Below are 54,106 nucleotides of genomic sequence, written 5' to 3' on the forward strand. Positions count from 1 at the left end.
CACAGACCTATTCAGAATCGTGCCTTAATTGCGGAAAAGTTATTGAGGTGTCAACACAGAAAGACAATTCCCCAGAGTATTATACGGACGTGTATGTAAAATGTTCTTGTGGACACTCTGTTGAATTTAATCTTCCGGTGAACTGAATGTATATCAATCGTAAAGGTTTGCAGTTCAGTCGAAGGGATACATTCGATTACACTACGCTTGGTGATTTGATGATTACTTGGCTGGAGAAGTTTAAGGAGCATGGTAAATACGGGTGTCCGTATGACTACCTACCAGAAGGACATAGCCATACAGATGAAGAGATTGAAGCAGGTATTCAGGCCATGTATAAGGATATTGATGATTTAATCTGGGCGCTAGATGACAGTAATTCACCAGACCTTCTTGACCTTCCTTTTGAAGAATGGTTGCCGATGCAAAGGAAGTATGAAGATGAACGAATGGAAAAGTTGAAGTTGTTTCCTAAGTTGTACCAATTGCTATGGAGGTAGGAGTGAGATTGAACAATGGGAGAAGAGGAAGTGACGTTAGAAGAAATTTGCTACCACTTAATACCGAACGACGACGACTGGCAAATGGTCTGGTTCTTGTTGAAAGATGCTGGAATGAATGCTAGGATGTGCGACGATGAGCAACTATATTTAGCATATATGAAGGTACTAGAAGAATATGTATACTCATCAAAGTGTGATGAACTACGACAACTGATGTTAACTTACTGGAAGGAGAAAAAGAGTGAAAGAGAACCCGATTGAACAGTTGGTAATTTATGGTGCGCCCGGATGCCCCTATTGTGTAAAAGCAAAAGATCTTGCTAATGTGAAAGGTATCCGTGTTCAATACATTGATATTTCAAAAGACGTTGAATCCCGGAAGTACATTGTAGAGGATATTGGCGCACGTACTGTTCCTCAGATTTTCCATGAAGGGAAACATATTGGTGGGTATACAGAACTTGCGGAGTATTTGAAATGAGTCAACTCCTAGTCAATAAGATCGTATGTCCTGATGGTACTGTGCTTGAGTCTAGGCACAGATACGACTATCAGGAACATAAACAATCTGATGGTAGGATTTACTTTGTGGATGGAGGACTTGATTACCAGCGTATCGGGTTTTCTGATACTAAGTTTACCAACCATACATATCATGTAGGTGACGATCACTCTAAGATCAGGGAACACTTCACTTGGAAGAGTGTTCTTGATGAGAATGGCGAACGCCTGCCAGAACCAGTTTACAGGAAGTTGAAAGACATCACGGACGATCATTTAGAAGCCCTTATTGGGTTCACAGAAGAAGATTACCCAGACTACATCCATAATCTGTTTGTAGCAGAGAAATCATACCGTGAGGATAAATAATGACCCTTAAATGTCCACAGTGCCTACATGACGATGTAATACGTAAAGGTTATTGCTCGGATACAGGTAAACAGAGGTTTAAGTGCAAGGCTTGTGGTCATAGGACAGTTTCCCCATTAGGGATTAACTATGACGACCCTTCAATTGATAGAACCTCTGTATATGATAAAGTGCGAGAAGTCAAGAAGAAACGTCGGTGGTTGATTACATCTGCACAGAATGCTACCCCTGTGTTCCAGCCTGCACTAGATGCTTGTATGACTTGGTGTTCTCATAATTCAGGGGAACTTATTGTAATTCCAAATAGGTATAAGAACCCTACGTCACTATTTACAGATAAAGACCATGACTGGTGGCATCCGGCATTAGTTCCACACCTTGTGGATCAACGGATTGAATTATGTAAAGGACTGGTACTACTCGCAGACATTAAAGTTGTTCCTACAGCTAAAAACCCATTAACAGGTATGGAAGGATTCACTGGTAGCAATAGTTGTATTGTAGGCCACCCTCATTATCAATTCCACACGGTTGCTACTCGTGCCGGTGATTTGGCTAAGATAATGACTACTACGGGTAGTATTACGCTACCAAACTACACCAATAGCAAAGCAGGTAAGAGCGGGGATCACCATCACAGCTTGGGCGCTGTTGTAGTTGAGTGGGATGGTGAATGTTTCCATATCCGTAAGGTAGGGTTTGAGAACGACGGTAGTTTCATTGATTGGGATAAGCGATACACTGTAGGTGGTGTAGAGAAAGCACCTAGACCTAAGAGTTTGGTGTTGGGGGATTTGCATCAGAAATTTGTAGACAAAGACGCCGACAGAGGTACTTTTGAGTTTCTAATTCCTCAACTCAGGCCAGAGAAAGTGTTTATTGGCGATGCTATGGATGGGTTTAGTATCAGTCACCACCACAGGGGAGACCCCTTCCTGAAATGGGCCAAGCACCACTATAAAAGCGGAAATGTTAAACAAGAGATAGAAGAACTGTGTAGTTATTTAGATGCACGGATGCTGAACGACATTGAATACTACATTGTTCCCAGTAACCACGATTCTCATATCACAAGGTATATCAAGGAGACAGACTGGAGACACGACCCTGAGAATGCCGACTTCTATCTTGAAACGGCATTGCATATGATTCGCGGAACTAAGATGGTTGATGGTGGGGCTGAAACACCACGGCCATTTGACTATTGGGTTGGTAAACTATTACCTAAAGTTAAAGTTCTTGAGAGAGATAAAAGCTTTATGGTAGGTGACGTTGAACACTCATTTCATGGTGATCAAGGGCCGAATGGGGCTAGAGGCAGTGCTAGAAACCTAAGCAAGATTGGTGTAAAAACAACCATCGGACACTCCCATAGCCCCTGTTGTATTGATGCTTGTTATCAAGTAGGTACTTTAGCACCATCAATGAGGTATGCCACTGGGCCATCGGGATGGCTTGTTTCTCATGTATTACAGTACGCAAACGATAAACGAACGCATATCCACATCATTAAAGGGAAGTGTAAAGCATGATCGGAATAAAACCCGGACAAATGATACATACCAAAGAAGGTTATGATGTTGAGGTTTTAGAATACAAGAACTCTACAAGAATCTTAGTTCGGCATTTAGATAATGGGTATGAACAGGAAGTAAACGCAGTTAGTGTACGACAAGGAGCAATAAAGAACCCATATCATCCAACAGTATACGGTATAGGCTACTTAGGAGTAGGTGAGTACAGGAGTAGGGTGAACGGTAACAGACCCAAGGTCTATTCTCTATGGGTTGCAATGCTAAAAAGAGCGTATTCACCAAAGAGTCTAGCAGCTAGACCTACATACCAAGGGTGTTATGTCTGCAAAGAATGGCACAACTTCCAGAATTTTGCAGAGTGGTATTACCAACAACCAAATTCTGGTAAAGAAGGATTTACTTTAGATAAAGACTTAATGGTTTGGGGTAACAGGGAATATGGGCCATCTACATGCTCTCTTGTTCCACAGGAAGTAAATAAACTACTAACAGACCACGGGAATGCAAGAGGCGCTCTACCGATAGGCGTAATCGTCAACCCAAAAGGACTGTACATAGCACAGTTAAGTGTTCATGGGAGTAGGGTTAAATTTGGCCCTTATAGTACAGTAGAAGAAGCATACGCTGTTTATAAAATGGAAAAAGAAAAACACGTTAAGAAAGTAGCGATAAAATACAAAGATCAGTTACATCGTAAGGTGTTTGATAATCTTATGGAATGGGAGGTTACTAACGATCTTCAAGATACTCAATAAGAACCTGTACATCGCTTCTACATAGGCTGTACAAACTGTAAAGGTCGGGGAGGTAGTTAAGTGCCTCTCCTACTGTCTCCCCGCCGTAATATGTCTCAGGGCAATTTGGATATAGCGACTTAGGCACTGTCACGTACAGAGTACGTGTCTCAACTTTCGTCTGGAACAGCCCGCATCCCGTCAAAAGCATTACCGTGAGGAACATTCCAGCACTGATCCAAGTCTTCATTATTCTTCCTCTCTTCTTCTAGTTGCTTCTTAATGTCTGCAAGCTGTTCCAATAACTGTTCCCTACTATCGTTACGCTCTACTACAAACCTGTCAATCTTATCCATCTCAGAACGCAGTAAATCAATGGATTCATTGGTAGTTTCAAGAGCATTAGCTAACCCCTGTAGGTTGGCATAGGCAGACGCTAAATCACCTTTAATGTTGCTGTATGAAAGGATAAACCACCCTATGACGCCAACTACGATAGCTATCCAAACCCACTTGCTCTTTAGCAAACTCTTACCTACACTCAGCCACCCAATCATTTGTTAATCCCTTTGAATGGATTTGGTATAAACGTATTACCTACTCGTCGCTTTCTATTGGGTTCTTTTGGTAGCAGCTTGAAGCCAATTCGCCACTCTCCAAACTTTCCTAGATAGTAAAACCCTGTATACAGTCTCCATCCTTTACGTGCATAGACAAACTGCCACCCCGGAGCATAGTTATCTACATATACGTCACCAATATACTTCACATAGTCACAATCTGATTGACTAACTGAGAACAACTTTGATTGTGTGAGTCCATTGGCGGGGTTCCTGATAGCCAGCCAATAGAAAGCACTTCCAAACCCATACGGGTTCTTATAGAAGAGTGGATTGTATGCTTTGGATGTTCTGTATGAGTGATTCCCGTATATTCCATAGTCAGGATTATCCCACCAAGCAAAGAGTCTAGGTAGATGGTACACACCGTCTACTTTAGTTTTGAATAGAAGGGCAACAGGTACTACGATAACACCGATGAGTGCAATAACCACTCTCAGTAGCGACAAGGGAACATCAATAAACAACCACCATAGATATTTCATTTATCTCTTCTCCATTTCCATAAACCAATTATGAGTGAAGCAAATACAAAGAATGAGCCGTATGTTGTAGCTGTTCCCATTGGAATATCAGCAGGCGCATAGAATACTTTGAGTGTCACAGCCGTAAATAAGGCAATTCCCCATACAACGATGAGGATGGTCAGCCCGTAGTGTTCGTATAACCACTCAAGTATCTTTTCCATTACAACACCAACAGTACCGGAGTTGGGTCAACATAACGACCGTCTTTCAGTATTTCAAAGTGTATGTGGTTTGGTATTCCTTTGTAGCGTTTATCTAAGTCTTGTGACAACCCTACAATATCCCCTTGTTTGATTTCAGTCCCAACAGCAACCGTAGGATTTACATAGAAAAGACGGTATTTATAGTCTTTCTGCGTAATTTCTACGTAACGAAAGGATAAGTCATCACCATAAGGGTATCCGAGTTTAGTGACAGTACCGGACACAGGAGATGGTATTTTCTTATGTGGAGGCGTCAACAGGTCAATACCGTTGTGTGTTCTGCTACCACGAGAAGCGCCGAAGTGCCCGCATCCAAAACTATCGCACTTACGAATCTCGAAGTCAGATAGGTTCACGGATTTGTCCTTGCCAGAAGCTACTTGTTTCGAGGAGTTCAAATAATCTATCGTACTCTGCAATAAAGACCGCATGATCGTTTTCCTTCTTTAGAATAGGGAAACCGTTGATAAACCATCCGTAAGGACTTCCGTTTATCTGTGCAAGTTCAAGACTTGTTCCATTCTCAATACAATAACTACCAACTTCCAATTCTTTTGTACATTGAATGATGAACTCTTGCTCATCTACAACCAATACTCTGTTTACATTGTTTCTATAACGCATTTCTTATTGTCCAAACACCACTGACCAAATAGATACTGTAACGGTGATAATTGTCAAGGCTACCCCAGCAACCCAAGCTCCGAACTTCGTAGCCCCTTTCTGCTGATTTTGGTAGGCCCACTGACTGTCTTGTTTAGCCTCCATTCTCGATAATGTCTCACTGATAGACGCCAATGTTTTATCAAGTCTGCGCTCCAAAGCCCTAACTTCGGCTTTAGTGGTGGCTTGTTCAACAGTGAGCGTGTCTATTTTCATTCCGTGTTCATCAAGACGCTTCCAAATTGCATCATCAGACATAACTTACTCCTCTTCTGTACCATCGGGGAAGTATTGTTTGAAGGTCTGCTCATCCGGGAACTTGTAGCACACCGGGGTCACGCCACCGGCATAAATGCGGTGCGGTGTGACTGGTTGTGGATCAAGTTTGTATTGAGACAGTTCCGGAACTTCCAGCAGGAAGTTGACGTGGTACCCCGGTAGCCGCTCAAGCTCTGGGTATTCCATACCATCGTCGTCCGTGAGCATGACGCCTGTTGGCTTGTAGATATAGGGGATGATATCTGGTTGCATTAGTTGGCCTCCGGGGTCGGTAGATAGTAAATGCTTTCAACTACACCATTGCCACTCGGAACAATCTGAATGTCGGTGGCCTCAATGTCTGAGTCGTATGAAACGTCATACTCTTTCAAGTCTTCGGAATCCGACACAATAGACAGAGTTCCGGCTGCCAAAATAGTTTTTCCGACAGGGGCTTTCGCGGTGACAATAAAGCGGCCTTTATCATTCCGAAACTCCGCCCCCAACGTCCGAGAGCAATCATCAGCGACTCGGGTGACTTGTGAGCCAAATGTGGGGATGTGAGTTGTAGGATAAAGCCCAATTTCTGCGTTAATTGCTGCGACTCTTATGCTTTCCCCCGAAATAAGCCCTTTGCCACTCACACTTATATGAGCGGCTCCAGTCCCCATGCCTGCCGGTCTGGTTACATACAAGTACCACCAACCACCATTTACTTCACGCGCACCAAATGTCCCAAGACCGGCTCCAACACCTGTAACGAGTCCGGTGTTTAGGTCTAAAGTTACTCTTGCGAGAAAAGAGCCTGAGCTTGTTCTGGTCGTGTCAAGGGTTATGGAGTCCGCGTTGCCGGGTAAAAAATAGGCGGATAGCGCATAATTTTTGGTTACATCAACTATGCCGTCTTCTATTGACGCGCTAACATTACCGTCGGAATTCGCAGTGAGGTCTAGCCCCGCAATTGTAAAATTGGGGGTTAAACCTGAATCAGCAACTGTTGTTCTGGTTGTGTTGCCACTGTATAGGGAACCTGGATAGTTTAGATATTCGGCTAGATCGTTATTACCCGTTGCAAAATTCGTCCGCTGCTCCTCAATCAGTAGTCCTTCACGGTTCCCAACCAGCCGTTGCTCGTCAGTCAATACATCAGTTATTCCACCGGTTGCATTCCATGCTGTTGCTGCACTGCCCCGAGTAAATGTCAATATGTCATTGAACGGTTTTTGGGTAAGACTGTTAACAGGCCCTTCGTACACCTCATAGCGGTTGTTGGCGAAGTCAAGGGATAAGGTGGCCTCTGCCAGTAGTTCTTCGCGCTTCTGCTTTAGGCCTAAGTCTGTGACCGTTTTATATTGACCTAATTCACTAAGTTTCATTCTACTCTCCAATTAGTTCCATCAAAGACAAGGGACAAACCCACATCTAAATCATATTCCAATGTATTGTCAGACACATTCTGATAGAGGATAGGGCCATTGATAGTTGGTGTACCTGACTGTTTCATCAGATAGATAGTGTCTCCTACAACGGCGCTTGGAAGTGTCAATACGATACTGCCGTCCACTAGATAACGTTTATTTGCTTCTAGTGTGGAGGATGTATTAACAAGCACACTACCTTTGTCAAACTTATCGGCTTGTAAGTTGGAGATGTCTAGTTGCAATGTGTCAACATCACCTTCTGCTGTAGTGAGGCGAGCATCAATACCTGATACATCATCAGAAAGACTATCAACACTCTGTTGAAACTGTGCAATATCAGCAACACCTTGGTCATTAAGCCAATCTTCTAATGTCCCTGCATACCCAGCCTTTACAGCCAAATCATACGTAGACTTTCCCGGAGGCCCTTGTTCTGTTGTACCTATTGTTACAAACTGTTGGTCTCTAATAATTACATTAGACATATTCAATCTCCGTAACAGCTTGTTTCAAGAATGCCCTACCCTCAATGATACGTTCTACTGTCCCGTCAGAGTAAATAACTACCAAATCATGTCTTGCTTTATCAAATGAATAGGTATCTGTTATTTCAGCAGGTACTTCAACACTGATAAGGCCGTTTACGGGGTCGGGGCTTGATATATACGGAGTGAAGTCAGCAAGCAATGTGCCACCATACGTATCCCTCACTTCCATGGCATACGTACAGCCAGTCAAGTCAATAGGCTGTTCATATTTATCTCTGTATTCAAGGGAGAGTTTGTATGTTGCCCCTTGTTTGATGTAAATATCAAAGATTAGCTTATTCATACATTACCTCCCATACACCACTGTTATATATCATTATCAATTGTATGTTTTGGTCGTATTCTAGTTGTGTGTCTGTCTCACCCGCACACAGAATACTCTCTGTCGTTTCAATGACGGGCACTACCGACGCTAACTTAGTAAAGACATACTTGGTGCCATTAGCAGGAGAAGAGGGTAATGTATACGTTGTAGAGGCCGTTAAATACTCTCTTACACCAACAACACTCTCAATACCCACTTTCGTTGGGTAGGTGGCAATGAGTGTGGCTACGCCCGCATCGTTCTTATACAACTCTAGGTAGACGCTACTATCACCAGAAGGTGTTGAGAAGTATTCCCCATCATCTGTGCCAGCAATACCTACTGTCGTATTATCAAATACATTCCCGTTTACAGCAGAAGCACTAGCAGCATTCTCTGCAATAGTAGCACTGACATTAGCAGCATTTGCATAATTGTTAGCCAATCCAGCCTGTTGTGAAGCCACTTGTTCACTTGAAAGGGCGTTAGCGGCACTATCTGACGCAGAGGAAGCACTGTTGGCCGCATCTGTAGCAGACTGTTCAGCGTTTGTTTCAGATGTCTCCGCACCTTCTTGTGCAAGTTCTGCTGCTGCTTGTGCTGCCTGTGAGTCTGTTGCATATTGTAATGCTGATGCCAATGAAGCGAATTTAACTTGCTCTACGGCGCTTCCTGAATCATTCAGATATAGGACGAACTCATCACCCTCCGGCACAAAGAAGTATTCACCACTTGTTGTACCTGTCAGTCCTGCTGTTGTGTCAGGATAGATACCCGCAGAAGTAATAGCACCTGCATCCTGATTGAGAGATAGGAGTTGGTCTATACGTCTCATTGCACGAGTGAAGATAGCGGCTGTCTCAATATCCCCCTTCCTCATCTCCACAATGTTGTTTAGTGGTGTGAAGTCTCGTGCAATAGTGTAAGTTGTGTCTGTTACAGATGCCCCGCTGTAAGGAGTTGACAGGGTTAGCTCTGTATTTGATTCCACGCTTGCAACATCATAGAATACACCACTTCCAGTGACAGTGAAGGCATCACCACTCTCCACTTCACCAAGCCATGTTGTATTTGTTCCTACTGCTGTGGCGGAGCCGTTTGTTAATGTGACTACACCAGTTTTTATTTGGGCCACGTTTCTATCCTCTGAAATAGTGTTTGTTTGTTAGACATCAGCCACACATATAGATACATGCTACCATTTTGATATTTGACTCCTCTTCGGCCCAAGTTACAGGTTCCATACAGCGGGCTACGACATATCGCATATCTTGTCCGTCGTATCGCATGCCTTTGCCGGGAATAGATGATGTGCAAATAAAGTCGCCAATTTCAAAGTCTCCATTCTGTGAGCATACGTTGATTTGACCTTCACCCAACGCATTACCTACACTTGATAGATAATTATTTTGTATTTCTTCTAATTTTTCATCGCTAATTTCGGATAGCGCCGCTGGCAAAGACTCCTTTGATATCTCACGGCTGCCAACAAATACTCCGTAGAATGATTTTAATTCTTTTGATCTCGATATATCCACATAGGGTATAGTTTGTGATAACCCACTCTTTTCAAACTTCTCAGCAACCAAAATGTCGCCTTGATTTATTACTATCCCCTTTGGTATTAGGCCGTCGTGACCTCCTGTAAACGGGCCATAGTTTGTGCCAGCGGTGCCCCCCGCATAAAAATCAAAGAATGCGCTAGATGAAGTCATGGCATGGGAGTAACAACCGTGGTTGGAGATAGATGTAAATCTACCTCCGGTAGCTGTCGTTATCCCATGACCATATACCCCAGCCCGCCCCTCACTTATTCCTGAAACACCGTAACCACTGCCGCCAAGGTACCGAGAAATTCCAAAAACACCAATAGCATTTTGACCATTGGAGTCTCCATAAACACCGTACCCACCAGAATAATGTTTGCCGTACACACCATAGTTTTGAGAGGCACTAGCCTCACCGAAAACAGCTACCTCTCTAGCGCTACCGTCAACTAATACAGTTTCACCTATTGACGCGACCTTTACCCCTGAGCTATTATACGCACTCAAAGAGTTGTCTGTTTCTGTTATCTCTACACGTTTCCCAGATGCAGCAGTTCTTATAATACCGCCTGTTATTGTCGCGCCTGAAATCTCACCTGAGAAAGATGCATTACCTGAAGCATCTACAGAAAATTCAGGTGTATTTACAATTAGATTTGTTCCGTCATATTCAACTCTATTTCCTGACGGGTTTCCTAACACCCCTGTAGCGGCCTGCAACTCCCCTGAGAAGGTTCCACTTGCCCCATTCAGGTTTCCACTAAACGTAGCATTGCCCTGCGGGTCAACAGTAAAGTTGTCAGTATTTATTGCAAGTTTACTTCCGTTGTAGTCAATAAAGTTATTAGCACTACTTCCAAAATGAAAACTACCATTACTTTGAATGTAACTTCTAAAAGCTGTACCATCATAGTAGCCCAAGTACGCATCCGTGAGGTTCAACCCAACCGTAGCGGTGTCACTAACCCTATCCGGTATATTGGAGAGTGTACTTGTCCAATCTGCACCATAAGTAGCATTGTCTTGCGGTTTACCTGAACCTATAATATCAGTAGACCAATCGACACTGCTCTTCGTAGCAAGGCTACCCGCATCACTAAAGTTAGCAATTCCCTGAGAGCCACCCGTTATAGTAACCTTGCCGTCGAATGTTGCATTCCCGTTTTCATCAACACCGAATACCAAGTCACCAACGCTGTTAGTACCACTCAGCAAGTATACGCCTTCAGCACCAAAGTCTTTCGGCCCAAGCACTACTTCTACTCCACCGTTTACAGACTTGATCTGACCATTAGTGAAGATACTACCCGCACCGAGTTCACCAGAGATATTTACATTGCCACTACCGTCCCATGAAATATCCTGAGAAGCACCAATGTAACCTGTGCCGTCTGGTTTGAAGTGGAGTGTTTGTGTCCCTGTATTCCAAGCACGGATACCATTAAGTGTGTCGAGTTCTAAGCCTGTAGTTGTATTTCCAACACTAATCTTACCGGCAGTGAGCGTACCCATGTCTGCTGTAATAGCATCAAGAGTAGACACATTAATCTTATCAGACGTAATGGTGTCAGCACCGATCCTGTCAGCGTCCAACGTACCTGTAGTGATTTTAGCAGCATCTAATGTTGATATTTTAGCATTGGTTACGGCTAGGTCAGCTATATTGGCTGTTTTGACCTCCGCATTACCTATCTTAGCTGATATTATAGCAGCGTCTTTTATCTTAGCTGTGACAATAGCAGCATCATTGATCTGTGCTGTATCTACAGCAGCATTCCCGATCTTGGCATTAGTGATAGCCGCGTCTTGTATTTTACCAGTAGATACAGCGAGGTTCTTAATCTTAGCATTAGTTATGGCACCGTTTGCTATGGCCGCTGTCCCTACAGCTAAATCTTCAATCTTAGCAGACGTAATAGCAGCATCATTGATCTGTGCTGTATCTACAGCAGCATTCCCAATCTTGGCGTTAGTGATAGCACCGTTTGCTATCGCTGCTGTTCCTACCGCTAAATTAGCAATCTTGGTTGTAGTTACCGCACCATCAACTAACTTGCTGGCTTCTACGGAAAGGTCTGCCAACTTATCTGAGTCTACAGCGGCATCGGCAAGATTAATTCCTTGGAGTTGACCAGTAATCTTGTTGCCAGAAAGATCAACGCTACCGTTTGCAATCTTACTGGCATCTACCGACAAATCGGCAAGTTTATCTGAGTCAACAGCAGCATCAGCAAGATTTATTCCTTGCAACTGTCCTGTTATCTTGTTACCAGAAAGGTCAATAGCGTTATTAGCGATCTTATCTGTAACAATGGCAGCATCTTCTAGGTACTCATCAATGTTTACAGGTGTGATCCTATTTGGTGTTGCACTACCGGCGTTCACCACGCTACCTTGTACGCCACCCAATGTCTCAGGGATCAGTTTGTAGTAGTAGGTAGTTCCGTTAACAACGTCTGTGTCAACACTGCGCTGAACACTACCAACACTACCAACAACACTTGCGATCTTATTAGCTTCTGAAGGAACAAAGCCTGCTGTCGTACCGCGATAGATACCCACAGAGTAGAAGTTTTCACTGTTGGGGTTTGTCCATTCAATCACTACTTTCTCAAGGCCGCCTGATACACTTGCGTTAGTGATAACAGCAGGCGCTACACTACTTACAGCAGCGGAGATGGTTACAGGTGTGCTAAAATCCCCTTCAATGGAAGTAAACGAGTTAGCTCTAACCTTGAATGTATAATCTTCGCCCGGAATAGCATCCGTGAATCGGAAAGATGTTCCTGCTACGGTATATTGACTCTCACCATTAATGTCAATAGTGTAGTTAGCAATACGTGTATTTGTTACAGCGTCCCACGTTACATCAATATATGAAGTGCTTTGTAGCCTGTTATCATATACATTAGTGGTGGCCGCTACGTTGGTAACAGTGTCAGGTTTAGTGTTATCTAGGTCTGTTGTAACAATCTTTAGCGTGGTGGCAGTCAACTCCGTAGAGAATATATCTACCTTACCGAAAGCATCATACGGACGCAGGATAATGTAGTATTGCGTGTCTGTTTCCAAACCACCAATAACTACTTCTGTGTCTGGGCCGTCATATACCAATGTATCATCATTTACATCGAAGCCTGTCTCAGTTCCAACCCAAACTTCTACACCCTGATAGTCGAGGTCTGTGGGTCTGTTGTAACTTACAGTGATAGTACGGAAGCCCGGAATAAGCTCAATACCTGTCAACGGTTCTGGTGCAGGGTTAGCCACATCCAATACAGCAGGCTTATCACTCTCTTGATTCTGCCGTGTACGCATGGTAACGCTGATACGGAAATCACGATAAGCACCAGCGACACCGTAACGACGCTCATAGTCTTCAGCGTTCTTTTCGTAGGTGTATGTGTAGATGTTGTCTACGACATTCTCCGTCCTAACCACTTCATCGTTAGCAATAATCTCTACTTCATAATCGCGGAAGTATTGGTCAAGTACAGCGTTAGAAGCACCTTTAAGCCCTTCGTACCCCAAGTCAACCCAATCATTAAGAGTGGATTTACGCCATGTGAACTTAGCATCACGACCAGTAAACTCTGTGTCGTTGCCTTGGTCAAACAGTTCTAAGCCACGTACATTAGGTGCCGGTAGTTCTTCAAAAGGATTGTCTTCTGTGTATTCAGGGTCAGAAGTATTTGTTGTGGTGATGATTTTACTCAACCCGTTCTTATTCACCACGCCGTATATAGAAGCAGAACGTACACGAATTTCGTATTGACGACCATCTGCATATACCTGAACGTCAATAGAATTAGGGTTTTTCCAACCTAGTGTTCCAATGGTAGCCCACGTATCCTGTCCGGGTTGCCTATACTCAGCAATAGCGTACAGGTATCCATTCATTACTTCAGGTGGAGTAATTTCAATGGTCAGAGTAGACCAACGTGCATCGGGTGTCTTCGGTGTATCAACAGCTTCAGTAACAGTGAAGTCTTCTACATCCGGCGCAGGGTCGTTCTGTAATTCAATCTTCTTCTCTACTGAGAAAGGAGAATATACACCTGCTTCGTTTACAGCTTTGGCGCGCACATAAATAACATTCCCTTGATTATTACTTACAGGGATACGGAAAGTACCATCGTCAGCAGGAGATACGCCCCCATCTTGCCAATCGCTTTCAATATCAATAGGGTCGCCATTTTCATCAAACTCAGGCGGATCATATTTGTACTGTAGACTGAATCGTGACAGTAAAGCCCTGTCACCACGCTGTTGAGATACATTGACAGTTATAGCATTACTTTCGTATGTGAAACTACCATAGTTAACGCTAATAACCGGGGCCAGTGGCGCAATATCCCTTGGACGCTCGGGATTCAGATTAGACTCGTACTCGGGAAGATAACCATTATCAACAGTAAATAGATTATCTGCGTAGTTTACGAGTGTCAGTGCAGCTTCGTAGTTGTTGCTATAGGTAATCTCTGTCACCAAACACTCTAATGTCTGTGTCCCGCTCTCACCATAAGCAACCAAATTACCAACTTCAACGTAGGAGGGTAGAGACCCTGACCACCAACCGTCACCTTGGTACGTTGCTGTGGTGTTATAGAACTGTGTGCCATTAGATACAGAACGTATTGTCAGTGTGTACGTCTGCCCCGCTGTCAGGTTTATAGTTTCATCAATTCTAAAGGTGTATCCGTCTATCTCTTTAATGAAACCTTGACCTAAACCAACATCAATAACATCGTGCGCCAGCAAGACTTTATCACCACGACGAGCAATCAAACTTTCAACATCAGTCTCTAATTGATACACTTCTCGTCGGAGACGTTTCTCGAAAAATGCGAATCGCGCATGTTTACGTGCAAGAGACGGACTGGTTGTGCCCCATACACTAAAATCTTCGTACCTACCAGTAATCTTTGCTCCCGGCTTCGGTCGATTTATATTTCCTGAATAGAATTTATCGGGGTCTCCGTAGATACCCTCGTCTTCCTGTTCTTGGAAATCCGCGTTAGCAAATGTGTACTTAATACCGTCAGTTTCAAGATCAAACTCGCGCCGAGATTTCAATCCCCTGCTGTTTTTAGTAGTAAACACCTGAGTGGGGTTCAACTGTGGCCTATTTTGTATAACACTGAACTTCCCATCTCTCATGGAGAAGAAAGCCCTTCCAGTAAACGCAATGTTGTTAAGAAGGTCTTTTAAGTTGGTGGGTTCATTTACTATCTCGTTACATTGCCAACCTTTAGAATTACATTCAGAGTACCAAGCAGATAAGGAAGCATTATCTATTCGGCTGTTATCTACAGCTGCCCCATTAAACGGCCCCTGTAAAGCCCACTTGTAAATGTAGGCCGGGTTATTGCTATGGAAGAAGGATGTATTGTATATACTAAAATTCTTCCAGTCGTTGTATATCCCCGCCGGGGTTAATGACTTAGCTCGGCAGTTCAGGTTATCAATAACTCCAGATAACTGCTCTGTCGCACGTACATCTAGTGCAATAAGTACAGGGTATCGTTTAATGGAATAATCGATACCAAAATAACTATCGGGAACATTACCTGCTAATTCGTAAGTTATGGTGTTAAGTTGTAGAGTTGTTGAGAACCCCGCACTATTTACATCGTAATCATGACCATTGCGCTTAACTTCAAATGGTACATCACCTGTTAACCTAGCGCCAGTAATAGGATCAATAGGTACAAACGACCAAGATTTAATCAATTCATCCCTAGTGGCGTGCCAATAACTTTGAGTATTTACATAATGATAACCTCCGTTTCCGGAACTACCATCTCGTATATAAGCATACCCATTACGTTCACTATCAACCCACGGTGTAATGTCAAAGTCTAAATCGTTACCGGCACCGCTTGTTTTATCAGCGTAGACAATGTAATATCTGCCATTCCTCTTTACTACATCTTGTGTCGGTACGTACCCTGACGATGAACCTCCTATACGGGCAACAGAGTACCATCCTCTTCCCGGTACATAATATCTAAACTGGAAGCCGCCTACACTGTGACCAACGTTACCGTCATCTGTTCTCCACAACCCTTGCGGATAAACCATCTCAAAGGTTATTTTGTCTGTACCTGCTGGGGCACTCCTACTGATATAATTCAGTTTGCCTAGTTCTTGGTTAACAACGTCCTGCTGAATATCCTTATTCCAAATAGATCGGATACCAGATGTCGATTTAGTAGTGTTCCAATCAAGAACCGAATAGTTTATATCATCAAATGACCATATAGGACTATCGCCTATCTTAATATCTGAGATATTGAGCGGCCCATAACCAACACATAGTAGCATTTTCAACCATTGTTCTTTACCTTTCCAGTAGGTGTATGGCTGTGCGGCATAAACAGGTGTTACTCGGCGGTCTCCTAGAATTACAGGGATTGGTTCATACGGGGTTGCTTCGTTTCTAGCCCCCGTCACCCGCTTTAGGCGCTCTCCTTGCCCTTTATCAGTTGGTTGATCCAACATCTTGTACAGTTGATAACCAGCATAAATAGCAGCAGGAATAAGACCAAAGACAGGGAATACAAAAGCAGCAACACCTAACCAATCATCGCTACCGCCTTGAGGAACTTGACAAATACTTACATAATCTTTCTCAGAAGTAACATAGTCCCAATCGGACTGCTCTTCGCCGTTAACATAGATTTTAGTATGTTGCTCGGATAGACCAGAGTAACTATTGAAAATATCACGAAGAGATGTGCCTACTTCGACACTCTCGAAAATAGGGCTGAGTACGGGTGCCTTGCTTACAACGACATTTACTTCTTTCTGTAGAATCCCTCTATCTTTCGTTTCCATTTCATCTCCGTAAAGTTTTCAATAACTACGCCGTGTTTACGACCAGTGTGAATCATTGTTGTGCTGTCTAAGCAAAATCCTATGTGTAACGGTTCACCTAGAACATTAAGAAGGATAACATCTCCATATTCAGGGCTATCAACTTCCTCGAACATCTGTTGTTCCATTAGTACAGATTGCAATTTCTCAGATGTCTCGTGACATTCATCAATAGAAGGAAGGGTTATGTCCTGATACGTAGTTAGATGTACATCGAACAATTCCTTATATAGTAGGACAACTAAACCCCAGCAGTCTGCGCCTTGTTTAGTACGTCCGCCTTCAACATAAGGGAGGGTATAAACCCATGTAGGAATCATTGTACGCCTTCAAAGAGTCCGGGGAAGATGTTTGGTGTGAATCTATCTCTAGGAATCTGTACGTGTAACACAGGCTCTACTTCCAGTTCAATAGAAATAGCACTCTCGTCAATGTTGAATGCAGCAGATTGGTAGTTTGCAGGGCCAAACTCTGCAATGTTCGGATTACTGCCTAGAACAATCCAAATATCAATAACCAACACTTCATTTGTTTCACGCAAAGCACGTACAATCTGAATATCGGCAGCTTCAAAGTTCAGTGTTGCTCTAGGAGTACCTTCTTCTGTATCGTCAGGTAGTTGCAGATCAAATCTACTCTTTTGATAAAGGTGGCTACTACCACTAACACTACTTGTAATACTTTCATTGTTGTTGGCAAAATAGAATGTCTGTCCCTCAAATGCTACACGCATAAGGGTAATCATTGGGTTCCCGCCACCATTGAATGCTTGATCTAAGAACTGGTCTGAAAAAGGCATTACGGAAGTTTCTCCAAGGTAATTGTTACAATCCAATCAAGTCCTACACGTTCGCTATCGTAAGGTTCAACAAACCTATAGGCTTTATCCACGTTAAGTACAGGGTCAGGTTTTGTAAACTCTTCACTACCATTAGACAGTGTGTTCTCGTAGAAGTTGATGAAGGTTGCGTACTGTGTACTCGTCATGTAATAGCGTTCCGTTACATTATTTAGTACAGCAGTAAATCTATTACGTTGCTTTGTGTACCCATCAAACTCTGAACGCATCACGCTATTTTGTGGCGTATCTCGAAACCCCTCAAGGAGAGGGGATTGTGGTAGTGTGCTAGGCCAATCTGCCATTTATACTCTCCTTCCGGGGCGTTGGATTCCGAAGTTACCGCGCATCTCTCTGTCGAATGTTCCACGACTCATGCCATTACGTACAACATCCTCAATCAACAATTCAATTCTACTATTACCGTATTGGTCAGTTGTTTCCCTAGTTTGCACTGGCGCTCCACCAGAGCGGTTGTCGTTAACAACTATGGTGGTTCCCGAACCGCCACCAGCACTACCGCCACCAACCAATCCGCCACTAGAGAAGTTAGCCATCCTACCTTGGTTCATAGCGTTAAGATTAGCCACGCCAATCTTTCTTACAGCGTCAGCACGTAGTACGTATTCACCGTTAGAAAGGTTTGCAGGAATATCATCAGAAGTACCTGTTCCGGGGCCACGTACAAGACCGCCTGTTGCGTAGTTGGACGACTGTATTTGCGCTATTTGGGCACCAAATGTGGCACTGAGTAGGGCTGTCATAGTTCCGCCCACGGCAGCAGTAACAGCTGGGCCAGCAGGGCCAGCCATTTTACCCGCCTCTGTAGCCATTACCCAAGCGTTCATAACGGCCATAGCGTAGTTTACAGTAGCTTGTGCCATTGCAAAGGCTTTCCATTCTTTACTACCTTTACGTCCCATTGTTTCAAGTGCAGTAGTTGCTTGACTCATGATATTACCCATGTACCCAAGGGCTTTACCTGTTGTTTGTGCCCAATCCGCAACCTGCAACAGAGGCTTAACCTGCTCTGCGTTTTCTTGCAGTGCCTTCCAATGCTCTGTGGTCATGGCCTTTTCACGACCAAAATACTCAATTAGACGCTGTTCGCGTTGTGCAAGCTCTAAATCTAAAGTTTCAATATCACCAAACGGAGACGAACTAACTTCCCTAGCACTCTCGTTAATTATCTTATTCTGGCGAGCCATGAAGTCTTTTATAGCAGCTTCATCTACACCGGCACTCTTTAATTGAATAGCCTGAGTCATTATATGAGATACTTCACCGCCTTGCATAAACTGCTGACGCTTCTGATAATCTTTCTGCATTTGGTCAAGAAGCTGCTCTCTACGTTTCTTCTCCTCTTCCATTTGCTTAATTCTATCTTCAGCGGCCTGTACAGTTGATACATAAGCCTGACCCTCTTCAATCAATGCTTGTGCATTCTGTATAGTGGCATCTTTTGCTGCCAGTTTCTCAATCCTGTAGCGCACAAGTGCTTGCTCAGATAAACTAACAGTTTCGGCTTCTTCTTTAAGACGCGCAATGTACGCAGTGGCTTCGTCAGCAGCAGTTTTTGTTGTCTTACCCAGTTTTTCCTTTGACTTATTAAGTCTTTCAAGTATACGTAAGTATTCTTCATTACCAGTGTCAGCATACAGCCGGTTAAGGAGTGCTACTTGTTCCCTATATAAACGTGTCTCTTCAGTGATGTCTCCATACTCGTCTTTAAGCTGTTTAAGCATCTCCCATTCACGTTTTACGGTATCGGCTGCCTTGCTACCTTTTTCTAACTTATCTAATCTATCTGCCAACCTCTTAAAAGCATCAGATGCAGCTCTACTTGCCCTACCTGAATCCTCAAGCGCCTTTCTTGCTCTCTTCAACGACTCTGGGAGGTTATCCAGTACCCCCTGCACATCTTCGCCTTTACGTATTGCTTGTACTGCTGCTGTGGCAACAGATGATAGTTCGGCAGCAAATAATGTAAACTCATCGTTTGCCCCACTTGCATTTTTTTCCAAATGGTTTAATGTATCTATAAGACCCTGTAAGCTACCTTCGTTTGCCTCAGACTGTACCTTAGCTACAGACGAGAACAAGGATAGTGCCTCTTCTTCAGCAAGTCCAAACTTTTCAGTTGCCTCTTCTGCTGCGGCAGATATAGCAGAGAGAGCAGTCTGTACGCCACTCGACGAATTACTTACGCTGCCTGATAATCTGTTATATATCTCCTCTGCCTCCATGCCAGCGTCTGTAAGCCTTTTTATCTGCGTTATACCAGCAGTGAAGAAGCTCTCTTGATCACCTAAAAGAGCCTGTAACGTCTCACCTGTATTATTAATCTCCCTCTGAGCCTCGACATACTGCCTTTTTAGTTCTAGGCGCGCAGCCCCCTCAGAAACCTCTGCTAGTTTTAAAATAGATTCTGATAACACAAGCGCACCTTCAGATGTACTTTCAAAGCTACCGCCAAGGTCGTCTACAACATCCCTAAGAGCTTTAGCACCATCCTTGGCAACTTTACTGTTACTAACGACGTACGCCAGTGCTGAACCGATAGCCAATACAGCGCCTGCCATTGCGCCAGCAGCACCAAAGAAACCCAACAACTGAGAGCCTTGCTGACCAAGGATAACGAGAGCATCAGTACCCATCTGCGCCTGTACAGCAACGTCTTGCAACTGCAAACCGAACTGTGATGCAGCAGCACGACTAGACCTGAACCAAGAACGAGTATTAGCTGTAGCTGAATTCAAGCCTGTAGTTGCAACACTTGCCTTTATCAATTCCTGCTGCATTCGCTCATAAGAAGCTGTTAATGCGATGTTTGATACTTTGGCACCAGAAGCCATGGCCTTGTAGCTCCTCACTGCCATCGTGGCTCTCATCAATGCGTCAATTCCGGCGCGTGTCTCGGCAGCAGTATTTCTTTTCATTACCAAAAGCTGCTTTTCAGCCTGCTCTACTTGTGTGTGTGCCTTCAGCAACCTAGTCTGTGTTGCTGTCTGGTCTCTTGTAGCCTTAGAAGCAGCGTTTACTTCTGGTACTAGTTGCCTATACGCAGCAATTTGGTTCTTGGTATTATTATTACTATCTTTGATCGTATTCTTTGCATCATCAACAGCAGCTTTCATTCTGACTTGGGCGCGAGTTGCCTCAACACTACCCGCACCTAGTTTGTCAACTGCATTCCTGTAATCTTCTGTTGCTTTACGTGCTGCTGATAATGCGGACTGAGTAACTTCTGTTACGTTGAGGTTGTCACGTTCTGCACGCGCTAGTGCCACTAGGTTCTTTTCGGCAGTAGCGTGTGCTTTGATTCGTGCTTTTTCAGCAGCATCTACTCGATTAGCGGTCGAGGCAAGTTGCGTATTTGATTTAGCTAATTCTTTTGCAGCTTGTGCCTGTGCGTTCTGAGATTTAGCAAGGTCATCGGCAGCTTTGATCAGCTTCTTAGAGTCGTCTGCTACTTTGTTGAATGTGCCTTGGAGAGCTTTAATGGCCTTTTCCGCTTCACGGACAGAGCCAAAGTTTATTACTACACTACCTTTTAACTGCCCTACGTCCATTACTTTCTCTCCTTTTTAGGCAACTGGCGGGGAGGAACGTTGCTTCCTTTCTTACCTTTCTTTTGTAAGGCTTTCTTCTCCTCTTCCGCTTTAATCTTGAAGTATGCACACCAATAATCAAATTCATCAGCGGGCATATCAAGTATCTCATAATGAAATTTCCCCAAGGTTTCTGCTAGATAGTATTCATCAAGAAGCCTTGGGGATTTCTTTAGTTTTTTTCAGCATCTCCCTCTTCAGCAGAGAGACCCAACACTTTGAATGCAACTTTGGAGAATGTGTCTATATAGCCACCAGAGGGTTGTTGCACCATAGTTTCATAGTCTGCCTCGTTAAACACTTTCTCACCAGTTTCAGGGTCTACAACAGTGTAGATAACGGCATACACTTGCAGTTTGAGAGTGTCCATCTTATCGTCCTTGGTACACTTCTCAATCAGCGCAGTACGATCAGCGTATGACAGTTGACGTACTTCCACTTCAATACTTCCGTGTTTAACTTTCTCGGAACGAAATTTATTCTGTTGACCGAGGGTTGCGCTACGAATGTCTTTAATGCTCACTTATATTCTCCTAAGAGTTTTGTTTATGTACTTTGTAAGACAAGAAAGCCTCGCGTATGTGCGAGGCTCCTTTCACTACTTAACCAATGCTTAGATTGGGTTTACTTCACTTACGGCACCTGTGCCTTGGAAAGACAAACTAGCCTCTACCATGGCATCTACACCACTAGAGATAGATGTATCAGTTACAATCACTTCACCAGTATATCCATACTCGCTTTGGCCTTCTGGCATATACTCAACGTAGATGTTACTACGATTTTCATACGCAGTCAGAATCTTCAGCAGGCCAGTCGGAATAGTAGATGTTGCGAGGTGCCTCCAACCGAATGGTTTAACATTCTCGGGTACGGACAGGGTGAGAGACAGGGTGAACTCTTCGTCACCGCCTACATCACCGGACTGTGAGTAACTACCAATCTTGTAGATACCGCGAGTAATGGAACTACCGTCGCCCGCTACGTCCAACTCAATAACAAACTCACTGCGATCATTTAGTTGACCAAAACCATCGTTTTCTGCACGATAGAATCCGCTCAGTTCCAAATCAGCAGTGAGGAGGGTTGGGCGGAAGGTAGCAAAGCCACCATTTGCTTGTACGGTCTCAAAGCAAGAGGTGTCGGTAGTATCCGCACTCTGAGTCAGACTGAAGCTGTTAGCACAACCATAAGCGGACATAGTGAGGTAGTCACCGTCAGCGGTGATTGCACCTGTCGGACTATAGCCTGATACAAAGGTCACTTCGCCAAACAGATAGTTGATAGACTCAATGTCACTAGCTGCCACTTCACTAGCACCATCGTAAATGGTTACGCCAGCAGTCCAATCCCACACAGACTTAGTATCATCTGTAATACGATAGGTCTGAGTGTTATCGACTTGAGACATTGCCTCACCAGTAAACGATGTGGGTGTAGGGCCACTACGGCGAACAGTTGAGTTATAACCAGCAAAGCCACGGTACATGGCATTACCAGATACAGTCCAGTTGATTAGACCCGTCTCAGAGGAGCTATAAGCAGCACCAAAAATAGTGTCTTCTAGCTGATTCCCTTCAAATGAAATGTCTGCCGTACTTCCCGGTACGATGTAATATGTAATGTCGTCATCACTGACGCGCAATTCTTTTGCTGCTGTCATAGTATTTCTCCTTTAATTGTACATACGCGCATGTCTTTTTGTAAGACAAGTATTATTGAATAGTCTTTCTGTAGGACATATCCTGAGAACTGTCTACTACAAACTCAAAAATCATGGTTATTAGTGTTTTTCCCATCTTATCTGTATTTATGTACTGTGGGCCACGGGTCATAATAAATCGACACCAAACATTACCGTCTTCATCAATTATGTTCGGGTGTCCCAACAAAGCATTCTTAATGGTCTGGAAATCTCCCCACCCTAGAGCGTATTCACCCTTTTCATACCTACCTATGAAATCAACAGTATATACATCCCTCAAATAAGCAGGATTTGCAGAATTACCAATATCCAACAGTGTGATATGGGATGAGTTAGGTGCCGCACTCGGCCCCAAGTAAACAGGACAACTCAAATCCAAGTCAGATATGATATTATCGTAAATAAATTCAGAAGGTATCATTATTTCCACCCCACTTTAGAGAATACTTTTTTCCACCAATCTTCCCTCTCTTTGACAAGCGGAATGTACAAATACAGAGACGGTTGATTATGCCTAGACCTAACTTCCGGTGAGTTGTGTATAAAGTCGTGGCGGTACGGGTCTTCGTGTTCTGTTATAGCGTAAGGAGCACTACCGTCCTCATTGTAAGTGATAACCAATTCAAAACTATCACTATCTAATTCTTGGTGGAACCTACGACTGTTTAGCAGAGTGTATGTATCTGTTGGCGTAGTGCTGTTAGTCCTTTGTTCAAGGTGCTTTTCTAGGTTATCTCCGGCAGTGTCTATAGACCTATCAAGATTGGAGAAAGCCTTATCAAAGCCTTTGAACCATTGATTAACATCGCTTTGCTTAAACAAGTGCCCACCTATCAAACTTCGTATAGTTCCAATTCGGAGACTTACGAAAGTCCTTTACTTCAAATGCTCCCGATATAGGTTCAGCATTAGTTGTATGATCTCCCTTGGCAATAAAATCACCAATAGCCAAATCAACATCGACACCAACAGAAGACTGAGAGCGATATTCACGACCATCAGAGCCATAATACAACTCAGTACGGTCTTCCCATCTTGCTTTAGCCAGTGAGACGCTATAAGTAGGATTGCCCCACTTGTCCAAAGCGCCTCCTTTCCAAATCGTAATAGTCTCACCACGTAGATGCCTCATGCTCTAATCAACCTCACGCTCGTTGTATTGCTTCCGCCATATCCCAATGACCTAAGATATGCAAGCTGTGAAACCACTTTCCCCGGCTTGGATTGAGGGTACGCAAACTCAACACTACTGTTACCGTAACTCTCACTAATTACGGAAGGTTCAACGTCAAACAAGTCCTCTTCCATGAACTCGACGGCTATAATGGCTACAGCGCGTTTAAGCGCCTTTGGAATCCCCTTTACAGTACGCCCTTGGTTATCTGTAAACGCTTGCCTAGGCCACATTAATCCTTGATCTTCAGTGAGAATGAACGCTGCTGGGTCTAGGTAGGTGTCAATATACAAACTGGCATTAATCAAGTCAGACTCGGAGGGGAATGTTTCATATCCCAAGTCTGTCAGAATAGTCTCTGCCTCTGTCACGTTTAGGTAGGAATTACTGTCTGGTATCCCTTCGCCTGTTTCTAGTATTAAACTCATAATAACCCCCAAATCCTTTTGCTTTGTTAGACAACAGGCATAAAAAAGGGGAACCCAAAGGCTCCCCGAATGTCATCCTTGACACTAACGCAGTCCGTGCGTTAACTGTTGTTTGCAATAACCTCTAGTGCCATTGCTTTGTTCTTAATGGGTTCGTCGGTGAGGGTAGCGGCATAAGAGCGAAGCTCCGGCCAACTCATTTCCTCTACATCGACGGAAATTCCGCTATCCTCTACGTCGGATACTTCATGATTATCCGCTTCCTTGGATACTACTTCTTCTTTTTGTACGGTATACCCTTTCCCATGTTCAATCTTACCGGCAGCGAGATATGCTTTACGAATCTTCTCATTATCAGTAAAGAAGTGAGTACAATAAGCAGGAATACTCTCATGCTCGTAGAAGTAACGCGGGTTCTTAAAATGAATTGTACCACCGAAAGGTGGAGTTTCTTCAGGTTTACAGAAGGATACTAATTCTTTCTTAGCCATAACATCTCATACCGTCAATGAAAGATGAAAAGAGGAGCCGAAGCTCCCCTCTTCTAGTTGGATTAGGCTACTTTGATCAGTACGCCCGGCCCAAGTTTGACATCGTGCATTGCATAGCCCCAGTTAGAACCGGTGCCCAGAGCAGCGTCATCCGGGTTAATGGTAGCAGCAGTATAGCTGAAGCCCTTAACGCGAGTGTTGAACGCATATTCACCCTGAATGGTCATAACAATGTTCTCACGACCAAGCTCAGTATCAGACAGGATGTTCTGATCTTCGGACTGAGTAGCTACCAGAGCTTCGTCAGTCAGACCAAGTACCTTGTAAGCGTCTACGCCAGAAGATACACCATCTGCCTCTACCAGAGCCGGGGAGTCAGTTACGATAACCGGACGGTTCAGAGTACCCGGAGCGCCACCGTAGATAACAGCGTCAGCTACGTTAGTAACCTTGTCCAGAATTTGAGACTCTACCAGATCATAGAAGGTGTTGGAGTGCATAACCCACGCACGTACACGTTGAGCCTTATCACCCATCTTCTTCAGACCACGTACCAGATACTCAGTACGGAGCTTCGGATCGGATTCGCCAGTAGCGTCATAAACCATATCGGCTTCGGTTTCCATACAGGTAACACCTGCCAGAACCAGAGTATTCAGCCAGTCAGCAGCTACGTCTTCAGCAACCTGTTGGCCGTAGTAGAAGGAGAACATTTGAGGGTCTTGTTCAATCTTCTTCCAAGCGTCCAGAGTGTTACTGTTCGGGCCAATACGACGGTTGATCTTAGGAGCAACCAGTTCGCCCTGTTCCATCTTAGCCGGAGTTACAGTAACGGTTGAAGTGATGTCACGGTGAGTAACAGTACCGCCAGTAACCTTTTTCATGAAGCTCTGCTTTTCGAAGTCGCCACGCAGTGAAGCGGTTACGAGTCGAATAGCGCCGCCAGAAGCACCGTTAAATACTTCAGTGTTCTGTTGGAGAACTTCGTTCATGCCGGAGAAGAATTCCCGATTGTATACGACAAAATCAGATTTTGAACCAATAGCCATAGTCTTATCCTCTTGCTATCTAATGTTAATTAATTGCCTTTGATTGTTTCCATGTGCCCATCTCGGGCAATCATTTACACAAGAAAGCAGAGGACTGGCCCCTGCACATCTTAATGCTCTTTTAGGAAATCGGAAGTTCGTGATAGGCATCCCACCCAAATTTATTCACAAAATCTTCCCGTTCCCTCTGTGTCATTTCACTGCGAGGCTTCTTAGGAATTGCCTGCTTACCATTAGTAGGTGCGGGTCGGCTTCCACTTCCACTCTGTTGACGGCCTCGGAAGGCTACACCAAAGTCATCATGCTCTCGCAAGGAAGCTACATACTCATCTACCGTCATGTAGTCTCCACGACTATTAAAACGGGGGCTTCCATCTGGGTCTACAACTCGGGCAACCATTGTGCCGTCATCGTTCTCCATCAGTTTTACATTGCGTTCTACGTGCGGTTGCAGGAGTGTTTCAATACCCTCGTGTTTAGCAATGGCGCTAACAACCTCTCGTTGTACCAGCGTCTTCTCCATGCTAGACTGCAACTGCTCAATGCGAGATTGATATTGTTTTTCCTTCTCGCTAAACTCGCGTGCTAGAGTCTCTTTCAGCTTATTGAAGTCGCCCTTGCGCTCCATTTCCTTTTGTTGACGCTGAAACTCTTTCTCTTTGAGTTCTTTCAATTCTTCTGGACTAAAGCCTGCTTCTTCGTATTGCTTGGCTTTAATCCTATAGTTTTTCGCTTCCAAGTTTGCTTTTCGAAGATATTCACGCATCTTCTGCGTCTCTTCCTCAAGGGCTTTATACTTCTCGTAATCCACCTCTTGTGGAGTTTCTTCTTCACCGTCTTGCTGATCTTCTACTTCTTCGTTTTCCAACATCTCGTTGTTTTCTTCGTATTCGTTAGACATCTCGTCTTCCTATAATAGTCTTGGTTAATTGCGACTTTGTAAGTCATTGTCGTAAAGTATGACAGTTTCAGTATTAATTTGTATCTCAACTATTGATTTATAAAGTAATCAGGTATAGATTTGAATACTTAAGTAGATTTCGGAGGTGTGAAATGGCGAAAGGCCCAAAACCAAGCGTTAAAGTAGGCGATAAATTTACTACTAAAGAAGGATACGAAGTTGAAGTTGTTGAGTACAACGGTGCATTCGATGTAATCGTCAAGTTCAGCAACGGTTTTGAGAAACGAGTAGAATCAAGTCACCTTAGACATGGTAGAGTGAAAAACCCATTTCACCGATCTGTCTACGGTGTTGGTTACTATGGAGATGGTACGTATAAAGCAAAATCAGGGGGCAAGCACACGAGAGCATACAGAACATGGTTGAATATGTTTGTTAGATGTTACGACGAAAAAGAGCTAAAGAGAAACCCCTCCTATAAAGAATGTTATGTCTGTGATGAATGGCACAACTTCCAAGTATTTGCCGAGTGGTTCTATCGACAGCCGAACCACGACAAGCAAGGATTTAACTTAGATAAGGATTTGATGGTACTAGGAAACAAGGTATATAGTCCCGATATGTGTAGTTTTGTACCGCCTCAAATAAACTCATTGTTAACAGACCGCAGTTTAGCGAGAGGTGAGTGGCCCCAAGGAGTGTGCTATAACAAGAACCATAAAAAATACCATGCTAAGGTAAACACAGGCTCTAAAAACGCAAAGTATATAGGTGCTTACTCTAATCCAGAAGATGCGTTCAAGGCGTATGCCGAAGAGAAAGAGAAGTTTGTTAAACGGCGCGCTGAAGAATACAAAAATGTTATACATCCCAAGGTATACGAAAACCTAATGCTATACAAAGTAAAGCCCGCACAATAGCGGGCCTACTGTAATCACTCATCTGTGCTAGCGCCGTCACCTATATCAAAATTCGGTGCTGTGTCAGATTTCTCCTGTGGCATAACAGTATTCACCTGATCGCCAATCAATCCCCTACGTTTAAGCTCAGATACCAAGTCTTCTTCAGAGAGACCTAACTTGAGCAAACTATCTACTGGGTTAGGGTCGTCGTAAATTCCAAACTCCGGGGAGACGTTGACTGAAACTTCAGAAGCATCTACACCAATCCATTTACCAGCAAGCTCGTACACATTCTCCAGCATACGCTCAAGGCTAACTACAACAACTTGGGCCACGGACATACTTTCTGCCCTATCAGTCTGTCTTGCTGAGGCTGTTTGTCGTGAAACACTCTTACTGACCATTAGATCAGCACCCGCTCTATGCATTTGGTTTTCGAGGCGGTCTAGGTCTTTCTCACCACTACCAATAGCTTTACCGGAGTGTTCAACGTATGTAATATCTGCGTTCTCATTAGTGGTTGAAATGCCTCTATGAGCACCGAAGGTTACGGAGTTCAACTCACCCTCTTCGAATCCGCGACCGAAAAATATAGGAACCCTAGCTACGTGTAGGATGTTATTCTGGTCACTAGAAGACTGCCAGTGACGCAAGTTTAGCCATGCCAAATCCTCAAGGGGACACTTAGACGTAAGAAAACCAGTCTTCTCAGCATAAGCTGTGACAAGAGGAATTTCACCGAGAGTGAATGGAACAGTCTGCTCAAACTCCAAGTCACGCTCTTCTGACAGTCTGTACACATCTACACGATCAGGATAAAAAACCCTAACGCGGAAGACTTCAATCTCTCCAAAGTCACCGTACGGTTCTACAAGCACTTCTTGGATACGAATCTGATCTAGAATATCAGCGCCCCCTACTCTGCGTGCCCTCCAACCAATCAAGTCTCGTGGGTCTACACGAGTGAAGTACGGACGAATCTTCAAGGCGCGTTCGTCTGCTAATGTCATATTGTGTGTGGAAGCAGGGTAGTCTACAAGACCATGTGCTTTACCAAATCTAAACTGGTCAATCATCAGGTCATAGGCAACTTCAGTGATTGAACGCCCCTCAGAGTCAAAGAAGTGTTCTAGGTACTCAAGCTCAGGGGGAACATTCTCTACTACGACACCCTTCAAGAATGCCTGTCCAGCAAGACGCTGTATCGTATTCTTTAGTGCCGGATACAGGAAAGTCCTCCCGACCCTTGCTTTGTAGGCATCGTCTGATTCGCCGTGTTCTTGCGGCAGAAACGTGCTGCCTGCCTTACGCATGGCCTCAGTGCCGCCCCAAAGTGCCACAGGTAAACGCCAACCCTCTGACATCTTCACATATTCAATGGATGGTGTTGCTGGGCCTAAACTCTCAGCCCTTGGAATAACTGTTTTACTGGTAATAGCCATGAAATTGTTTCCCTGAAATGAACTTGTTTTGTAAGACAAGTATTTATGAGGTGGGTAACGACCGATTATGAATAGGGAAGCTCAAACTCCGAGAGCCTTGGGAGACAAGGGTTACAGAAAGAAATTTCCACTACGTGGTATATACTATTCCTCTCTTATTATATTCCTTCTATACTCTTATCTCTTTACATCATACTCTCCTTCTGTTACTGTCTTACTCTACATGGGAGTAGCTACCCATGCCTACCTCACATCTCTCTATGTAGATGTTGTTCCTATCAGGTGGTCTTAACGGGCCACCTATCTCAACATAGAGGGACATGGTAGGTTAGGAACAGTATTTACAACACAGAGAGGATTAATGAATACCACATTTCATCATTATGTATGGAAGCAGTGCCCAATAACGTCTTCGTTAGCACGCAAAGAAAAGTCCGCTGCATACCAAACACTGAGAACAAACCAATCTAAACACTCAGAAGACCCTAAGGCTATGTTCTTCTCAGACACCTACCTGAAGTCTATGGGGACAGACCGTAAAGCCTTTGAACGAATGCGTAAAAAAACAGGCATGTTTGATAGAGTGGGGGAATACTCTAAGTCGAAGGGGATATGTTATCCACTGGCACACAACTATGTTAGCCGTGACGTGGTAGTTGGTTACGTTACTGATACACCTATAGACGATCTATTAGCATACGAATATGAAGGTGCTGGAATCAACTTCGATGCTGTTAAACACCTAATGGCAACATCAAACGATACTAGATTAATAGCTGAGAGTGCTAAATTCTTCATCGGGGCGCAAGAAAATAAACTACTTGACATCTCCTACGAACAACCTGATTGCGGCAGGAAGTTTGCTAAAGGTAGTTACACAATACAAAGACTACCTAGTGAAATACGTAACGCTGCTCTACAGGGGTGGTATGATTATGACATACAGAATTGTCATGTGGCCCTGCTTAACAACTTCGGGAACTTCCCTGCAATGAAATACTATCAGCAAAATACTCAGGCTGTTAGAGAAGAGTTGTCCATATATTGCGGCATTACCGTCAGTGATGTGAAGATTACCCTGTTGTCTCTCCTATACGGTTCCAAGTTGAATAAGTATAGTTCTATCTATAAACGAATAGGTGATAAGATGTATGCGTTTGCAAACCATCCGTTTGTCAAGGATTTTATCTCGGATTGTAAGGATGCCGAGCCTCTCCTGTTGGAGAAGGCTAACGAATTAGGTTTACACGGAGACAAGAAATCTAGTATTTGTGCAAAAGTATTAATGAGTTATGAGAGTAAGATACTAGACATCTTAACAGAAGATGTGCTAGACTCCGTATTAATGTTTGATGGGTATATGACAAAGTTTCAGTGCGACGTAGAAGAAAAGAAACGTATTGTGTCAAGTAGACTTGGATTAGATATTAGTATAACGGAGGAATTGTTATAATGCACATCACTGTAGATAAACTGCGCAATGCTGAGTGCCTTCCCTTTACATGGGGAAATTGTATTGTGCTGTTGGATGGTGTCGAAGTTAAGAATGCGTTTGAGGCAGACGACGAGGCTGGATGGGTAAAGCGTTATACTGAGGTTGTTGGTAAAAACGGTTATCCTGAAGAAGAAGTTTTGTACGGCCATGTGGAATTTGATGTACATTAACAATGAAATGCTCTCTTTGTAATGGGAGAATGAAAGTAGTTGACGGCCCCTACAGTCCTTTGCTAGTATGTACTAGGAGTCGTAAAGGTAAACCACATCCGTTTCATCCAATAGACAAAGAGAGCGGAGAAGTTAAAAGTGCCGTGTGGAGAAAGTAAGGTATAATCTCGGGCAAGGCTTCCATGAGTCTCCTCCCTTCGTCCAGCCACCACGAAGGCCCATAAAGAGTGGCACTAATTTGGAGGTTTTATGGCTACAGGCGAGATAAAAATTAAAGTTACTGAGTATAGAATCTTATTTTTACCGTTTGCGAAATTAGCAATTTCTGGTGACTATGTGGTATTTTCTATTGTCGGTTTTAAAGTTTACCAACGAGCCGGTGATAAAAAGAAATTCATGTTTTGGATGATTCCTTAATGCTAACTATCTACACTGACGGATCATGTGCCCAAGCCACTACTAAGTGTGGTGGATGGGCTGTAGTAGTCTCTAATGGTGTTGAGTTTGGTGGTTATCTCCCTAACAGTACCAGTCAACGTGCAGAGATACAGGCCGTCTTAGAAGCACTTAGATACTGTAAATACACAGCGCAGAAGGCCATTATCTATTCCGATAGTCAATACACTGTTAAGGGACTGAATGAGTGGGCAAAGAATTGGTGTAAGAATAATTGGACTAAGAAATCATCTTTAGCCAATAAAGACTTATGGACTACCATCTATCCCCTGTTCCTAGAGCTTGGTTGTGAGGTGAAGTGGATAAAAGGGCACAGTGGTATTGAAGGTAATGAAAAAGCAGATAAGCTGGCTGTTTATTGTAGAGAAGAGAAAATAGCAGTTGACAACAGACGTTGATTATGTTGTCATATATTGTAACACGGCCCAAGCTAGTAATCAGTTGGGTTCTTTATTAAGCCCTTGGACGCAAGGGAAGTCGTTTCCCACAGCCTCTTGTTTTACTACGTTGTGGTGGCGCACTGAAGACCTGTACAGTATTTACCATTGATACGACGCGGGCCATGCCGGATAGACCGTAGTCCGGCCCATAGTAGGAAGGGCTTCGGTAAAGCGCGAAAAGTGGCAGGGACGCGCCCTGTCACGCCAAAGCCCTTCGCTAGTGTGGTGAACAACTGAACACGACTCTGGTATGTACGTAGTGATTAAGTTCACTAGCAGTTATACTTCAGCACCACACTTTTTATGGGGATGGAAGGTTTCGACAGTGGTTAAAGCCTGAAAAGGAACTCCGCTGGACTGTGGTTCGATTCCACACATCTCCACGAATTGAGCAGATAAGCTGACGGGTTCAGTCCTCGGCCTTCCAAGCCGTAGAGGGTAGGGTTCGACTCCCTCTATCCGCTCCAACATAGACACAAACACAGGTAGATAGATATGTTCACATTGAAATTTATGTCGTTTTTTGAGGAGGGTGGTCACATCGAAGAATGTATCCGCTGCCCGCATTACGAAGCTCGTAAAACCTCAGATGGATGCTATGGTATTACAGCGTATAAGGATTTCACTTGTCTCGATGGTGTGGAGCGTTGGGTTAGATCAAAGCAATTCCCAGACCAGCCCGTGAGTTATGATGCTTGCTTTGTTGAGAACGAAGAAGGTAAGACGCTCACGCGATATACGTGCCACGAACTAAATTAATGAAAAGCCCTCGTTAAGAGGGCGCTTCTCCTTTCTCGTAATCCATGTCAGCAATCAGGAAGTCTCGTACTATCCCACTGCGTACAATATCATCTACACCAAATTCAACAGTGACAGCAGAGCCGTAAGGCATCAAATCTAATACATTCAATAGTTTAGAAAGCCCAGACTGCTTCTTCTGTCTACTCAAGTCATCTTGATATTGGTCACCACATAGTATAATCTTTGTATTCTCACCAGAACGAGTAATTACATCCCTCAAGCTGTTATAATCTAGGTTCTGACATTCGTCCACGATAACAATAGCATCATCCCAAGTTTGACCTCGCACATAGTTGGTAGGCACAAACTCCAAATACCCAAACTCTTTCAGCTTGTCATAAGGGTCGAAATAATTTAGGAACTGCTGACATAACCCCACATAAGGTGCTTCGTAAGGCGCTAGTTTCTCAGACAAATCCCCCGGTAAAAACCCTACACGTTCTCCTGACTCTACGATTGAACGGACAATGTATACGTGATCGAAAGGGGTTGCCTCATCAAACACTTGGTGGAGGGCACTATGCAAGGCCAATGCTGTCTTCCCTGTACCTGCCGCGCCGACACCTAATACAACTGGAATATCACCAAATAGAGCTTCTAAATAGAGTTCTTGCTTACCTTTGTGCGGAGTGAGTTTATTAAGATCGTGGGTATGGAATTTTCTACGGTTGCCTAGTTCAAGCATACTACTTTATCCTTTCTAGGGAGGGTTGGTTCTATAGTAGTTGACGTTAGCTCTGTTATCAAGCTATATTGTATAAGACAGATAGTTTTCGTGGAGGATAAGAAGAGTTGAAGATAATTAGTAGAGAAGAGGCTAAAGAGCATGGGCTTAAACGGTACTTCACTGGAGAGCCTTGTAGACACGGGCACTTATCTGAACGTAGAACAGGGGACGGTAAGTGTGTGGCCTGTGTAAAAATACGGACAGACAGATACTATCAAGAGAACAGAGAAGCCATTATAGAACGCAACCGGCTCTATAGAGAAGATAATTACGAGAAATGTCGTGAGACTAGGTTGAAGTATTACTATGATAATAGAGAGCGTTTACTGGAAGAGAAAAGAAAATACACGAGCGAGAACAGAGATATTATTAGAGAGAGGCAAAGGAAGTGGAGAGAGGAAAACCCCGAGAGAATTAAGGAACTTTGGCGAAAATGGCGAGAAGAGAATCCGGATAAGGTTTCTGATTCTTACAAAAGGTGGTATCAAGAAAACAGAGAGCGTAAGTTGGCGCAGAATCGGGAATGGTATGAGAATAACAGAGAGGCTTATAATGAAGCTGTACGTAAAAGATATAACAATAATCCAGATGTAAAGCTCGCCACATTCATAAGAGGGTGTTTACGTAAAACTCTAAATGAAGAGAAAGATGCACCCAGTTTTGAAATAGTTGGTTACACTCCACAGGAGCTTAGGGAGCATATTGAATCTCAATTCATTGAGGGTATGACATGGGAAAACCACGGGGAATGGCACATAGACCATATCGTTCCCATATCATACATGATTCATCAGGGTGAGACTGACCCTGCCGTAATTAATGCGTTGAGTAATCTGCAACCTATGTGGGCAGAAGAGAATCTATCTAAAGGTGCTAAATATGACCCACCAGAAGATTAGAGTAAGAACTCGAATCCCTTCGTTACTCTGCGCTGTGCAGGTATAAGGTGTGTGATTGCCATGACTAGAGAATCAAGACGATCTGGCGATTTCTGACGTGGGTTCCCTTCAAACGTAGCCATTTCCTCTTCTAAGTCCGCAAGCCCGTGACAGTGCATAACCTTATCCTGTTCATATAGCATTGCTACGGGTTCTGCCCTAGACATTTTGTTCCTAGTCGCAAATACACCGTCTACGGGTAAGAAGGGTCTGTCCCTCTGTAGTGTTTGAGTAACAAGAGAACCCCCCTGATTCAATTCCACAACAATGCTCGTAGGTGCGTACTCACTGTACTTGTCATACAGTCCATGTACCTTTTTAACCCAAGTATCAGGTGAATACTTGCCGGACACATCCTCTAGCACGTATGCCTTATTATCTTCTCCGAGTGCAGCAACAACAATACCTGTTTTATCACTCTTAGATGAGTTTGACATAGCAGGATCGACGCCTATTGCTACTCTATCCAACTTAGGCGGCTCAACACCTACAGGTAGTGTTTGCCTTGCAATCAAATCGAGGCTCCATAGAGCATTCTCAGCATTCAGTAGCAGGATACCTTCAAGTTCCTGCCTGCCTAGACGAGTACCTTCATAGGACGCTATGATATTGTCTTGGTATCCTTGACTCAAGTTCTCAAAGTTGGCGTATGTTGAACGTGTGAGAATCCTACAAAACTTACCTTTCTGTGGTGCAGCGTCGTTGAATACTGCGTTCTTATAGAGGTAGATGATTGTTTCAGTAGTACGCGGAGTTGTAGTTATCAGCATCCTACTCTGACCAACTCGGAGAGTAAGCATTGCTTGGTCATATACGTCCTTGTTTGGGATTGACCCAAGCTCGTCTATCCATATCAGACTGCTATTCATACCTCGCAATTTTTCCTCGCCGCCGTCAGCCGATACTAGACGAGCAACAGTACCGTTTGCCCAAGTTATCCTAGACTTAGATGGTTCGTACACTAACCCCTCTTCTTCTGGGGATAGAGGAATTAGACCACTGTTAACCATTGTGTCCCTGACCATGCTTGCAGTAGGGGCTATAAGGGCAATCTCACCCTTGACACCCTTCTTTACCTGTTTTCTTAGCCATTGGGCACCTAAAAAAGTTTTTCCAAATCCGCGCCCACACATAAAGAGTATGACTGGTTCGGGCCACCAATCTTTAATCTGTTGATCCTCTCTCAACCATATGTCAGGGTCATACGCTATCGAGTGTGCCTCTTCTTCCGACATCTGAGACAGGATAGCTTGTAGTTTCTTAGGGTCTTCTTTTTTTAGGCGGCGTAGTTCTTCGCCCAACTTATGTGCTTGTACAGTCATCTCGACTCCATTAAATTCATGTTGACACATCTCGTGTGTAATGCTACGTTGTGTAAGACATTTAGTTTCATTAACGGGACGGCGCGAGATGAACTCAGAACAGGCAAAGTTGAAGTTTCTACTAGAGAGAATCATTGATAACATTGATAAAGTGGATGTCACGGCACTAGGCAATAACGTATTGGCTGCTGAGGTGGCAGGTGTTAGGATTTCTATTCAACTTGAAGGAGAGAAGAATGAAAATCAATGAAGAAACACGTAAGCATCTGACAGCAGAGGAATATCAATGGGCGCTAGACAACGTAGAAAACTACAAGCATCTTACGTTCGCAGGCGTCGATTGTGTCATGCTTTTGCTGAAGAACGGAAACGTAGCAATGTCAACAACGATAGAGGAAGCCGTGAGGATGGAAATGAACCAGACCGGAGAGATCATTGAAATAGATGGTTTTGAGACAGATGAGTTGAATTCATTACTATGGGATGAATAGCTATGTTGTATTATACACTTTCAGCATTTCTAGTGAGTACGCTGATATTTATGATGAATAAACTGCCTATTCTGACCATTGAGTGGGTGGTTTGTATTGTCTTGGGTGTGCTTGTCATGGCGATGATCGACAAAGCCTTTGGAGAGGATGAACATGAAGATTTTTAGCGCAATGGCTGTGTTGCTCCTGTTCTCAAATGCAGTATATGCGTTTCAGGACTGTGAATTAACGCCAGAACAGCGCAGTGTTCTACATTTCTCGTATTCTTATGGTGAACCACACGACTACGGGTATACAATGGCTGCTATTGCTATGCAGGAGAGCCAATTAGGAAAGTATAACATCTCACTACAAGACCCTTCGGCATCGCCGTTCCATGTGACCATTGATAAGGCTGTTACAAAACTTGGATGGAAGCACACGCCCTTCAATTACAACAGGGCTACTCAAAAGTTGATGGATGATATTTACTTTGGGGCAGCTATTGCATTGGAGACCTTGTTGTGGTGGGATAAGACACACAATGGGAACTGGCGCTCTGTTGTGAGTAGTTACAACGGAGGGTGGAAAGGAAACCCATATTACGTCAGCAGGATAGTAGACCACATCAAGACAATCAAAGAATGTAACTGGATAGAGGAAAGGTAATGTTTGTATATTCAACTAATGGTGCGGACGGATGGGACGAGCTTGAATCTATCAAAGAGTCTATTCTTGAGTTAGATGGCCCCGGACAGTATACAATCTACAGAGGGGAGACACATAATCCTAACATTGCTAATTTTATTCATGCAGACTATCTTATCGAACCTGTGTCAGATTGCTTATTCTCAGAGTATGGCGAGTATTGTGAGTCTTTCATTGATCGTATTGAGGTAGATACAGAAGAGCTACGTAAGGATTTGATTGACGCATTCAAACGCCACATAGAACGGAGAGGTGCGAAACTGGATTTTTATACTGTGCATAGCATCGAAGAGGTTAGAGTTATAGTTGAGGAAGAATGATGTTAGCCTTCTGTTTACGGACAAGAATGACGTTTGTTTCGTTGACATAGGCAAGGGTACTACTAAAGCGTTTTAACCAAAAACAACCCGCTAAATAAAAGGATAAGTATGACCACAATAGTAATTGATTGTGAAAAACAGACGGTTTATGCTGATAGTTGTACTACAACAACCAAGTATACCAGTTATGATAAAAATACGGCTGGCCTGCTCCTTACTGGTTTTTCCGAACATGAAAACTACGAACATAGAATTGAGCGTTCTATTTCCGGTAAATTACATCCAACAGAAGGGGTTGTAATTGTTGGTGCTGGGGATAAGAGGCTGATTGACAGATTTAAAAGGAACTACGGAAAAGACGTGCCTTGTAAGATAGATAGCAGCGATGGCAATGCAACGATCTATGTGGTTTCAAAAAGACCTATTGGATTATTGATTGACAAATACACAATCAAACAAGGTAAGCGAAAATGGTGGCTCAAGAAAACTAGAATATGGAATATTGAGAGCTTTGTTCAAACACAAGGTTTTATATCGGACGGGAGTGGCGGTGACTATGCCGCTGGAGCAATGGTTTCCGGTAAAACGGGCAAAGAAGCTATAGAAATTGCGAGTACACTTTGCCCATATACTGATGGTAACGTACAGGAGGTTGAGCTTTGACCACAATAGCATTTGACGGCTCCACTATTGCTTATGACGGACGTATGACACAAGGAAATCTGATTGTCAGAGACGACTACGACAAGAAAATTAAGTTTGGGAATGCTTATTTCTTCCTAGCAGGCGATGTAAAAGATATGGAACCTTTCATGATTGATTGCCTAGAGGGAGGTAGTGACAGGGAGTTTATGATTAGCGGATTTATGTATGAGAATGGGCAGCTTTACGAAGTTGGGGGCGGAGGAGGAGTTTGGATATGTGACAACTTCGGGCCTATGGCTTACGGTAGTGGCGCAGACCACGCACTCAGCAGTATGGATTGCGGATTGAGTGCAAAGGAAGCAGTAAAAATGGCGGCTAAACGAGACAACTGTACTGGTGGAAAGATTCGGACATTTAAGGTGAAGTGATGGGTAAAATTAATGTTGGTGATGTATTTCCGACGAATCAAGGTGGTACGGTAGTTGTTTTAGAGTTTAATAGGTTCAGTGACATCGTAGTACAACATCAAGATTCTCATGGGCACATTGCAAGAGTTCAAGGGGGTCATTTATGTGCAGGTAGAGTAAGAAATCCATATTTCCCTTCAGTTTCAGGGGTTGGTTATGTCGGTTTTGGCGAATATAACGTAAAGGAGGGAGGGAAAGATAGCCCAGCTTACACTTGTTGGGTCAATATGTTAAAGAGGTGCTATTGTGAAAAAGTAAAACAAAAACACCCTACTTATAAGGACTGTTACGCAGTTGAAGAATGGCATAACTTCCAAAACTTTGCTGAGTGGTACTACAGCCAGCCAAATGCAAATAAGAAAGGGTTTCACTTAGATAAAGACCTGAGAGTGTTAGGGAATAAAGTTTACGGCCCGGACACCTGTAGTTTAGTACCTCACGCTGTTAATTGCTTATTAACAAACACCGAATGGTCAGGTGAAGGTCTCCCAAAAGGTGTTAAGAAACGACCTTCTGGTTACCAAGCCAGACTTTTAGTAAATAATAAGTTAAAGTCGCTAGGGGTGTACAAAACAAAAGAAGACGCATATTTCGCTTACAAAAAGGCAAAAGAAGAGTACGTTAAATCTATTGCTGAGAAATATAAGTCTGTACTAGATGTACAAGTTTATGATAATCTACTTAAATGGACTCATGAGATTACACATAGGTAACAGCAATGGACTGTGGACTTTCTGCTAGAGATGCTGTTAAAATGGCATCGAAACGAGACAATTGTACTGGCGGGAAAATTCGGACATTCAAAATATGAAAATGATACATTTGCACACAATTAGCGTTCTTAGTATTATTGGATTCTTTGTTATTATGGTGAATACAATCAGCTAATTTTCTTTTTGTATTTTTTTTGGGCAGGGGTGTTTCGGCACCCTTCCCTTCTAAACATAGGGGGTATATAGTTAGCATTCCTACCTATATTTTTAATTACTCAGTTTTCTGTAGTGTAGCGGTGTACCTAGAAGGCCAACCCGATTATACCACGGGGGCTTGGGGGGTGTCCAATTGTATTTACCTATCGCCCCGATAGCTTGATCCTATCATATTCCGATCATACCTTGCCCGCATTGTCCAATAGAATTTATTTATTAGAAGTCTGCGCCTTATAGGTTGCAGCTATATGTCCAGATCATACTCCCGCCCCGTTGTCAAATACCAATTCGTTATAACAAGCCCCACTGTGTGGCCTAGCATAGTTTAGGTGGTGAAGTCAAATAATGATTAGTTATATAAATCTCATTCCTTATAACTCCCTCAGTCTATCGAATCAGCCCGATTGATAGATAATTGTTATTAGACTTTTGCCGAATTCTATGAATGAAAGCCTATTCCTTTTGGTGCTATAGTGTGGCCTAGTTATATCAAAACATTCTATACAGCAACAACCGTGCCAACTGTATAAACGTACAGCTGTAAGTGATTGATTATAAAGGATTGTCTGTATAACGGGTTTTCAGACCATACCCTATGGCCTAGCATTCCCTGAGTGTAGCGTTAAATACAGGCGATCTGAGAGCCTCACAGACCTATATACCACCACGTTATAAGGCATTGCATTGTTAGAATGAAATGATATAGCAGGTGGCGTTGACTTTCGGCGCAGGATACTGTATCACGCGCACCCGTTTCCTTTACTGTGCGACCGACTGGTAATAATAGGCGCACCCTATAGAATTGCGGTTTACGATAGAAAAGTTTTTGTTCACTGCCTTATAAACTGCGTATAATGGCAATCATTGAAAGCAAACAAGACAAGGGAATAAAATGATTAGAATGATAATTGAAGGGCATAACCCGATTAAAGAAGTAACAGAAATCGCCGCCCATTATGGCTGCTATAACGGGCAAGCCATTGAAGCAAAAGGCAACGGCCAATATAGCCACGTATGGCGCTATATATGGACAGATAAGGGATTACGCAAACCAACGGAATTAGAATCCTATTTATTTAAGGGTAAATGATGAAACATTGTGAGGACTGTGGAAAACCTGCTAAAAATCTATACCTAGTTAATGGTAAGAAATTAGCAGAATCGTGTGCCGCCGATAAACTTGGATTAACATTGTCCGCATTTAGAAAAGTAAAGAAAGAAATTGAGGTGAAATAGTGGGATATGTAATTTATACCGGCACTATTTCAACATTGGCTTATAGCCTACTCAATACAGCATTGTCATTCATTGGCGCTTAAACCACCAAAACGAAAAGGGAAATGACCATGAATAAGTATAGCTTTTGCAATGATTTTACACGCGAACAAATCGACCAATACGATGATATGTTGAATGAATGTTACCCTCCGGTAGAAGTAGCAGGGCTAACGTTTGAACCGGCAGACGTTATCTTTAATTGTGATCCGGTGGCGTACCGTTGCGGATTGATTGATTACATCGACGCTATGGAAGAATAAGTTATTCTCGGCGGCTTTCCTTTCGAGAGTCGCCCGGAATAGCACGCAAACACAAAACGAGGGTAATATAATGACTTATAAAGAAGGCAAGGCGCTTGATTATATCCTTTTATATACTGACTGCAAAACAGTTAATCAAGCCTTAGAATATCTAACCGGAATGTATAACGACGGAATGACTATTGATGAAATTCTAAGCTATTTTGAAACAACTACACCAACTAACATTTAATGCAATACAAAATAAGGGTTAATATCATGACAACTATAAAAGAAGTGCGCGATTATATATCTAAGGCTGAATCCGTCGGCAATGTTGTGTCGCGCTTATATAAAGGCGGATGGCGACAAGTGCGGATTGTTTCAGCGGATAATAAGAAAGTAGCTACTATTGACTTAGATAGCGACAGACTACGGATTGACGTATGGTGCAAAATACAAGACCGTTGTATAGGCGATAAATACATTGTATTGAAACCGGCACAAATAACTAAAATAAGGGAGTATTTAGATAAGACATATTGGCCGGAATTGCATTATTAATATATAAGGCCGGTATATAGTCCGGCCCGTTACCTTAATACACTTGTAAATATATAAGGTGGATATAATGCCCGTTTGGTTATCCGATAGTCTTATTATTATTTCCGGCTTAATTGCGCTTGCATGTTATGCAGGTATAGAAACAGTTATACGCCACTATATAAAAGGAATGAAAAAATGAAATTAGCTGATATCATGAGACTGCCAGCGGGTTCGATTTACTACATTGAAACGGCGGATGGCGACCCTAAAACAATGCAGAGGGCAACGGGTAACGTTAAGGCGTACGCGTGTCAATGTGACGCCAAGGTTAGGACGTCAATTGTTCGCGGGTTCGATTTTAGCGGCACGCCTGTTTACTTGGTGCGAATTGAGATACTAAAACAGGGGCGCGAAAAGCAAAAGCGGGGCAGACCACGGAAAACGGAAACGGCGGGGCAATAACCCCGCTTTTTTGTGTCTGCCAGGTAAGGCCGCCAAACAATAAACTATGCGAGTATAAGGCCGCACAGGACGCCACAGGGCGCACAAAACAGGGTAGGCGCTAGGGTAGCATAGGGTGAGGATAGGAGGCCACTGTAGGTGATCTGGGAGCGTTATAAGGCCATGCTGTATGCTTGTACAGTGGTTGCCAGCGGGTATACTGTTTATCCGTACAGTAGTGAAGGACATAGGGTATCTATGGGTAAGATAGCGCGCAAGGTATCTAGGGGAATAATGATAACAGGGTATTTATGGGAATTATGTCAGGGTATCTAGGGGAACATAAGCGGCCACAATGTGATGACCGCATAAAAGATTATTTTTGTTTTGCCTTTTGTCTTCTGCGTTTCATGTATTCGCGCATGTATTCCCTGTATTGTTCTTGGTTTTTCTCTCGCCACCTTTTATTGTATTCGACCTGTCCGGCTCTCTCAGAATCACTAGAAGGCTTTTCAGGTTCTACTGGTACTATCCTAGTAGGTTCAGGTTTGGGGCGTTTCTCAGGCGATTTAGTGGGCTTAGGATCATCCGGCCAGATATGCGGATCACGTTGCCAATGGTTAACTCCGCATAATGGGCATTTAGGTGCAGACATAATTACTCCCGTTAGGTTAGACGTTAGATTAGATTCTGTTAGGTTAGACAAGATAACACAACAAAGTATCTAGGGGAACATAGCCTATTTATGGGACACCTACCACCTATCTAGGGGAATAATGATATAAAACAACAGCTTAACATGGTAAATAGGGGAATGATGATACCCTATCTAGGGGAATATAGAAGGAAAACACAATATGTTGTGGTAAATAGGGGAACATACCACACTATATAGGGTATTTATGGGACACCTGCGAGTTTTCCAGCCCAAAAAACGCGATAATAGAGCGAAAAAGCTACCACATAACGCCTTGTAATGCTACCACTACATATAGTATCTCACCTTTATACAAAGCCTATATCTAGGGGAATTTAAGAAATTGGGATATTATTCCCATATTACTAATGCCTTGTCTGGTGTGGTCTATAGGCTTGTAGTGTGCACTGTTGTCTGTATTTGAGCTATATTGTACCACTCTATACTACTACTGTATTGTCCTATGTTTCTATGTATGTTTTTATTAGTCCAAAATGATGGGTTTTATTAAGATTCGGGGCCGAAAAATTAAACAATTTAATATTTTCTATCAAGTTTGTGTTTTCCATAGAAAATAATGTGTTTACTATTCTGTGTGTGGTGGTAAACTGTAGTTATTGAATCAAACAACGGAGTAAATATCTAATGACTGGTTACGAACTACTAACAAGCGAACAACGAGAAGAACTAGACCGACTTACTGAAAAGGCTACGCACGCGGATATAACACCACTAGAAGCCGCTACAATCCGAGGTTATGAGGTGTTGTGTGCTAGGCTAGAAATTGAATACAAGAAAGATAGAGTAACAATATGCAGGTATTAGAAATTTGACCGTTGCTGATATAGTTGGTGGAGCGGCGCGGAATAAAAACCAACTTCCTTATAACTATTAATTCTTTTACTATCTGACCGAACTACTATACACTGTACCTACACACTAAGAGAAACGGAGAAGACATTATGTTTACTTTTGCACTGCCAAGCGGTTATGACTGGAACACAAAGACTTTTGCCAAGCAAGTGAAAACGAAAAAATGGGTGAAAACGTACCAACGCCACTTGGAAAAATATCAGGATAGGCTAACAAGAGCCGGTTCTGATCCAGTACAGATTATTGGTGGTATGTTGCAAGCGGCCTATGGTGCTAATATCGGACGGCAAGTTGAAGCATTGCTTAAACCAGAAGACTTTGAAAAGATCAAGTGGAACATTATTAGTTTGGTTTAAGGATTCGGGGCGTGAAAATGCGCCCCATACTAACTAGGGGAATAATGATGGAACCGTTAGACTTCACACTAATGAAGAAAAGCAAGGTAATTAGCGAAAATATATTCTTTGATTCGCTAAATGACTTAGCAGATTATCTATATTTCAAGTGCGTGAAAGGCAGTAAGGGCAAACAGTCAGAATACAAATTGCTACCAAACAACCAAAGATCAAGCAACTACCTTAAAGATGCACTCAAGCTGATTAAATAGGGGAATACCATGCGTAGAACAGACACAGACTATCTACACAACACAGTAGAACAAGATAAGCTAACCATCACCACAGTGGATAAACTTGTTGATAGTGCCCTTATGGTGGCCGGTGGTGATCCAGAAAAGGCTTTAGAGTTTGTACGAAGGTATGATGGGCATAATGAAGGTTTTATGGTAGAAGTTTGCGAAAAGTTGATAAGTTTGATTAATGACCGGCGCGAGTAAAATAGTAAATTTCAATTGTACTCATACGCTAAACATAGTAATATAGTTACCAGATCAAACAGAAACGGGGAATTGAAAATGACTGAAGAACAGATTGTTTACGAAAACGGTAATTTCTGGGTAGCTAAACTAGGTAGCGGCCAGTATGAAATTTATAAGAACATGCTAACTCATGCCGTAAGGTGCGGAATTGTAAGTTATGGTAATGACAACGAAAAGGCATTGAAAGCGGCAATAACTGAATGTGATAGAAAAGCCAGTCTTAATAACTAATAATTCTTTTACAACGTAGGGGAGTTTGTTATAATTCCCTCACAGTCAAACGAAAACGAGGAAATACTAATGAACACTGAAATCCTTTGGAACAACGACGCACCTGTTACCGATCTTGAAATTGACGTGCCAGCTTGGATTGATCAGGACATTACACCCTGCACCGTTGCAGCTATCATTCAAGGCGGTTGCGAATCCGGCGCGTATATGGACGCTGTAACCTACCGGAAAGCCAACGACATTATGGCCCAGCACGGGGATGAAGTATTGGAATTCATTGAAGAAAACATGGGAGAACTACCAGACGTTACCGGCGAAAGCTGGAAAGGCATGGCCACTAAATTCCTTTCGTGTGCTGTAGAACTTTGGGCGTGTGGCATTGAGGAACACTTGGTAGAGCTTCTCGAAGAACAGGAGGGAGAATAATGAACCGTATTGAAAAGATTAAGAGCCTAATTGACGCTGGCGTTAAGGTATATGACGAAAACGAGGGTTATGAATGCTTCAAAACAAAATCAGGGGAGTATGCTGTAAAGTTTAAGCCAAACGGCTATACAATCGGCATGTTTTGGGATAATGACACAAAGATGAACATTACAGCGCCATTCTACTACCAGAACGGAAAACGAATTGAACTGTGATATTTCTCGCTGTATCTTGGTAACAGGGTACAGCCGGAAGTAAACCAGAGTAAATAGGGGAATGATGATATGACTGTAGTTGAAGCAATCGAACTCAGACAACAAATCGAAGCAGAGTATGATGATTTCTTTCAAGATCAGCTATGGGATTGGTACGATATCAGTGAAATATGTCCAGACGATTTTGATTTAATATGTAACCTATGTGAGATAATTGGAGACTAACTAATGGTAAGCTACAAAATCATATCAGGGCATGAAACACTTATGTCAGGGGAATTGAAGTTGTGATAGAATTACAATTTTCTAATGCTAAAAAACCGATTATCAAACATTACACAGTAGGGGAATAACATGAAAGGCGTTGGACTAACTGAAGCAATCAACAACGGTTTTGGTGTATGGATTGTGCCCAGCCGTGATGAAGTGGTAAAATTGCAGCGTAAACTATCAGCTACAGCAGCACAAAAAGGCGTAAAAGTGAAAAGTCGCTCTTATGTGTCGGTAGATCAGTCAGAAGAAAAGCCAGAAGTATTCTACACAGTAACAGTCACTACCCTATAAGGAATAGGCATGTACTACATTACAGTATTTATAGGAATTATACTTGGTTGCATTCTACAGGCGATAGGGGTAACAGTTGAAACGTTGGAATTTTGGGCAAGTATTGGTGCGTATTCGTTAGCTACTGCTGCGTTCACTGTTAAAATAGAGAAGTAATCATGTATTCAGAACAAACGCTACGTAACATGACGCTGAATGAGCTTGTAGGCTACTCAGAGACGTTTTCAGACATTCCTGATACCTTGGCTAAGGTACTGGCTGAAAGGGCAATACAGGCAATCTCAGGTGCCTCAGAATTGAAATTGGAAATAGATGATCTGGAAGACAAGATTGAAAAAGCCGAGAACCTAGCTGACGAATATGAAAGCAAGTTGGATATTCTTGAAGTTAAGGTAAAAGCTGCAATGAAGGAATTGGACTCGATAGAACCGGACTTAGAATTAGTTATAATGTATCTAGGGGAATAAGAATGTGTTGGCATAAATGGGGAAAATGGGAAGATGTAAGTTCTGGGTATTTAACAACATACTATGTCAGAAACGGGAGGTATGTTGAACAAAGAAGACGGTGTATGAAGTGCAATAAAGTGAAGATACGGATTGCCGAATCTAATTAGGGGAATGATGATATGAACAAGGTAATTAGGGGAATAATGGTTGTGGCGTTACTCCTATCCATGGGGCACGTACAAGCAGAGGAAACAGAACTGTTCTATGGCTACAAGTCGCACCATTGGATTACAGACGACTACACCAACGACACACACCACATGGCAGGATTGAAACGCGGTAATTGGGTGGCTGGCTACTTCAAAAACTCATACAATAGAGATAGTTTCTTTGCTGGGTACTATCGCGGTAAAGAATGGGGGCAAGTAGAAGGCTTTGCTGTATTGGGTGCCGTACATGGCTACACTAAATGCTACGGTGAAGACGGAACCAGTAAAAATGTTTGTCCCATGCTCGCCCTTGGTGTAAGCTATCTAGGGATAAGTAGACACTTCAAACCTTCCGTATACCAACTAGGGGATGCTACTGTAATTGGATTTAGGAGTGAGTTTTGACTAAGACAGAGAAGTTAGAAGAACTAATGAAACGAACAGGTAAAAGTAAAATGGCGTGTGACATAGCCTTGCAGCTTGCAGGAAATGATATTGAAAGGGCTATTGAACGTATGCGTATTTCCTACCCTAGTATGAAAGTGGAGAATAAACAATGACTGACATCGACCTAAAACGACTGGCAGAGGATCGGGAGTATTGGGATAGCGTTGCGCCTCTTGGGGCAACTCACTATTGGCTACCTTCTGGCGATTGGTATCAGGACTGCGGGGATTTCGCGGTCGCTTGGATGTCTGGGGCAGAAAACTGGGGCCACGGCTTTGCAGCGTTTAGAATTTCTCGGCCAGAAATCATCCCCCGTCCAGCCAAAAAGGTGCAAGAGGTTGAGTGGGATGGTGAGGGGCTGCCGCCTGTGGGTGTGGTGTGTGAGGTTCTGCACATGGGTAAAACGTGGGAGTTGGTCGAGATTGTGGCTCACGTAAAAAGCATTGATGGGTCAAAAGCTGTTTGGCAGATGATTGGGTACAATGAATGGTCTGGAGATTCAGCAGATAAGTTTCGACCACTCCACACCCCAGAACAGCGCCATAGAGACGAGTCGGTTAAACTGATTAGCTATCACCCGATTTACAAGAATGCAGTTGTTAGTCTTGCCGACGACATCCTATCCCGCTATACACTGGAACCTAAACAATGATACTATCCTTTCCAAACGAACGTGATATAGAATCTAATGATTGGAGAGTTATTTTCGGTGAAGTGTGGAAAAGATTGTGTGTTGGTTGTATAGCGGATTCCAGCGAAGGTATAGCACATTCCAAGTCTATAAGGGAAATGACATACGCTCTACTGGATACCCAATGCGGAGCGGAAATAATCTTATGGGAGGATGATAATGATTAAAGCACTGAAAGCAATATACAACCTATTTGACGGAAACGTAGGCTTGGCCCTTTGCTGGCTTTTGTCGAAACATATACGGGCATTCAACTATAAGCGGCCTATTACGTTGATATTAACGGGACGGGCGCAAGAAGTAGTTAGAGTGGTGACGTTGATTGAATACGGTGATTGTATCTAGGGGAACATAAGTGACCTATCTAGGGGACACCGGACAAGGTAAATAGCGGAATGAAAGACATGATCTATCTGCCGAAAGGTTGGGAACAGTACAGAGAAGAAATCATCGCCGCTTGTGGTGGTGAAGGCAACATTCGACAAGTAAAGGAGAAGTTTGGGAGACTAACAACATATCTAGGTAAAGAAGAATACGACAAAGCTACTCTTGATATGTATGAAAAAATGTGTTCTCTAACCTGTATGGAATGCGGTAGTAAGGTTGCAATGTACTTCAGGAGGCACGGGTGGGTTGGCCCAATCTGCCATGAATGTATATTACAAGGTAAATAGGGGAATAATGATGATTGATATTATCACACACTTACTAATGTTGGTTGTTGGTGCTGGACTTGGAAGCGCCGTAACACTCTACTACCTATTTAGGGGAATGGGAAAATGAATCATTTTGCTAAAATGACACCAGAACAACGTGAAGCAGCACAACGCAAACGTAAAGAACAGGCAGACTACTACAAAAGTCTTGATACAAGGCAAGAGTTTGCGGATGAGAATTATTGGCGCGAACTTGCCACTAAACACAAAGTAAAACTCCCCATATACTACTATCCTGCTGACATTAAGCGTGTCAGGAAGTTTTTGCGTAAGTTGGGATATGGGCAAGCTGAGTTTGAAGAGATCACAGGAGGGAAGCTGCAACAGCTAATTGATAACAATCCTAAATGGCCTTCTTGGGCGATTTGTGGAGTATGTATGGAGCTATTGGTCTTATAATCAACCAAAAGGGCTGTTGTCGTGGTGATTTTCAGCCCTAAATCGCTTTTCTCTACCTGCCCTGCCCTACCCTACTACCTACCCCTTAAAATCAATTCCTACCCGTATATAGAACGTTTCATTAAAATGTAAAAAATATACGCCCGCTGTATAAAAAGTGCATAAACTGGTGGATTCTGTGAATTTACTCAACAGAGCGACCGACCAGCCCTCATATGTGGAATATAGACAACAAACTGACAAGAATTACTTGTAAGTTGGGAATTATTGTGCTATAACCCCTGTCAATAGGAATAATTAATCAACTTGATAAGGGTTATTATGAAATTTGATGACATATACAAAGAATATTACAACTTGGGGTGCTCAATCACTAGGAAGTTTGTGCCACATAATGATGTTGAGGATTGTGTACAAGAGGCAATGATTCGTATCTTTAGATATATGCACACAATCGAAGATGAACGTAAGATTTTCTACTTTGTCTACAGTGTTTTCCGCAATTGTGCAATCAACTACGGAAAATCGCTATCAATACGTGCGTTGTCTAAGGCCGGTGAACTTGATGAAGAACTGGAAATCGAACACACATTTGAAGATTGGTATGAGGAAGCTAAGAAATGTCTTATGGATGCTGATCCGTTGGTTAGAGATGTGTCATTGCTTAAATTGGAAGGTTATGGACAACGTGAAGTGAGTGGACGATTAGGTATTAAGCGTAAGCAGTTTTATGATCTTTGGGCGCAAGGTAAGGAACTGTTGATAGAGGGAATGGGGCGTTAAGCCCCGTTATCTTCAAACTGCGACCAATAGTCAATCTTCCTGCACTTGATTGTCGAATTTAGTAATCTCTGTAGAATCGTAACCTGCCTTTTTAACCAATGCAAGTTTTGCTTCGTCTGATACAGTTCTACAGTCCCAAAAATATTTGTTGCTTTTCTTGTCATTGCAACTATGACAGAGGGGTTGTAAGTTATTTACATCTAACTCTAATTCTGGGAATATGCTTCTAGGGAATATATGATCCACATGAATAGAATCCTCGCTTCCACACAAAAGGCACTTCCTTCCATACTTTTCTAGTACCTCTAACCTCAATGTTTTCCATTCGGTGCTATAGAAAAACGGGTCTCTTCTATTATACCTATACTTATATTTTGATTTGCCCTTAAACGTATCTCTATAAACATTATGGCGTTCTACCATAAATCTTATTATTTCGTCATCAGTGCCTGACCTCATGTGGTTGTACTCATAACCAAGCTCTATAAAGTACTGTAGTACATCTGTCGGTGTAATAGAGTCTTGTACTAGCCCACCACTATCGACAATACGCTTAACTATGTTAGAATAGTCTTGGTTAATATCCTGCTCGTAGTTCCTAACTAGGTATCCCTGTATCACAGTTTCAGTTTTAGTATAAACCCTAGTGTACTTCCTTTTTCTACCAGTACATAAAAACAAACGGTGCGCTTTATTTTGCACCAACAACCCGTGCACTATCCGTTTTGTTAGCTCCGTAGGGATAAGTTGCCGAGAGATACCAAATTTTACATCTTCAATAATATCAAAGAACCCGTACTTCTTATTGACACTTCTGAAAAGCTCCCTACTCATACCTATGTGCGATTCCATTATCGAAGACGGAATAGAAACAGCACCGTTAGACCTAATTAGATGCTTTTGGTGCGATGAAAAAAGCAATGCTGCTATGCTGATCTGCGTGTCCTTACGTTCATCTGAGTACCCCGGTAACTGTTCACGTAGGTAGGCAGTGTCGAGAATTGTGTAGATTCTAGTACTAGGTTTTGCCATAGTCATAACTTATTGATAATAGTAGTCATTTAGAGACGAGGTTGGGCGGATACCAGCCAAGATTCTCTATCCAAATTCCAGCAGCAATTAGGCACAGGCTTTGTATTTATCAGGGTGTCATTACTAACAATATAAAAGAGTCAATGTTAGTTTAGAGGAGCATCAACCTCTGGCGCAGTGGGCAAAACCCTCAGTCTACAGCAGTAGACCTTACTCAACTGAAATAAAACCCAACGTAACCCCTGTTTATCGCTTATCCCATGCTAGGGACTCAGCACTCCCGTCTCTAAAGGAGTCCAAAACCAATGTGTAGTAGGCTACAACCCGCTGTACTCTACTTACTCAAAAACCAGCTATCTGAGCACTCCGCTTTCTTGAGAATCTGGCACGGAACCACAACCAAAATACTTCAGGCGTCTCTGGCCTTAAACGGGGAAAGGTTTTAACACGGAATGTGTATTGATGTCAATAAAACTTCGTCTTATGTTTCTTTCCTTGGGTGGCCTTTAGTTTGCGGGGCCGGAACCCCGCGTACATAAGATGAAGCCTGACCTATAAGGAAAGGAACGGGACATGACCCCCGTCATATAGTATGACATGCATATTCCAAAGTAGTTCCTCGACAAAGAAGAAAGCACTCTAGGTGTATGAAATATCTAAGGAAACAGTGAATTTGCATACCGAAATACACTCTTATTCCAATTCGTTCTTTTACATCCACCACCAACCCATGTAATCTACACACATCATCAAACAACGGAGAGAAAACATGAGCTACTACCTAGAGCAGAAACCAGATGACTACTGCCCAATCAAAGAACGTGAGGACATGCTAGAATCTATCCTTGTGGCAGCAGAGAGTGACAGCGACTTGTTCAGAATGATTGAAGACGAACTCTACTTCCGTCGTCCTGACGAGATCAGCAGGCTCATCCACGATGCTTACAAGGGTATTGACATCTGTGAGAGTGTGGATAAACTGATTGAAGAAGTGGTTGAAGAGTGTCTTCTTGAAAACGTTGACTATTTTGGAGAGTGGGAATGAATACGGCAGCAGCAGTTGCAGTGGTGGCAGCAACAACATCAAATGCGGCAATACAGGCACAGGAAGAAAGAAAGTGTCGTGAGTTCATGAAAGGGTTTGATTCTTACGCAGCGACTGTGAGTGAACAGAAGTATTATGCTGATTGTGTTGATATGATTCATCCTGATCCAGCAACAGGTGCAGAGGTACTACTTATAAAAATCATATTGGTATGTGCTTTGATTGGGGTGGTTGTTGGCGCAATCAGAGGTTGGTTCATTAGAGAATTCGGTATTTTTGACGTTTTCCTTTTTGGGCTAGTTGGCGGACTGGTAGGTGCTTTTATTCCTGCTTTCATCATGGGTTGTATCTTTGCTATTGCATTCATTCTATCGTGAGATTAAATATGTTTCGTGATGATAATTATGAACAGAAGCGCGACGAATTGATTGATGACAGACTGTGTGAGGGACTATGTATTCGTTGCTGTAAGCCTCAATATGAGTACGAGGATAAGTTTGAACCATCGTCAGATATGCCGGGAAAACCTGCTAAGTGCCCAGACTGTGCCCCGAATCAATGGAAAATAGGTTGAAAACAATACGTACAGGGCAGCGAATAGGGCTTTCTCTACCTACCCCGCACTACCCTACTACTAAACTATAAAACGCAAGTTGGAGACGTAGAATGCCTGATAGAGTTTATGTTGCAAAATACACCAGCGAAGGTAACGTAGAGAACGGTGAAGTGGTGATTGAAGCTAAAAACATCTCCGAGGCACAAGACAAGTTCTTTGTCTGGTTGAAGGATAAGCCACTTTACCAACACATGTGGCGATTGAATGTAGAATTTCGGGAAGTGGAGGGGATTATATGAATACATTGAACTTTGGAGATAAGCTACACATTGCTGGCGTACCTTATGTCGTTGTGTGGGAGCGGGCAGGTGAAGTCGAGACAGTAGACTGTGAAGGAAGAATTGAGAAATGTACCAAAGAACGATTTGATGAATTTAAGCCCAATCCTGCTGAGAAAAGAGCCGAAAAGCTGTTATCTTGCTGGAAAAAGCAAGCATTAAGTTTTGCACATGACGACATAAACACTGATGTTGTTCTTGACGAAGTGCTCAGATTTATGGAAAATAACAAAGATGAAATCATTTCAATCCTTAGTACATGAGTATATGAAAGACCATTTGCCCGGAGAAAGGTTTGGTCAGTGGTTTGTGAATGTGTATATTAAAGGGCAGTGGCCTGAATTGTTTTACGAATCTAGCGATGTTCTTGCTATGGGAATGGTACAGGGGTGGCTTGAAGATCACCATTACATTGATACGTTGCCACAGAAAGTGAGAGAACTATGAAAGTAGGTGATATGGTTTGGACACAGGTATATGGGGGTTCTGGATTTATGCCCTCAGAGGTTGAAATAGTTTATATCTACGGTGATGAGTGTGTTGTTAAGTTTGAAGAAGAAGGTAACTTGAGAAGGCTTGAGGTAGGTAGATTGAGTGACTTGTACAAAGAGAAACCAATTCCAAATAAAGTTAGGGAAGTCGCCGCTTTTATCTCTAATGCGGGAAATGATCCACTGGAAATAGCAGAACACCTTTACTACGGAGGATGGATTCGTGACTGATTACCTGTTCAAAGTGTATGTTTACCCTGACGGGGAGAATTATGAGGGTCCTGTAGACTGGAAATCCGATGATTATCGAATTAGACGCAGTGCTTTGTGTGAAGAATGTGGATACACTCTTTACCTAGACTACGATGAACCATTTGCTTCTTGTGAATGTGGAACTAGGGAGTGGTACTACTAATGTACATGCACGATAAAGGTTTGACATTGGCTGAAGTTCTTGCAACAATTGACGGCGCACCGGACGACAACTACTCTGTAGAAGAAATCCTGTTAGAGACAGGAATTGAGGTGGAAGATGAATCTATGGAATGATTTGGTAGTAGGCAATGACAGAATTGTGTCCAGAGAAGAGATAGAGTTTGAGATAGCAGTAAACGATGAGTTATTAGAGAGGCGTGAAGCTTTATATGGCGTATGTTTACATCACCCGATTCAGCACTACCAGAATTAGAATCGTTGTATCAGGAAGTTTTAAGAGCTATTGAGGAGAGAGGGAATGAGTGACAGAGAAGAGTTTGAGAAGTGGTATAGTCAAGAGGGAGAATATGGTGGATTGCCGCTAGATCGCTTCGAGAAAGACGGCGATTACCTTGATGATTTTGTCCAGTCCATGTGGATGGCATGGCAAGCCGCCCTCGCCCAAAGCGAGCAGGGCGCGGAGCCGGTGGCGCTACTGCGGAGGGAAATAGGCGAATCTTCATGGTTTGACCACACCCCCGTTAGACCTAACACCAAAGAAGCAGAGTTGCTGAAAGCCTCGCCCATAGTGGATTACTGCGAAGTCTACACCCACCCCCAGCCTGCCCAGCAAGGGGGCGTTCCATCCCGTGACGACCTGGTGCAGTGCCTACTTGCGACTCGCGGACAATCTGAGGGCGTTGCTGCCGATGCGATATTGTGGTTGTTTTCCGCCGCCACACCCCAGCCAGAGGGTGATGGGTGGGTGAGTAGTTTTGAGCGAGCGCCAACTAAATCAGATGCAGATTTCAGTGACCGTGTGATTTGGTGGGAGGCGACGGACGACACGCTACAAGAGTTTAGGCCTGTAGTCGCCCACTATGATCCAAATTGGTGGGAAGGGGGTTACTTTGAGGATTTTAGCAAGGACATCGCCCCAAGCCATCCATTCTGGAAGCCCACCGGCCTCAAGCGCCCACAATCACCACAGGAGGGTGAAGGAAATGAGTGACCTGCCACTACACCGGACTATGCAAGACGACGAGATAGAAAATGATTAGATTTATACTGTTCTTTCTACTATCAACTAATCTTTTGGCTTCCGATC

The 54,106-nt window shown here is 43.1% G+C and carries 69 protein-coding genes and 1 tRNA gene; 39 read left to right on the forward strand and 31 right to left on the reverse strand.

Translation table 11 applies throughout. The annotated features are described in order from the left end of the window. Positions 1-146 precede the first annotated feature (146 nt). The 5 genes from ACYZZR_RS07620 (at position 147) to ACYZZR_RS07640 (ending at position 3,663) form a co-directional block, all read left to right on the forward strand. On the forward strand, positions 147-500 hold the full coding sequence (locus tag ACYZZR_RS07620; protein ID WP_461533404.1) for a hypothetical protein: 354 nt from the start codon (positions 147-149) through the stop codon (positions 498-500). Positions 501-744: 244 nt separating this feature from the next. Then, on the forward strand, positions 745-984 hold the full coding sequence (locus tag ACYZZR_RS07625; RefSeq protein WP_461533405.1) for a glutaredoxin family protein: 240 nt from the start codon (positions 745-747) through the stop codon (positions 982-984). A gap of 41 nt (positions 985-1,025) precedes the next feature. After that, positions 1,026-1,373 (forward strand): hypothetical protein, encoded by a 348-nt coding sequence (locus ACYZZR_RS07630; RefSeq protein WP_461533406.1) that lies wholly within the window; start codon positions 1,026-1,028, stop codon positions 1,371-1,373. Between the two features lie 200 nt (positions 1,374-1,573). Next, positions 1,574-2,905, forward strand: coding sequence for a hypothetical protein (locus ACYZZR_RS07635; RefSeq protein WP_461533407.1), 1,332 nt, complete (start codon positions 1,574-1,576; stop codon positions 2,903-2,905). A 20-nt stretch (positions 2,906-2,925) separates the two neighbouring features. Next, positions 2,926-3,663 (forward strand): hypothetical protein, encoded by a 738-nt coding sequence (locus tag ACYZZR_RS07640; protein ID WP_461533408.1) that lies wholly within the window; start codon positions 2,926-2,928, stop codon positions 3,661-3,663. Here the strand turns inward: ACYZZR_RS07640 and lysC are convergent. The 26 genes from lysC to ACYZZR_RS07770 all read right to left on the reverse strand — a co-directional run bounded on the left by lysC (position 3,638) and on the right by ACYZZR_RS07770 (position 26,809). Further along, entirely contained in the window at positions 3,638-3,892 is a 255-nt protein-coding gene (gene lysC / locus ACYZZR_RS07645; RefSeq protein WP_461533409.1) for an Rz1-like lysis system protein LysC, read from the reverse strand. The two genes, ACYZZR_RS07640 and lysC, sit on opposite strands and share 26 nt — an antisense overlap. After that, on the reverse strand, positions 3,813-4,199 hold the full coding sequence (locus tag ACYZZR_RS07650; protein WP_461533410.1) for a hypothetical protein: 387 nt from the start codon (positions 4,197-4,199) through the stop codon (positions 3,813-3,815). Before ACYZZR_RS07650 ends, lysC begins: the two co-directional genes overlap by 80 nt. Next, positions 4,196-4,747 carry a DUF7338 family protein gene (locus tag ACYZZR_RS07655; protein ID WP_461533411.1) on the reverse strand — a complete coding sequence of 184 codons (552 nt, stop codon included), beginning with the start codon at positions 4,745-4,747 and terminating at the stop codon, positions 4,196-4,198. Before ACYZZR_RS07655 ends, ACYZZR_RS07650 begins: the two co-directional genes overlap by 4 nt. Continuing rightward, positions 4,744-4,950, reverse strand: a complete 207-nt coding sequence (locus ACYZZR_RS07660; RefSeq protein WP_461533412.1) for a hypothetical protein — start codon at positions 4,948-4,950, stop codon at positions 4,744-4,746. Before ACYZZR_RS07660 ends, ACYZZR_RS07655 begins: the two co-directional genes overlap by 4 nt. Further along, complete coding sequence (locus ACYZZR_RS07665) at positions 4,950-5,423, reverse strand: M23 family metallopeptidase (RefSeq protein ID WP_461533413.1); 474 nt, start codon at positions 5,421-5,423, stop codon at positions 4,950-4,952. Before ACYZZR_RS07665 ends, ACYZZR_RS07660 begins: the two co-directional genes overlap by 1 nt. Beyond that, complete coding sequence (locus ACYZZR_RS07670) at positions 5,335-5,616, reverse strand: hypothetical protein (protein WP_461533506.1); 282 nt, start codon at positions 5,614-5,616, stop codon at positions 5,335-5,337. Before ACYZZR_RS07670 ends, ACYZZR_RS07665 begins: the two co-directional genes overlap by 89 nt. Before the next feature lie 3 nt (positions 5,617-5,619). Then, a complete protein-coding gene (locus tag ACYZZR_RS07675) occupies positions 5,620-5,871 on the reverse strand; it encodes a hypothetical protein (protein WP_461533414.1) in 252 nt (83 codons plus the stop codon). 45 nt (positions 5,872-5,916) lie between these two features. Next, complete coding sequence (locus tag ACYZZR_RS07680; RefSeq protein WP_461533415.1) at positions 5,917-6,186, reverse strand: hypothetical protein; 270 nt, start codon at positions 6,184-6,186, stop codon at positions 5,917-5,919. Beyond that, positions 6,186-7,289, reverse strand: a complete 1,104-nt coding sequence (locus ACYZZR_RS07685) for a phage head spike fiber domain-containing protein (RefSeq protein WP_461533416.1) — start codon at positions 7,287-7,289, stop codon at positions 6,186-6,188. Before ACYZZR_RS07685 ends, ACYZZR_RS07680 begins: the two co-directional genes overlap by 1 nt. Then, on the reverse strand, positions 7,286-7,819 hold the full coding sequence (locus ACYZZR_RS07690) for a hypothetical protein (RefSeq protein WP_461533417.1): 534 nt from the start codon (positions 7,817-7,819) through the stop codon (positions 7,286-7,288). Before ACYZZR_RS07690 ends, ACYZZR_RS07685 begins: the two co-directional genes overlap by 4 nt. Then, positions 7,812-8,165: a hypothetical protein gene (locus ACYZZR_RS07695; RefSeq protein ID WP_461533418.1), complete on the reverse strand. Its 354-nt coding sequence runs from the start codon at positions 8,163-8,165 to the stop codon at positions 7,812-7,814. The genes ACYZZR_RS07690 and ACYZZR_RS07695 overlap by 8 nt, the downstream gene beginning before the upstream one ends. Beyond that, positions 8,158-9,321, reverse strand: coding sequence for a hypothetical protein (locus ACYZZR_RS07700; RefSeq protein ID WP_461533419.1), 1,164 nt, complete (start codon positions 9,319-9,321; stop codon positions 8,158-8,160). Before ACYZZR_RS07700 ends, ACYZZR_RS07695 begins: the two co-directional genes overlap by 8 nt. A gap of 37 nt (positions 9,322-9,358) precedes the next feature. Next, positions 9,359-16,573, reverse strand: coding sequence for a fibronectin type III domain-containing protein (locus ACYZZR_RS07705; protein WP_461533420.1), 7,215 nt, complete (start codon positions 16,571-16,573; stop codon positions 9,359-9,361). Then, positions 16,534-16,932 (reverse strand): C40 family peptidase, encoded by a 399-nt coding sequence (locus ACYZZR_RS07710; RefSeq protein WP_461533421.1) that lies wholly within the window; start codon positions 16,930-16,932, stop codon positions 16,534-16,536. The genes ACYZZR_RS07705 and ACYZZR_RS07710 overlap by 40 nt, the downstream gene beginning before the upstream one ends. After that, a complete protein-coding gene (locus ACYZZR_RS07715) occupies positions 16,929-17,411 on the reverse strand; it encodes a hypothetical protein (protein ID WP_461533422.1) in 483 nt (160 codons plus the stop codon). Before ACYZZR_RS07715 ends, ACYZZR_RS07710 begins: the two co-directional genes overlap by 4 nt. Next, positions 17,411-17,755: a hypothetical protein gene (locus ACYZZR_RS07720; RefSeq protein WP_461533423.1), complete on the reverse strand. Its 345-nt coding sequence runs from the start codon at positions 17,753-17,755 to the stop codon at positions 17,411-17,413. Before ACYZZR_RS07720 ends, ACYZZR_RS07715 begins: the two co-directional genes overlap by 1 nt. Further along, positions 17,756-21,022, reverse strand: a complete 3,267-nt coding sequence (locus tag ACYZZR_RS07725; RefSeq protein WP_461533424.1) for a coiled-coil domain-containing protein — start codon at positions 21,020-21,022, stop codon at positions 17,756-17,758. It lies immediately after the preceding gene. 211 nt (positions 21,023-21,233) lie between these two features. Next, positions 21,234-21,500: a hypothetical protein gene (locus ACYZZR_RS07730; RefSeq protein WP_461533425.1), complete on the reverse strand. Its 267-nt coding sequence runs from the start codon at positions 21,498-21,500 to the stop codon at positions 21,234-21,236. Between the two features lie 174 nt (positions 21,501-21,674). Further along, entirely contained in the window at positions 21,675-22,724 is a 1,050-nt protein-coding gene (locus ACYZZR_RS07735; protein ID WP_461533426.1) for a hypothetical protein, read from the reverse strand. Positions 22,725-22,776: 52 nt separating this feature from the next. Next, the gene (locus ACYZZR_RS07740; RefSeq protein WP_461533427.1) at positions 22,777-23,187 is read right to left on the reverse strand and encodes a hypothetical protein; all 411 of its coding nucleotides are present in this window, start codon (positions 23,185-23,187) and stop codon (positions 22,777-22,779) included. Then, on the reverse strand, positions 23,187-23,588 hold the full coding sequence (locus ACYZZR_RS07745; RefSeq protein ID WP_461533428.1) for a hypothetical protein: 402 nt from the start codon (positions 23,586-23,588) through the stop codon (positions 23,187-23,189). The genes ACYZZR_RS07740 and ACYZZR_RS07745 overlap by 1 nt, the downstream gene beginning before the upstream one ends. Continuing rightward, positions 23,581-23,850 carry a hypothetical protein gene (locus ACYZZR_RS07750; RefSeq protein ID WP_461533429.1) on the reverse strand — a complete coding sequence of 90 codons (270 nt, stop codon included), beginning with the start codon at positions 23,848-23,850 and terminating at the stop codon, positions 23,581-23,583. The genes ACYZZR_RS07745 and ACYZZR_RS07750 overlap by 8 nt, the downstream gene beginning before the upstream one ends. 44 nt (positions 23,851-23,894) lie before the next feature. After that, on the reverse strand, positions 23,895-24,368 hold the full coding sequence (locus ACYZZR_RS07755) for a DnaT-like ssDNA-binding protein (protein ID WP_461533430.1): 474 nt from the start codon (positions 24,366-24,368) through the stop codon (positions 23,895-23,897). Between the two features lie 101 nt (positions 24,369-24,469). Further along, a complete protein-coding gene (locus ACYZZR_RS07760) occupies positions 24,470-24,859 on the reverse strand; it encodes a hypothetical protein (protein ID WP_461533431.1) in 390 nt (129 codons plus the stop codon). A 62-nt stretch (positions 24,860-24,921) separates the two neighbouring features. Beyond that, the gene (locus ACYZZR_RS07765; protein ID WP_461533432.1) at positions 24,922-25,908 is read right to left on the reverse strand and encodes a major capsid protein; all 987 of its coding nucleotides are present in this window, start codon (positions 25,906-25,908) and stop codon (positions 24,922-24,924) included. Between the two features lie 121 nt (positions 25,909-26,029). Further along, entirely contained in the window at positions 26,030-26,809 is a 780-nt protein-coding gene (locus tag ACYZZR_RS07770; protein WP_461533433.1) for a hypothetical protein, read from the reverse strand. Between the two features lie 152 nt (positions 26,810-26,961). On the opposite strand from ACYZZR_RS07770, the gene ACYZZR_RS07775 reads away from it, so the two are divergent. Continuing rightward, a complete protein-coding gene (locus ACYZZR_RS07775; protein WP_461533434.1) occupies positions 26,962-27,729 on the forward strand; it encodes a hypothetical protein in 768 nt (255 codons plus the stop codon). Positions 27,730-27,743: 14 nt separating this feature from the next. Here the strand turns inward: ACYZZR_RS07775 and ACYZZR_RS07780 are convergent, their stop codons facing one another. Further along, on the reverse strand, positions 27,744-29,153 hold the full coding sequence (locus tag ACYZZR_RS07780) for a DUF4055 domain-containing protein (protein ID WP_461533435.1): 1,410 nt from the start codon (positions 29,151-29,153) through the stop codon (positions 27,744-27,746). 361 nt (positions 29,154-29,514) lie between these two features. Here ACYZZR_RS07780 and ACYZZR_RS07785 point away from each other — a divergent pair, with 361 nt between their 5' ends. From ACYZZR_RS07785 to ACYZZR_RS07805, 5 genes are all read left to right on the forward strand, one after another. Beyond that, positions 29,515-30,606, forward strand: a complete 1,092-nt coding sequence (locus ACYZZR_RS07785) for a hypothetical protein (RefSeq protein ID WP_461533436.1) — start codon at positions 29,515-29,517, stop codon at positions 30,604-30,606. Beyond that, a complete protein-coding gene (locus ACYZZR_RS07790) occupies positions 30,606-30,818 on the forward strand; it encodes a hypothetical protein (RefSeq protein ID WP_461533437.1) in 213 nt (70 codons plus the stop codon). Before ACYZZR_RS07785 ends, ACYZZR_RS07790 begins: the two co-directional genes overlap by 1 nt. Positions 30,819-31,067: 249 nt before the next feature. Then, positions 31,068-31,235: a hypothetical protein gene (locus ACYZZR_RS07795; RefSeq protein WP_461533438.1), complete on the forward strand. Its 168-nt coding sequence runs from the start codon at positions 31,068-31,070 to the stop codon at positions 31,233-31,235. Continuing rightward, positions 31,235-31,672, forward strand: coding sequence for a ribonuclease H family protein (locus ACYZZR_RS07800; protein ID WP_461533439.1), 438 nt, complete (start codon positions 31,235-31,237; stop codon positions 31,670-31,672). The genes ACYZZR_RS07795 and ACYZZR_RS07800 overlap by 1 nt, the downstream gene beginning before the upstream one ends. A 347-nt stretch (positions 31,673-32,019) precedes the next feature. Then, positions 32,020-32,097 (forward strand) — tRNA-OTHER (locus tag ACYZZR_RS07805). 389 nt (positions 32,098-32,486) lie between these two features. On the opposite strand, the gene ACYZZR_RS07810 is transcribed toward ACYZZR_RS07805, so the two are convergent. Further along, the gene (locus tag ACYZZR_RS07810; protein ID WP_461533440.1) at positions 32,487-33,200 is read right to left on the reverse strand and encodes a PhoH family protein; all 714 of its coding nucleotides are present in this window, start codon (positions 33,198-33,200) and stop codon (positions 32,487-32,489) included. Positions 33,201-33,307: 107 nt separating this feature from the next. On the opposite strand from ACYZZR_RS07810, the gene ACYZZR_RS07815 reads away from it, so the two are divergent. Further along, positions 33,308-34,141 carry a hypothetical protein gene (locus tag ACYZZR_RS07815; protein ID WP_461533441.1) on the forward strand — a complete coding sequence of 278 codons (834 nt, stop codon included), beginning with the start codon at positions 33,308-33,310 and terminating at the stop codon, positions 34,139-34,141. Here the strand turns inward: ACYZZR_RS07815 and ACYZZR_RS07820 are convergent. After that, positions 34,138-35,502: a terminase large subunit domain-containing protein gene (locus ACYZZR_RS07820; RefSeq protein ID WP_461533442.1), complete on the reverse strand. Its 1,365-nt coding sequence runs from the start codon at positions 35,500-35,502 to the stop codon at positions 34,138-34,140. The genes ACYZZR_RS07815 and ACYZZR_RS07820 overlap by 4 nt on opposite strands. 236 nt (positions 35,503-35,738) lie before the next feature. On the opposite strand from ACYZZR_RS07820, the gene ACYZZR_RS07825 reads away from it, so the two are divergent. The 13 genes from ACYZZR_RS07825 to ACYZZR_RS07885 all read left to right on the forward strand — a co-directional run bounded on the left by ACYZZR_RS07825 (position 35,739) and on the right by ACYZZR_RS07885 (position 44,649). Next, entirely contained in the window at positions 35,739-35,993 is a 255-nt protein-coding gene (locus ACYZZR_RS07825; protein WP_461533443.1) for a hypothetical protein, read from the forward strand. Between the two features lie 297 nt (positions 35,994-36,290). Next, positions 36,291-36,641 carry a hypothetical protein gene (locus tag ACYZZR_RS07830; RefSeq protein ID WP_461533444.1) on the forward strand — a complete coding sequence of 117 codons (351 nt, stop codon included), beginning with the start codon at positions 36,291-36,293 and terminating at the stop codon, positions 36,639-36,641. Beyond that, positions 36,641-37,000 (forward strand): hypothetical protein, encoded by a 360-nt coding sequence (locus tag ACYZZR_RS07835; protein ID WP_461533445.1) that lies wholly within the window; start codon positions 36,641-36,643, stop codon positions 36,998-37,000. Before ACYZZR_RS07830 ends, ACYZZR_RS07835 begins: the two co-directional genes overlap by 1 nt. A 108-nt stretch (positions 37,001-37,108) precedes the next feature. Continuing rightward, positions 37,109-37,663, forward strand: a complete 555-nt coding sequence (locus ACYZZR_RS07840; RefSeq protein WP_461533446.1) for a hypothetical protein — start codon at positions 37,109-37,111, stop codon at positions 37,661-37,663. Then, positions 37,660-38,073: a hypothetical protein gene (locus tag ACYZZR_RS07845; protein ID WP_461533447.1), complete on the forward strand. Its 414-nt coding sequence runs from the start codon at positions 37,660-37,662 to the stop codon at positions 38,071-38,073. Before ACYZZR_RS07840 ends, ACYZZR_RS07845 begins: the two co-directional genes overlap by 4 nt. Then, complete coding sequence (locus ACYZZR_RS07850) at positions 38,073-38,825, forward strand: hypothetical protein (protein ID WP_461533448.1); 753 nt, start codon at positions 38,073-38,075, stop codon at positions 38,823-38,825. Before ACYZZR_RS07845 ends, ACYZZR_RS07850 begins: the two co-directional genes overlap by 1 nt. A 1,117-nt stretch (positions 38,826-39,942) precedes the next feature. Then, positions 39,943-40,131: a hypothetical protein gene (locus ACYZZR_RS07855; RefSeq protein WP_461533449.1), complete on the forward strand. Its 189-nt coding sequence runs from the start codon at positions 39,943-39,945 to the stop codon at positions 40,129-40,131. 250 nt (positions 40,132-40,381) lie between these two features. After that, entirely contained in the window at positions 40,382-40,579 is a 198-nt protein-coding gene (locus ACYZZR_RS07860) for a hypothetical protein (protein ID WP_461533450.1), read from the forward strand. Between the two features lie 258 nt (positions 40,580-40,837). Beyond that, positions 40,838-41,122, forward strand: coding sequence for a hypothetical protein (locus ACYZZR_RS07865; RefSeq protein ID WP_461533451.1), 285 nt, complete (start codon positions 40,838-40,840; stop codon positions 41,120-41,122). 2,082 nt (positions 41,123-43,204) lie between these two features. Beyond that, positions 43,205-43,471 (forward strand): hypothetical protein, encoded by a 267-nt coding sequence (locus tag ACYZZR_RS07870; RefSeq protein WP_461533452.1) that lies wholly within the window; start codon positions 43,205-43,207, stop codon positions 43,469-43,471. Positions 43,472-43,731: 260 nt separating this feature from the next. Continuing rightward, positions 43,732-43,950: a hypothetical protein gene (locus tag ACYZZR_RS07875; RefSeq protein WP_461533453.1), complete on the forward strand. Its 219-nt coding sequence runs from the start codon at positions 43,732-43,734 to the stop codon at positions 43,948-43,950. A gap of 78 nt (positions 43,951-44,028) precedes the next feature. Beyond that, positions 44,029-44,223, forward strand: coding sequence for a hypothetical protein (locus tag ACYZZR_RS07880; protein WP_461533454.1), 195 nt, complete (start codon positions 44,029-44,031; stop codon positions 44,221-44,223). A gap of 207 nt (positions 44,224-44,430) precedes the next feature. Beyond that, a complete protein-coding gene (locus tag ACYZZR_RS07885; protein ID WP_461533455.1) occupies positions 44,431-44,649 on the forward strand; it encodes a hypothetical protein in 219 nt (72 codons plus the stop codon). A gap of 89 nt (positions 44,650-44,738) precedes the next feature. On the opposite strand, the gene ACYZZR_RS07890 is transcribed toward ACYZZR_RS07885, so the two are convergent. Beyond that, positions 44,739-44,999, reverse strand: a complete 261-nt coding sequence (locus ACYZZR_RS07890; RefSeq protein WP_461533456.1) for a hypothetical protein — start codon at positions 44,997-44,999, stop codon at positions 44,739-44,741. Positions 45,000-45,218: 219 nt separating this feature from the next. Here ACYZZR_RS07890 and ACYZZR_RS07895 point away from each other — a divergent pair, with 219 nt between their 5' ends. The 7 genes from ACYZZR_RS07895 (at position 45,219) to ACYZZR_RS07925 (ending at position 49,122) form a co-directional block, all read left to right on the forward strand. Continuing rightward, entirely contained in the window at positions 45,219-45,428 is a 210-nt protein-coding gene (locus ACYZZR_RS07895) for a hypothetical protein (protein ID WP_461533457.1), read from the forward strand. Positions 45,429-45,613: 185 nt separating this feature from the next. Beyond that, positions 45,614-45,895 carry a hypothetical protein gene (locus ACYZZR_RS07900; RefSeq protein ID WP_461533458.1) on the forward strand — a complete coding sequence of 94 codons (282 nt, stop codon included), beginning with the start codon at positions 45,614-45,616 and terminating at the stop codon, positions 45,893-45,895. 161 nt (positions 45,896-46,056) lie between these two features. Then, positions 46,057-46,491 carry a hypothetical protein gene (locus tag ACYZZR_RS07905; RefSeq protein WP_461533459.1) on the forward strand — a complete coding sequence of 145 codons (435 nt, stop codon included), beginning with the start codon at positions 46,057-46,059 and terminating at the stop codon, positions 46,489-46,491. A gap of 151 nt (positions 46,492-46,642) precedes the next feature. After that, entirely contained in the window at positions 46,643-47,185 is a 543-nt protein-coding gene (locus ACYZZR_RS07910; RefSeq protein WP_461533460.1) for a hypothetical protein, read from the forward strand. Between the two features lie 434 nt (positions 47,186-47,619). Then, on the forward strand, positions 47,620-47,898 hold the full coding sequence (locus ACYZZR_RS07915; RefSeq protein ID WP_461533461.1) for a hypothetical protein: 279 nt from the start codon (positions 47,620-47,622) through the stop codon (positions 47,896-47,898). A 105-nt stretch (positions 47,899-48,003) separates the two neighbouring features. Continuing rightward, the gene (locus ACYZZR_RS07920) at positions 48,004-48,339 is read left to right on the forward strand and encodes a hypothetical protein (RefSeq protein WP_461533462.1); all 336 of its coding nucleotides are present in this window, start codon (positions 48,004-48,006) and stop codon (positions 48,337-48,339) included. Between the two features lie 321 nt (positions 48,340-48,660). After that, complete coding sequence (locus ACYZZR_RS07925; protein ID WP_461533463.1) at positions 48,661-49,122, forward strand: RNA polymerase sigma factor; 462 nt, start codon at positions 48,661-48,663, stop codon at positions 49,120-49,122. A 30-nt stretch (positions 49,123-49,152) separates the two neighbouring features. Here ACYZZR_RS07925 and ACYZZR_RS07930 read toward each other — a convergent pair whose 3' ends face one another. Beyond that, positions 49,153-50,154 carry an HNH endonuclease gene (locus ACYZZR_RS07930; protein ID WP_461533464.1) on the reverse strand — a complete coding sequence of 334 codons (1,002 nt, stop codon included), beginning with the start codon at positions 50,152-50,154 and terminating at the stop codon, positions 49,153-49,155. A gap of 829 nt (positions 50,155-50,983) precedes the next feature. Here ACYZZR_RS07930 and ACYZZR_RS07935 point away from each other — a divergent pair. The 7 genes from ACYZZR_RS07935 to ACYZZR_RS07965 all read left to right on the forward strand — a co-directional run bounded on the left by ACYZZR_RS07935 (position 50,984) and on the right by ACYZZR_RS07965 (position 54,010). Then, the gene (locus tag ACYZZR_RS07935; RefSeq protein ID WP_461533465.1) at positions 50,984-51,199 is read left to right on the forward strand and encodes a hypothetical protein; all 216 of its coding nucleotides are present in this window, start codon (positions 50,984-50,986) and stop codon (positions 51,197-51,199) included. Beyond that, the gene (locus ACYZZR_RS07940) at positions 51,196-51,576 is read left to right on the forward strand and encodes a hypothetical protein (protein ID WP_461533466.1); all 381 of its coding nucleotides are present in this window, start codon (positions 51,196-51,198) and stop codon (positions 51,574-51,576) included. Before ACYZZR_RS07935 ends, ACYZZR_RS07940 begins: the two co-directional genes overlap by 4 nt. 289 nt (positions 51,577-51,865) lie before the next feature. Further along, a complete protein-coding gene (locus ACYZZR_RS07945) occupies positions 51,866-52,054 on the forward strand; it encodes a hypothetical protein (protein WP_461533467.1) in 189 nt (62 codons plus the stop codon). Then, the gene (locus tag ACYZZR_RS07950; protein ID WP_461533468.1) at positions 52,051-52,356 is read left to right on the forward strand and encodes a hypothetical protein; all 306 of its coding nucleotides are present in this window, start codon (positions 52,051-52,053) and stop codon (positions 52,354-52,356) included. The genes ACYZZR_RS07945 and ACYZZR_RS07950 overlap by 4 nt, the downstream gene beginning before the upstream one ends. Positions 52,357-52,360: 4 nt before the next feature. Next, entirely contained in the window at positions 52,361-52,540 is a 180-nt protein-coding gene (locus ACYZZR_RS07955; RefSeq protein ID WP_461533469.1) for a hypothetical protein, read from the forward strand. Beyond that, a complete protein-coding gene (locus ACYZZR_RS07960) occupies positions 52,537-52,815 on the forward strand; it encodes a hypothetical protein (RefSeq protein WP_461533470.1) in 279 nt (92 codons plus the stop codon). Before ACYZZR_RS07955 ends, ACYZZR_RS07960 begins: the two co-directional genes overlap by 4 nt. A gap of 502 nt (positions 52,816-53,317) precedes the next feature. Beyond that, positions 53,318-54,010, forward strand: coding sequence for a hypothetical protein (locus ACYZZR_RS07965; protein ID WP_461533471.1), 693 nt, complete (start codon positions 53,318-53,320; stop codon positions 54,008-54,010). The last annotated feature ends 96 nt before the right edge of the window (positions 54,011-54,106 follow it).

The sequence above is a fragment of the Sinomicrobium sp. genome (assembly GCA_029266035.1).
GTDB lineage: Bacteria > Bacteroidota > Bacteroidia > Flavobacteriales > Flavobacteriaceae > Sinomicrobium.

What these genes read in the sequence shown, in the direction of transcription:
- ACYZZR_RS07620 (WP_461533404.1), top strand. Translation starts at nt 147, where the DNA reads ATGTATATCAATCGTAAAGGTTTGCAGTTCAGTCGAAGGGATACATTC.
- ACYZZR_RS07640 (WP_461533408.1), top strand. Translation starts at nt 2,926, where the DNA reads ATGATACATACCAAAGAAGGTTATGATGTTGAGGTTTTAGAATACAAG.
- lysC (WP_461533409.1), bottom strand. Translation starts at nt 3,892, where the DNA reads ATGAAGACTTGGATCAGTGCTGGAATGTTCCTCACGGTAATGCTTTTG.
- ACYZZR_RS07650 (WP_461533410.1), bottom strand. Translation starts at nt 4,199, where the DNA reads ATGATTGGGTGGCTGAGTGTAGGTAAGAGTTTGCTAAAGAGCAAGTGG.
- ACYZZR_RS07655 (WP_461533411.1), bottom strand. Translation starts at nt 4,747, where the DNA reads ATGAAATATCTATGGTGGTTGTTTATTGATGTTCCCTTGTCGCTACTG.
- ACYZZR_RS07660 (WP_461533412.1), bottom strand. Translation starts at nt 4,950, where the DNA reads ATGGAAAAGATACTTGAGTGGTTATACGAACACTACGGGCTGACCATC.
- ACYZZR_RS07665 (WP_461533413.1), bottom strand. Translation starts at nt 5,423, where the DNA reads ATGCGGTCTTTATTGCAGAGTACGATAGATTATTTGAACTCCTCGAAA.
- ACYZZR_RS07670 (WP_461533506.1), bottom strand. Translation starts at nt 5,616, where the DNA reads ATGCGTTATAGAAACAATGTAAACAGAGTATTGGTTGTAGATGAGCAA.
- ACYZZR_RS07675 (WP_461533414.1), bottom strand. Translation starts at nt 5,871, where the DNA reads ATGAAAATAGACACGCTCACTGTTGAACAAGCCACCACTAAAGCCGAA.
- ACYZZR_RS07680 (WP_461533415.1), bottom strand. Translation starts at nt 6,186, where the DNA reads ATGCAACCAGATATCATCCCCTATATCTACAAGCCAACAGGCGTCATG.
- ACYZZR_RS07685 (WP_461533416.1), bottom strand. Translation starts at nt 7,289, where the DNA reads ATGAAACTTAGTGAATTAGGTCAATATAAAACGGTCACAGACTTAGGC.
- ACYZZR_RS07690 (WP_461533417.1), bottom strand. Translation starts at nt 7,819, where the DNA reads ATGTCTAATGTAATTATTAGAGACCAACAGTTTGTAACAATAGGTACA.
- ACYZZR_RS07695 (WP_461533418.1), bottom strand. Translation starts at nt 8,165, where the DNA reads ATGAATAAGCTAATCTTTGATATTTACATCAAACAAGGGGCAACATAC.
- ACYZZR_RS07705 (WP_461533420.1), bottom strand. Translation starts at nt 16,573, where the DNA reads ATGGAAACGAAAGATAGAGGGATTCTACAGAAAGAAGTAAATGTCGTT.
- ACYZZR_RS07710 (WP_461533421.1), bottom strand. Translation starts at nt 16,932, where the DNA reads ATGATTCCTACATGGGTTTATACCCTCCCTTATGTTGAAGGCGGACGT.
- ACYZZR_RS07715 (WP_461533422.1), bottom strand. Translation starts at nt 17,411, where the DNA reads ATGCCTTTTTCAGACCAGTTCTTAGATCAAGCATTCAATGGTGGCGGG.
- ACYZZR_RS07720 (WP_461533423.1), bottom strand. Translation starts at nt 17,755, where the DNA reads ATGGCAGATTGGCCTAGCACACTACCACAATCCCCTCTCCTTGAGGGG.
- ACYZZR_RS07725 (WP_461533424.1), bottom strand. Translation starts at nt 21,022, where the DNA reads ATGGACGTAGGGCAGTTAAAAGGTAGTGTAGTAATAAACTTTGGCTCT.
- ACYZZR_RS07735 (WP_461533426.1), bottom strand. Translation starts at nt 22,724, where the DNA reads ATGACAGCAGCAAAAGAATTGCGCGTCAGTGATGACGACATTACATAT.
- ACYZZR_RS07740 (WP_461533427.1), bottom strand. Translation starts at nt 23,187, where the DNA reads ATGATACCTTCTGAATTTATTTACGATAATATCATATCTGACTTGGAT.
- ACYZZR_RS07755 (WP_461533430.1), bottom strand. Translation starts at nt 24,368, where the DNA reads ATGAGTTTAATACTAGAAACAGGCGAAGGGATACCAGACAGTAATTCC.
- ACYZZR_RS07760 (WP_461533431.1), bottom strand. Translation starts at nt 24,859, where the DNA reads ATGGCTAAGAAAGAATTAGTATCCTTCTGTAAACCTGAAGAAACTCCA.
- ACYZZR_RS07765 (WP_461533432.1), bottom strand. Translation starts at nt 25,908, where the DNA reads ATGGCTATTGGTTCAAAATCTGATTTTGTCGTATACAATCGGGAATTC.
- ACYZZR_RS07770 (WP_461533433.1), bottom strand. Translation starts at nt 26,809, where the DNA reads ATGTCTAACGAATACGAAGAAAACAACGAGATGTTGGAAAACGAAGAA.
- ACYZZR_RS07775 (WP_461533434.1), top strand. Translation starts at nt 26,962, where the DNA reads ATGGCGAAAGGCCCAAAACCAAGCGTTAAAGTAGGCGATAAATTTACT.
- ACYZZR_RS07780 (WP_461533435.1), bottom strand. Translation starts at nt 29,153, where the DNA reads ATGGCTATTACCAGTAAAACAGTTATTCCAAGGGCTGAGAGTTTAGGC.
- ACYZZR_RS07785 (WP_461533436.1), top strand. Translation starts at nt 29,515, where the DNA reads ATGAATACCACATTTCATCATTATGTATGGAAGCAGTGCCCAATAACG.
- ACYZZR_RS07790 (WP_461533437.1), top strand. Translation starts at nt 30,606, where the DNA reads ATGCACATCACTGTAGATAAACTGCGCAATGCTGAGTGCCTTCCCTTT.
- ACYZZR_RS07795 (WP_461533438.1), top strand. Translation starts at nt 31,068, where the DNA reads ATGGCTACAGGCGAGATAAAAATTAAAGTTACTGAGTATAGAATCTTA.
- ACYZZR_RS07800 (WP_461533439.1), top strand. Translation starts at nt 31,235, where the DNA reads ATGCTAACTATCTACACTGACGGATCATGTGCCCAAGCCACTACTAAG.
- ACYZZR_RS07810 (WP_461533440.1), bottom strand. Translation starts at nt 33,200, where the DNA reads ATGCTTGAACTAGGCAACCGTAGAAAATTCCATACCCACGATCTTAAT.
- ACYZZR_RS07820 (WP_461533442.1), bottom strand. Translation starts at nt 35,502, where the DNA reads ATGACTGTACAAGCACATAAGTTGGGCGAAGAACTACGCCGCCTAAAA.
- ACYZZR_RS07825 (WP_461533443.1), top strand. Translation starts at nt 35,739, where the DNA reads ATGAAAATCAATGAAGAAACACGTAAGCATCTGACAGCAGAGGAATAT.
- ACYZZR_RS07830 (WP_461533444.1), top strand. Translation starts at nt 36,291, where the DNA reads ATGGCTGCTATTGCTATGCAGGAGAGCCAATTAGGAAAGTATAACATC.
- ACYZZR_RS07835 (WP_461533445.1), top strand. Translation starts at nt 36,641, where the DNA reads ATGTTTGTATATTCAACTAATGGTGCGGACGGATGGGACGAGCTTGAA.
- ACYZZR_RS07840 (WP_461533446.1), top strand. Translation starts at nt 37,109, where the DNA reads ATGACCACAATAGTAATTGATTGTGAAAAACAGACGGTTTATGCTGAT.
- ACYZZR_RS07850 (WP_461533448.1), top strand. Translation starts at nt 38,073, where the DNA reads ATGGGTAAAATTAATGTTGGTGATGTATTTCCGACGAATCAAGGTGGT.
- ACYZZR_RS07855 (WP_461533449.1), top strand. Translation starts at nt 39,943, where the DNA reads ATGATAATTGAAGGGCATAACCCGATTAAAGAAGTAACAGAAATCGCC.
- ACYZZR_RS07860 (WP_461533450.1), top strand. Translation starts at nt 40,382, where the DNA reads ATGACCATGAATAAGTATAGCTTTTGCAATGATTTTACACGCGAACAA.
- ACYZZR_RS07865 (WP_461533451.1), top strand. Translation starts at nt 40,838, where the DNA reads ATGACAACTATAAAAGAAGTGCGCGATTATATATCTAAGGCTGAATCC.
- ACYZZR_RS07870 (WP_461533452.1), top strand. Translation starts at nt 43,205, where the DNA reads ATGTTTACTTTTGCACTGCCAAGCGGTTATGACTGGAACACAAAGACT.
- ACYZZR_RS07875 (WP_461533453.1), top strand. Translation starts at nt 43,732, where the DNA reads ATGCGTAGAACAGACACAGACTATCTACACAACACAGTAGAACAAGAT.
- ACYZZR_RS07880 (WP_461533454.1), top strand. Translation starts at nt 44,029, where the DNA reads ATGACTGAAGAACAGATTGTTTACGAAAACGGTAATTTCTGGGTAGCT.
- ACYZZR_RS07885 (WP_461533455.1), top strand. Translation starts at nt 44,431, where the DNA reads ATGGACGCTGTAACCTACCGGAAAGCCAACGACATTATGGCCCAGCAC.
- ACYZZR_RS07895 (WP_461533457.1), top strand. Translation starts at nt 45,219, where the DNA reads ATGAAAGGCGTTGGACTAACTGAAGCAATCAACAACGGTTTTGGTGTA.
- ACYZZR_RS07900 (WP_461533458.1), top strand. Translation starts at nt 45,614, where the DNA reads ATGACGCTGAATGAGCTTGTAGGCTACTCAGAGACGTTTTCAGACATT.
- ACYZZR_RS07905 (WP_461533459.1), top strand. Translation starts at nt 46,057, where the DNA reads ATGAACAAGGTAATTAGGGGAATAATGGTTGTGGCGTTACTCCTATCC.
- ACYZZR_RS07910 (WP_461533460.1), top strand. Translation starts at nt 46,643, where the DNA reads ATGACTGACATCGACCTAAAACGACTGGCAGAGGATCGGGAGTATTGG.
- ACYZZR_RS07915 (WP_461533461.1), top strand. Translation starts at nt 47,620, where the DNA reads ATGAAAGACATGATCTATCTGCCGAAAGGTTGGGAACAGTACAGAGAA.
- ACYZZR_RS07920 (WP_461533462.1), top strand. Translation starts at nt 48,004, where the DNA reads ATGAATCATTTTGCTAAAATGACACCAGAACAACGTGAAGCAGCACAA.
- ACYZZR_RS07925 (WP_461533463.1), top strand. Translation starts at nt 48,661, where the DNA reads ATGAAATTTGATGACATATACAAAGAATATTACAACTTGGGGTGCTCA.
- ACYZZR_RS07930 (WP_461533464.1), bottom strand. Translation starts at nt 50,154, where the DNA reads ATGGCAAAACCTAGTACTAGAATCTACACAATTCTCGACACTGCCTAC.
- ACYZZR_RS07935 (WP_461533465.1), top strand. Translation starts at nt 50,984, where the DNA reads ATGCTAGAATCTATCCTTGTGGCAGCAGAGAGTGACAGCGACTTGTTC.
- ACYZZR_RS07940 (WP_461533466.1), top strand. Translation starts at nt 51,196, where the DNA reads ATGAATACGGCAGCAGCAGTTGCAGTGGTGGCAGCAACAACATCAAAT.
- ACYZZR_RS07945 (WP_461533467.1), top strand. Translation starts at nt 51,866, where the DNA reads ATGCCTGATAGAGTTTATGTTGCAAAATACACCAGCGAAGGTAACGTA.
- ACYZZR_RS07950 (WP_461533468.1), top strand. Translation starts at nt 52,051, where the DNA reads ATGAATACATTGAACTTTGGAGATAAGCTACACATTGCTGGCGTACCT.
- ACYZZR_RS07955 (WP_461533469.1), top strand. Translation starts at nt 52,361, where the DNA reads ATGAAAGACCATTTGCCCGGAGAAAGGTTTGGTCAGTGGTTTGTGAAT.
- ACYZZR_RS07960 (WP_461533470.1), top strand. Translation starts at nt 52,537, where the DNA reads ATGAAAGTAGGTGATATGGTTTGGACACAGGTATATGGGGGTTCTGGA.
- ACYZZR_RS07965 (WP_461533471.1), top strand. Translation starts at nt 53,318, where the DNA reads ATGAGTGACAGAGAAGAGTTTGAGAAGTGGTATAGTCAAGAGGGAGAA.